This window comes from Paraburkholderia dipogonis (assembly GCF_046027395.1).
In the GTDB taxonomy this organism is placed as follows: Bacteria; Pseudomonadota; Gammaproteobacteria; order Burkholderiales; family Burkholderiaceae; genus Paraburkholderia; species Paraburkholderia dipogonis_A.
Map to the genome: position 1 here is coordinate 1 of NZ_JAQQEG010000053.1, position 52,767 is coordinate 52,767.

The following is a 52,767-nucleotide window of genomic DNA, read 5'->3' on the forward strand; positions in this document are numbered from 1 at the left end:
GGGTTCCCCCGGGGGGGGGGCCGGGCAAATGGGGGGGCGGCCCCCTTCGTTTTTTCAGGACCGGTATCATGGGAGGGTATTTACCCTGAGAAAACGCCGGGCCGCCCCAAGTTTTCTCACCCCTTGGGGGGCTTGGCGCGAAGCGGCGGGTTTGGGGGCGCTTATGAAACTGGGCAGGAGATAACAATCGTGCATGTCGGGGAGCGTTTCAACAGCATTACCCACCTCGTCGGCGCCGTGCTGTCGGTGGCGGGTCTTGCAACGCTCGTGACGATGGGCGCGCTCGACGGCGACGCGTACAAAGTGGTCAGCTTCAGCGTGTACGGTGCGATGCTGTTCGTGCTGTATGCTATCTCGACGCTTTACCACAGCGTGCGCAATCCGCGCGTGAAAGCGGTTCTGCAGAAATGCGACCATTCGGCGATCTACCTGCTGATCGCCGGCAGCTACACCCCGTTCACGCTCGTCACATTGCGTGGACCGTGGGGCTGGTCGCTATTCGGCGTAAGCTGGGGGCTTGCCGCTCTCGGCATCGTGCAGGAATTGACGCTGGGGCGACGCACCCGCAGCGTTTCGATGGTGCTGTATGTCCTGATGGGATGGCTCGCGCTCGTTGCCGTCCGCCCGCTGGTTGAAGCCTTACCGGCAGCGGGTACCGCCTGGCTCGTGGCCGGCGGAGTCATCTACAGCGTCGGCATCTACTTCTTCATCAACGACGAGCGCATCCGGCATGGACATGGTATCTGGCACCTGTTCGTACTGGCGGGCAGTCTGTGTCAATTCGTCAGTGTCGCGCGCTACGTCGCGTGACACCCCACGGCGGCGAAATGCAACTTAAGGCCAGTCAACGTGTCTGCATAGCGCGTTGAAGCATTCGGCACGCGTTTCCCGCGTGCCGCCGATTTCTCTGCGAACGGGACTGGGCTTCGGCCTCGAACACGCCAAGCGGGTGTGTTCATGCGGCATTTATGCCTGCCGAGCCCATGTGTGCCGTTCGCGAAACTGCATTGCAAAGATCTTTTATGTCTTTTGATTCCCTCGGCTTGTCCGAACCGTTGGTCCGCGCTGTACACGAACTCGGCTACACCACTCCGACTCCGATCCAGACGCAAGCGATTCCCGCCGTGCTCAATGGCGGCGACCTGCTGGCCGGCGCGCAAACCGGCACCGGCAAGACCGCCGGCTTCACGTTGCCGATCCTGCAACGTCTGAACTCCATGCCCGCTGTTGCGACCGGCTCGGGCAAGCGCGCGGTGCGCGCGCTGATCCTCACGCCCACGCGTGAACTGGCTGCGCAGGTCGAAGAAAGCGTGCGCGCGTACGGCAAGTATCTGAAGCTGAAGTCGACCGTGATGTTCGGCGGTGTCGGCATCAATCCGCAGATCGGCGCGTTGCGTAGCGGCGTGGACATCGTCGTCGCGACGCCGGGCCGTTTGCTCGACCACATGCAGCAGAAGACCATCGACCTGTCGCATCTCGAGATTCTCGTGCTCGACGAAGCCGATCGCATGCTCGACATGGGCTTCATCCACGATATCAAGCGCGTGCTGGCGAAGCTGCCGCCGAAGCGGCAAAACCTCCTGTTCTCGGCCACCTTCTCCGACGAGATCAAGACGCTCGCCGACAATTTGCTCGACTCGCCGGCGCTGATCGAAGTCGCGCGCCGCAATACGACGGCGGAAACGGTCGCACAGAAGATTCACCCCGTGGATCGCGACAAGAAGCGCGAACTGCTCACGCATCTGATCAAACAGCACAACTGGTTCCAGGTGCTGGTGTTCACGCGCACCAAGCACGGCGCCAACCGGCTTGCCGAGCAGTTGACCAAGGACGGCATCAGCTCCCTGGCGATTCACGGCAACAAGAGCCAGTCGGCCCGTACGCGCGCACTCGCCGAGTTCAAGGACGGCACGCTGCAGGTGCTGGTCGCGACCGACATCGCCGCGCGCGGCATCGATATCGATCAACTGCCGCACGTGGTCAACTACGATCTGCCGAACGTGCCGGAAGACTACGTGCACCGCATCGGCCGCACGGGCCGCGCGGGCGCGACGGGCGAAGCAATCTCGCTGGTGTGCGTCGACGAGCTGCAATTGCTGAAGGACATCGAGAAGCTGATCAAGCGTCCGGTGCCGCAGGAAGTAATCGCTGGTTTCGAACCGGACCCGACCGCGAAGCCGGAACCGATTCTGCGTCGCGGCCAAGGTGGTGGCGGCGGTGGTGGTGGTCGTTCGCCGCGTCAGGGTCAAGGCGCACCGAAGCGTGACGACGCCCGGCGTGACGGTGCGGGTTCCGCGAAGCCGGCGCAGCGCTCGGGTCAACGCCCGGCCAACGGTCAACAGCAGCCGAAGCCGCACGGTGCGAAGCCGGCCGGCAACGGCGGCCAGCCGCGTCGCGACGGTCAGCGTCACGACGACCGGCCGCGCGCCGCCGCGCATGAAGGCAGCGCCGCGCAGCATGCGCCGCGCAAGCCGCAGGGCGCGAAACCGCAAGGCGGTAATCCGGGTGCGTTGCTGGGTGGCACGAAGCCGCGCAACGACGCGCCGCGCGGTGGTCAACCCACTCGTAGCGGCCAGCGCGGCCGCTAAGCGTCGTAACCGCCCGCTTGCCGGTTGCTGTCCTTGCGCTAAGGGCTAGTGGCCGACAGCGGCGGTCAGCGTGGCCACTAAGCCTGAAAGCCGGCCGCTAGCTGGCCATTGTTTTGAGCCAGGTCACTACCGGCCGGCAGCAGCGGTCAACTCGACCTCTAAAGCCAAAAGCCGCTCGCTCGCCGTCCGCTGCCCTCGCATGAAGGCCTACCGGCCCGCCACAGCGGCAGCTTGCTTCAGGTGCTCGATCTGCCGTTCCCATCGGTCGAGCACCGCTTCTCCCTCCCCTTCCAGTTCAAATGTAATGCCGCTCGTCAGGCGCGCATAACGGACGCTTTGCGCCTCCGCCGTATCGATTGAACCGTGCAGATAGACAAGCCCACTGGTGTCGCCAGCAACGCTCGCTAGCGGCGTCATCAGCAACTGCACCTGATAAAACGCCTCGTCGCATACGAAGGTGAGCGCTGCGCGTCCGCTGTGCGCGATGGCGCGCGCCGCCCTGGCTTGCGGCCACAACGCGATGCACAGCGTGCGCGAATCAGGCGCATACAACTCGCCGACGCCGAGCAGCGAGGTACGCACATGGCCATTCGTATCGACGCTCAACAGCGACGCGGTGAAACCCATCTTGCTCGCGAGCGACGAACCGTCGAACAACGCGCGTACGGTGTCGGGCCATTCATCGAACACGTTCTGTCCGAGCGGACGTTCGGGTGCGGAGGAGTCGCTCATGATGTCGATCCGGTGAGAGTTGGACAAGTGCGGTGAGCCAGCCTGCATCATGCCTTGAAAAGCAAATGGCCCGCATGAGCGGGCCATTTGCAACGCCACGAATCTACGCGCGGTAGTCAGCGAAAAAACACATGCTGTGTGATTTTGGCGAGCGGGTAATGCACGCCCGGCTGAATCCGCGCCGGCAGATCAAGCGGCTTGAGCAGCATCTTCACGCACATGTCGGCCGACAGATTGCGCCGCACCAGCGCGTTGATCCGCGCCGCGCGCTCGCGGTTATAGGTGGAGTCGTGCACACGCTCCGGATAACGAGTCGCGAAGACGTGCCGCAAGGCGATCTCCGAGTCCTCGTTCTTGATCTCCATCACGCGGCGCATGAGCGCGCCGAGCACAGCAAGCCGGCCATTGCCTTCGATCTTGTTGTACTTCTTGAAGTACTTGAAAAAGTGCTTGTAGTGACGGACTTCGTCGGTGCGGATGTTGTCGGTGATCTGCTTGAGCACCGGCTCGTCCGAGCATTCGCCGATCGCGCGATACAAGGTCGCCGTGCCGGTTTCCACCACGCAGCGCGCGACCATCTCGAGTGCGCGGGTCTTTTCGAAGTCCTCCACTGAACAGGTCAGCGAATACTCTTCCATGAAATTACGAAAGGCCGTGTCCCAGTCGAATTCGGGCCACACGTAAGCGATATACGTCTTGAGCGCGCGGCCATGCTGCAATTCTTCCGGCTCCCACTCCTGGTTGAGCCAGGCCGAGACTTCAGGATCGCCGTTGAAAAAAGTGCTCAGGTTGCTGGTGTACAGATCGGAGCCGCTTTCGATAAACGAAGACGCGCACAGCAGTAGCAGCAAATCTTCGTTAGCGACGGCCTTTTGCCGATCAATGCGGGTGAGGTCGATATCCTCGATCCGCCAGGGCATGACATGGTTCAGCTCTGTGTGCATCGTGTCTTGCTCCGAAAGCTGTATCGACTCGCGGAGCATGCTCGAAACCGCCCGCTCTCGGCCGGGCCGGTCCGCCGTGTCTGATACAGCGCCTTGAATTAGAGTTAACCCCGTGTATCTTGCATCTTAGTCGGTGTTTCGCAACTCTGCAGGTAACCCAGCACAGACCATGCCGAGCCGTCGCAGTTCCAATTGCGAGATAGTCCAAACATTCGGTCGGACAAAAGCGCGGTGCGAGGCACAAAAAAAGCCAGCTCAAAGAGCTGGCTTGAGTCTGCGACGATGCCTCGTCATGCAGGTTTGGCGGGCACGGCGCCGCTTGGATTCAGCGGCGCGAGGCGTGCGATCAGGCGATCTGAACGCTTTGCATCAGACGCACGCGGCGCATGCGCCACGCAACGACCACGAGCGAAAGACCCGACAGCACCGCGGCAATCAGCACGTAGTAACTTGGCGCAAGTTTGTCGCCGGTCAAGTGAATGAAGGTCTCGACGATCGTGGGCGCGAAGCCGCCGAAGATCGTCACGCCGATGCTGTAACCGATTGAAAGACCCGTCGAGCGCACTTGGGTCGGAAAGATCTCGGACATCAATGCGGGCATCGGCCCGGAATAAGCCGCCTTGAAAATGCCCGCCGTGCCCTGCAACAACAGCAACCAGCCGATGGTCGGATGAGACTGCAGCAGCGCGAACATCGGATAGATCAGCGTACCCATCAGAATCGACGTGGTTAGCATGATGCGAATTCGGCCGATGCGATCGGACAACGCGCCCATCACCGGCGAGAGCAGGAATTGCAGGCCGCCGTTGAGCACCACCACGCCGAACGACGCCGCTGCCGGCATGTGCAACTGCTTGACGGCGTACATCGGCATGTAGAGCTGCAGGACGTAGACGCCCACCGTGGATTGCGCGACGATGCCGACCGCGAGCAGGAGGTTGACCCACTGGCTGGCGAACGACGCGTCGTTCTTTTCACTCACTGTCGTGCGAGCGCCGGCGGCTTCGCGCGCCTCGCGCAGCGCGAGGAACTCCGGCGTTTCGTCGAGATGCGAGCGGATGTAATAGCCCACCGGACCGACCAGCAAACCGAACACGAACGGAATGCGCCAACCCCAGTCATTCAGTTGTGCGGGCGGCATCCATGCGGTCAGCAGCGAACCGAAGGCTGCGGCGGTGATCGCGGCGAGCCCCTGGCTCGCGAACTGCCAACTGGCGTAGTAGCCACGGCGCGACGCGCTATGTTCGACCATGAAGGCCGTCGCGCTGCCGAACTCGCCGCCCACCGCGAAGCCTTGCACGAGCCGCGCGAGCAGAATCAGGACGGGCGCCGCGAGGCCGATCGATGCATACGGCGGCATCACCGCCATCGTGAAGGTGCCGACCATCATCAGCGCGATGGCGAACGTCAGCGCCGCCTTGCGGCCCTTGCGGTCGCCGTAGATGCCGAGCACGACCGCACCCAGCGGCCGCATCAGGAACGAAATGCCGAAAGTCGCGATGGCGAGCAGCGTGGAGAGCCACTCGTCCTGCATCGGAAAAAACTGTTTGGCGATGATGGTCGCGAAGTAGCCGTAGACCAGAAAATCGAACCACTCGAGCGCATTGCCGACCGACGACGAAAAGACGATCCGGCGCACCATCGCTTTGGAAAGCGGCGCGGGCGCGGAATGAGGGGAAGCTGTCGCCGAGGGCGAAGCGTGGGTCTGCATGATGTCTCCTGCTCTATCTGATGCTCGATGCCTGGTGCCTGGCGTGCGGGAAGCGCCGCCGGCAACCGGTGTATTTGATCTGTGCGATGCCTTTAGCGTGCCGCAGGCAATGTCCGCGGCATCGCCTGCGCACGCAGCGAAGCGGCGCTTCGAGCGGCGCCGCGCCTAGCGCATGGGTGTTGCCTAGAACCCCGCAGCCAACCCGTCACGGCGGCTGTCGCTGGCCGCCACATAGCCGCGCTCCGGATCGTTGCGATCGAGCTTCCAGATGTACTGGCCGGAGCCGAAGTCCATGTACGGATCATCGACCGACTTGATCGTGTGGCCGAGCTTCTGCAAGGCCTCGGCGGTCTTCGGATCGAGCGTCGATTCGATGTCGATCGTGAAGTCGCGATTGACCTTCCAGCGCGGCGCGTCGCACGCGGCCTGCGGCTGCTGACCGTAGTCGAGCATTCGCACAATGGATTGCAGATGACCTTGCGGCTGCATGTCGCCGCCCATCACGCCGAAGCTCATCACCGCTTCCTGCTGGCCGTCCACCTGCTGCGTGAGAAACGACGGGATGATCGTGTGGAACGGCCGCTTACCGCCTTCCACCACGTTCGGCGACTTCGGGTCCATCGAGAAACCGCAGCCACGGTTCTGCATGGCGATGCCGCTATCCGGCACCACGATGCCCGAGCCGAAGCCCATGTAGTTCGACTGGATGAAGCTGACCATCATGCCGCGCTCGTCCGCCACCGACATGTAGATGGTGCCGCCGGCCTTCGGCATGCCGAAGTCGAACTGCGTGGCGCGCTTGTGATCGATCAGTTTGGCGCGCGAGGTGAGGTACGCGTCGTCGAGCATCTGCTCGGGCGTGACTTCCATGGAGCGCGGATCGGCGACGTAACGGTAGACGTCGGCGAAGGCCAGCTTCATGGCTTCGATCTGCAAGTGCTGCGATTCGACGTTATCGACGGCCAGTTCCTTCACATCGAATTTTTCGAGGATGCCCAGCGCGATCAGCGCCGCGATGCCCTGCCCGTTCGGCGGAATCTCGTGCACCGTGTAGCCGCGATAATCCTTGCCGATCGGCTCGACCCAATCGGCGCGGTAGTTGCGCAGATCGTCGACGGTCAGCGCGCCGCCGCCTTCACGGGCGAACGCGGCGATCTGCTCGGCGATCTCGCCTTCGTAATACGCGCGCGGGCCTTGCTCGGCGAGCTTGCGCAGCGTCTTCGCGTGGCCGGGGAAGCGCACCAGTTCGCTCACTTCCGGCGCGCGGCCGCGCGGCATGAAGGTTTGCGCGAAGCCCGGCAGGTCCTTCAGTTCCGGCACGGCGGCCGCCCACTTATAGGCGACGATGCTCGCCACCGCGTGGCCGCGCTCGGCGATTTCGATGGCCGGCTCCATCAGGTCGGCGAACGGCAACGTGCCGAATTTCTGATGCAGCGCTTCCCAGCCGGCGATCACGCCGGGCACCGTCACCGCGTCCCAGCCGCGTTTCGGTTGCTTCGCAAGACCGTTTTCCTCGCCGTACTTGCGCTTGAAGTAGTCGACGTTCCACGCCGCTGGCGACACGCCCGAGGCGTTCAGGCCATGCAGCTTCTTGCCGTCCCACACCAGCGCGAACGCGTCGCCGCCCAGTCCGCACGAGACCGGCTCGACCACCGTGATGGCGGCGGCTGCCGCGATCGCCGCATCGACGGCATTGCCGCCTTTCCACAGCATGCGCAACCCGGCTTGCGCGGCGAGCGGATGCGAAGTCGAAACGATGTTGCGCGCGAATACAGGCAGACGCGGCGTCGGATAAGGGTTTTGCCAGTTGAAGCCAGTCATGTCGAACACTCTCGAAAGCGTGGCCCGGCTTGCGGAAAATGCCGGAAACCATTGGAAACGGGTAGAACGCGGATAAGACGTGGGGGAAACACCAGTTAACGCAGAACCAAGGATTGCATCGTGATCCGGCCCAAAAAACAAATTCATTTATCAAATGAATAAATGCGTAATTGGCCTGAATGGATCGCCACGCCATCGGCTCGTGTCCGATGGATGTCGCACGAGTTGGCAGACAAGGCGCGCGATGGTCTTACAATACGCTCACCCCGTTCAGGCCATCACCCGTTTGCTGGCAGCAGTTTTGGCGCCCCGGCAGCGGGCAACGCAGACAAAAACCCACGAACCGAGACACATGACCCGAGACCCCCGCCTGACTCTCAATGCCCGGCAACAGGAACTGCTGGAGTGGGTGCAACGCGACGGCTTCGTGACCGTGGACGACCTCGCGGCCCACTTCGACGTGACGCCGCAAACGATCCGCCGCGACGTCAACTGGCTCGCCGACATGAACCTGCTGCGCCGCTACCACGGCGGCGCCAGTCTGCCGACCAGCTCCGAAAACGTCTCCTATACGGCGCGTCAGCGCATGTTCCATGACGAGAAGCGGCGTATCGCGGCGCTAGTGGCCACTCACATTCCCGATCAGGCCTCGCTCTTCATCAACCTCGGCACCACCACCGAAGAAGTGGCTCGCGCGCTCAATCGGCACCGCGGCCTGCGCGTGATCACCAACAACCTGAACGTCGCCAGCATGATGAGCGGCTATCCGGATTGCGAGGTGCTGGTGACGGGCGGCATCGTGCGGCCGTGGGACAAAGGAATCGTCGGCGAACTGGCGATCGATTTCATCCGGCAGTTCAAGGTGGACTTCGCGATCATCGGCACGTCGAGCATCGAAACGGACGGCACGCTGCGCGATTTCGACACGCGCGAAGTGCGCGTGGCCGAGGCGATCATCCAGCATGCGCGCACCGTTTTCCTCGCCGCCGACAACTCGAAATTTGGCCGTCCGGCACTGGTTCGCCAAGGCCATCTCGATCAGATCGACGCCTTGTTCACCGACGTCGCGCCGCCCGCCGAGATGATCGAGACGCTCACAGCCGCCAACTGCCAGGTGTATATCGCCGAGTGACGCCAGGCGCTCTCCGCCATGTTGCAGCGCACGCAAAACTTCGAGTGAAATCAAGGATCTGGCCGCGACTCCCAACCGCCTCTGAGGCGCTTGATTGTCAAAGGGAGAATTTACTGGGGCCGATTTGGTGTTTAACGTGCGGTTGACTACACTCCAGTTCCCCGGCGTCCGTTGCGCACTCTGCGTAGCGCCGGTAGTGAAACTGTCGTGTGAAGCCGTACCTCCCGCCTGATCCTTTGCGGACCTCACTGGCATGAGCCAGTCGCCGGCAAGGCCGTCCGCGTTTGCTTGACATGGAGAGAAACGATGCTGAGTCCGCATGAATTCGCCACGTTGTTACTCGTCAAGGACGCTCCCAATCAAGTCGACATGGAGCGAGAAGAACTCGACGCCCTTCTGGAACGCCAGTTGGTGCAACTCGAACGGCTCGCGTCGGGCAACGAAGAATGGCGCGTGACTGAAAGCGGCGATAACGCATTGCGGGCCATCAAGCGTCTTTCCTAGTTTTGGTGTTTCACCGCGTCTTGCGGCCGGACGGCGCAGTTGACGTCCGGCGCTGAAGACGGGTGTGCCGCGCTTTCATCGCGCGTGCGCTTGCTGCTTTGAAATCTTTCTCTTTCTGTGACAAGCAGGACGCCGCCCGGCGTCCGCTTTATTGTGCGCAAATCATTTACACAGTAAATTGACGCGACGGACCTTCTGCCCTCGCGCATGCCCAAAACCCTCTCCGCCGACGACATCCAGCAGTTCCGCGAGGCCATGCGGCGCGTGGCCGAGAACGCATTCGCGACACGTGGCGCCGAAGGCGTGACGATGCGTGAACTGGCCAAGGAACTGGGTTGCAGCGCCATGACGCCTTATCGCTACTTCCGCGACAAGGACGAAATTCTCGCGATGGTGCGCGCCGCGGCGTTCAATCGCTTCGCGGCGCGCCTCGAAGCGGCCGCGAAGACCGCCACCGAAACGGATCACTCCGTGGTGAGCGAAGCCTACGTAGCGTTCGCACTCGACGAACCGCACGCCTATCGGTTGATGTTCGATCTTGCTCAGCAGGCAAGCGTCTATCCGGAACTCGCCACCGCCTCGCAGCGCGCGTGGCGCATGCTCGGCACGCACTTCGAGCGGCTGGTCGCTGCGGGCATTCTGGAAGGCGATCCGCAACTCATCGGCTACGCGTACTGGGCGAGTCTGCATGGTTTCACCATGCTGGCGCTGGCCAATCAGTTGCCGTTGCCACAGGCACAGCAATCTGCCGACGCCGGCAATGCGCCGACGCGCGAAGCCGTGTTCGCGCAGATTCGCCGCATGCTGTGGCGCGGTGCGCAGCCGCAGCGCGGCTAGCACTTACTGCGCGCGAAGCGGACCGGCTCAACGAATAGCGACAAGCGAACTGAAAGACGCCGCTCGCGCTTAGGCCTCAACCGTTGCGCAACGTCGGATCGACGGCCGCGCGCCAGCTCAACGCCTTGGCCCGCTGGTCGGTGAAGAACGTCACCCACTGGTTACGCACTTGCGGATCGGTGCTCGCGCCCTGGCTCGCGTAACGCTGCGCGATCGACGTCTGGAACCCGCAGAAATCGTCCTTCGACAGCTTGCCGCCCCGGTTCGCGACGTACGCGTCGAACATCGCCGCGTAGACGCCTTGCGCGTCGTTGCCATAGTCGACCGGCTGGGCACTGCACATCTGCTGCAACGACACGAACGACGGCGCGCCCCTCGTTCCGCTCAGGCTCGGCGAGCTGACACACCCCGCGAGAAGCGTAGCGGCGCCGATCATCAAAAGTCCACGCATGAATTCACCTCGAAATGGCTGTTGCCGAGAGTATCGTCCGTGGCCGCGCGTTGCGCCACTACCCGGACAGCCGTTAGAGAACCGCCTAAACAAACCGAACTTTACTTTTTCGAATATGTTCATTAAAGTTCGAAAACGAACACTAACAGTTCGATAGATTTTCCAAACGATTTTCCGGATACGACGCAGGGGACACAGCAGGTGACGCAAGGCTCGAGATACGATTTGCTCGTCGTGGGCGGCGGGATCAACGGCGCAGGCATCGCTCGCGATGCGGCGGGCCGCGGCCTGTCGGTGCTGCTCTGCGAACAGGACGATCTGGCGGCGCACACGTCGTCGGCCAGCACGAAGCTGATTCACGGCGGCCTGCGCTACCTCGAATACCGCGAGTTCGGGCTGGTGCGCAAAGCGCTGCAGGAGCGCGAAACGCTGCTGCGCGCCGCGCCGCACATCATGTGGCCACTGCGCTTCGTGATGCCGCACATGCCGGATCTGCGCCCGGCCTGGCTGATCCGCGCCGGTCTCTTCCTGTATGACCATCTCGCCAAACGCGAACTGCTGCCCGGTTCGCGCGGCATCGTGATGCGCAATCATCCGGCGGGCGCGCCGCTCGTCGATTCGATCAAGCGCGGTTTCGTGTATTCGGACGGCTGGGTCAACGACGCGCGCCTCGTCGTGCTGAATGCATTGGACGCCCAGGAGCACGGCGCGAAAATTCTCACTCGCACGAAACTGCTGAGCGCCGTGCGCGCCGGCGGCGAATGGCGCGCGCAGCTCAAGCGCCCGGACGGCACGATCCTGGACGTGCGCGCCGCTTCGATTGCGAACGCCGCGGGCCCGTGGGTCGGCGAACTGCTGCAAGGCGCGCTCGGCCGCGCCGCGACGCACAGCGTGCGGCTCGTGAAAGGCAGCCATATCGTCACGCGGCGTCTGTTCGAACACGACCACGCGTACATCTTCCAGAATCCGGACAAGCGCATTATCTTCGCGATTCCGTACGAACACGACTACACGCTGATCGGCACGACGGATATCGAATATCGCGGCGACCCATCGCAAGTGGCGATCAACGCCGAAGAAACGCAGTACCTGTGCGACTCGATCAACCGCTACTTCAAGCAGAAGATCTCGCCGGCCGACGTGCGCTGGACCTATTCGGGCGTGCGTCCGCTGCTCGAGGAAGAAGGCGCGGACAACCCGTCGGCGGTCACGCGCGACTACTCGCTCGAACTCGACGCGCCCGCCGGCGAAGCGCCGCTGCTGTCGGTGTTCGGCGGCAAGATCACCACCTTCCGCAAACTGGCGGAAGAAGCCGTCGACAAACTCGCGGACGCGCTGCACCACGGTGCGTCTTCGTGGACGGCCGGCGCGCCGTTGCCCGGCGGCGACATTCCGAACGCCAACTTCGAGCGCTTTCTCAGCGAATTCAAGCAGCAGCATGCATGGCTGCCGGCCGATCTGGCGCATCGCCTCGCCCGCGCCTACGGCACGCGCGTCAAGCAGGTGGTCGGCAAGGCGCGTTCCGTGGCCGATCTCGGCCGCGCCTTCGCACCCGGCCTCTACGAAGCTGAACTGACTTACCTGCGCGACACCGAATGGGCGCGTAGCGCGCAGGATGTGCTGTGGCGCCGTTCGAAACTCGGCTTGCACGTCGAACCCGGCACGCTCGATTCGATCACACGCGATATCGACGCGTGGTTCGCTCGCGAACCCGAGCGACAGAGCGCATAGTCAGACATCGCCACGCGGCGCGCTCACTGCATCCAAACAGACCGGATCGATTCACCCCTCGGCTGGACCAGGCGGCGCCGCACCATCGCACGTGTTGCAGCCCGCTTAAAACTACAAGCCGTTCCCGTCGCCGGCTACCCGCCCGGCGATTCATAAAACGCATGGAGAAGAGACAATGCAGGACCAGTACATCCTCGCGCTTGACCAAGGCACCACCAGCTCGCGCGCGATGCTGTTCGACCGGCTCGGCAATATCGTGTCGACCGCTCAGAAGGAATTCCAGCAAATCTATCCGCGTCCGGGCTGGGTCGAACACGATCCGCAGGAAATCTGGTCGACCCAAGCCGGCGTCGCCGCCGAAGCCGTAACGCGCGCCGGTATGAACGGCACCTCGATCGCTGCAATCGGCATCACCAATCAGCGCGAAACCACCATCGTGTGGGATCGCGAAACCGGCCATCCGATTTATAACGCCATCGTCTGGCAAGACCGCCGCACCGCCGATTTTTGCGACCAACTCAAAGAGCAAGGACTCGAGGAAAAAGTCCGCGCCAAAACCGGCCTGCCGATCGACTCGTACTTCTCGGCGACCAAGATCCGCTGGATTCTCGACAACGTCGAAGGCGCGCGCGAAAAAGCCACGCAAGGCCGTCTTGCCTTCGGCACCGTCGATAGCTGGCTGGTGTGGAATTTCACCAAAGGCGGCCTGCACGTCACCGACGTCACCAACGCGTCGCGTACGATGCTCTTCAACATCCACTCGCTGAAGTGGGACGACGAACTGCTCGAAGCGCTCGATATTCCGCGCAGCATGCTGCCGGAAGTGCGGGCTTCGTCGGAAGTGTACGGGCCGACCAAGACCACCGTGTTCGCTTCGAAGATTCCGCTCGCGGGCATCGCTGGCGATCAGCACGCCGCCCTCTTCGGTCAGATGTGCACGGAGTCGGGCATGGTGAAGAACACCTACGGCACGGGCTGCTTCCTCGTGATGAACACCGGCGACAAGCCGATCGAGTCGAAGAACAATCTCGTCACCACGATTGCGTGGCAGATCGGCGATCAGATCAATTACGCGCTCGAAGGCAGCATCTTCATCGGTGGCGCCGTGGTGCAATGGTTGCGCGACGGCCTCGGCATCATCAAGAACGCGGCTGAAATCGAAACGCTGGCGCGCAGCGTGCCGCATTGCGACGGCGTGTATCTGGTGCCCGCCTTCGCCGGTCTCGGCGCGCCGCATTGGAATGCGCGTGCTCGCGGCACGCTGTTCGGCGTGACGCGCGGCACGTCCTCGGCGCATATCGCGCGCGCCGCGCTCGACTCGATCGCCTATCAATCGCTCGATGTGTTGAAGGCGATGGAAGCCGACTCCGGGATTCGTATCGGCGAATTGCGCGTGGACGGCGGCGCCTGCGCGAACAATCTGCTGATGCAGTTCCAGGCGGACATTCTCGGCGTCGACGCGGTGCGTCCCAAGGTGGCGGAAACGACCGCATTGGGCGCGGCCTATCTGGCCGGTCTCGCGGTCGGTTACTGGAAAGATGTTGACGAACTGCAAAGCCAGTGGAAGCTCGACCGCCGCTTCACGCCCGCCCTGCCGCACGCCGATGTCAAGGAATGCCTCGACGGCTGGAAGCGCGCGATCCGCGCCGCGAAAGCCTGGGCCGATACGCCCTGAGCGCGTCTTTCACCCCTTCTCTTTCGACATAGAGAAGCCGCTTATCCGGCGGCTTCCCTAACCACTATATTTCGGATAACCAACGATGTCTCCTTACATTGCTGAATTCATCGGCACAGCGCTCGTGGTGCTGCTCGGCGCCGGCGCCGTCGCCAACGTGCTGCTCGCGCGGACCAAGGGCAAAGGCGCGGACCTGATCGTGATCGTGATGGGCTGGGCGATGGCGGTGTTCATCGCCGTCTATGTCACTGCGTCCTTCAGCGGCGCTCACCTGAATCCCGTCGTGACCATCAGCCTCGCGCTGGCCGGCAAGTTTGCGTGGGCCAAAGTGCCGGGTTATATCGCAGCGCAGATGCTCGGGGGTATGGCCGGCGCGCTGCTGGTGTGGATGGCGTATCGCCAGCACTTCGCGAAGGAAGGCGACGCCGACGTGAAGCTCGGCGTGTTCTGCACCTCGCCCGCGATACGCAGCGTACCGCACAACCTGCTCACCGAAATGATCGCCACGTTCGTGCTAATTCTGGGCGTGCTGTATCTCGCTTCGCCGCAAGTCGGTCTCGGCGCGCTCGACGCGCTGCCGGTCGGACTGCTGGTTCTCGGCATCGGCATCTCGCTCGGCGGCCCGACCGGTTACGCGATGAGTCCCGCTCGCGACCTGTCGCCGCGTTTGATGCACGCGCTGCTGCCGATTCCGGGCAAGCGCGACAGCGACTGGCACTATGCGTGGATTCCGGTTTGCGGTCCGTTGTTGGGCGGCGCGGCGGCAGCGTGTTTGTATCTGTATCTGCACGTGCATTGATCTGGCCGCGCCGATAATATGCAACTCAGGTGCACATCAAAGAAGCGCCTGAGCCATGACGGAAAGCGGCGGCGCCGCGCAGGCGGCGCCAAAGCACGTATCATGACGCTTTCACTTCCCGCGCATGAGCTTGCAATTGCATTGCCCATGCGCTTCGCTTTCCGTTTCCAGGCATGATCGACCACCTCATCTGTGACTGCGACGGCGTGCTCGTCGACAGCGAAATCATCGCTGACCGCGTGATGCTCGAAACGCTGACCGCCACCTTCCCCGGCCTCGACTTCGAACCCATCGTCAAAACGGCCTTCGGTCAACAAACGTCGCGCTTTCTCGAAAGCATCGAGAAGTCGTTCGATATCACGCTGCCCGCGAATTTTTTCGACACCATCGAACACAACGTCGAGCTCGAACTCGCGGCTTCGCTCAGTCCGATCAACGGCGTGCGCGATGCATTGCAACGTGTCGCCTTGCCGGCCGCCGTCGTATCGAACAGCCGCATGGCGCGCGTGAATGCGTCGGTGCGGCGCGCGGGTTTGCAGCAGATTTTCGGCGAGCGCATTTTCAGCGCGGAACAGGTGGCGCGGCCAAAGCCTTATCCCGACGTGTATCTGTTCGCCGCGAAGACGCTGGGCGTGGAGCCCTCACGATGCGTAGTGGTGGAAGACAGCGTCGCCGGTTTGAATGCCGCGCGCGCGGCGGGGATGAAGACGATCGCTTTCGTCGGCGCGAGCCATATTCCCGATGGCTACGCGGACGCGCTGCGCAAGATGGGCATGACGCGGATCATGCAGCATATGGATGAATTGCCCGCGCTGGTCGAAGCGGGCGTGCGTGGCGAATTCGGCGACGTGCAGTCGTAGCCGATCGAGGAAATTGGATAAAGCGGCTGCCATGCAGGCGGAGGCGGCGAACTCGGCGACGTACAGACGCAAGCGTTCGTGGTAACTGGAAAGCCGGCTGCAATGCCGGCTTTTTTGCGTCCGAACTGGAGCGAGTGCGCGCCTCACCTCACGCTCGCACGCTCCTCGCGCATCACGCCTCGTCAGCCACGCATTCGCGCACCTGCGCCAGCGCCTGACGAAACTCCACCAGCTCGGCGATCGTCAGCATCGGCAGATTGTGTTGCGCGGCGAAGCGCTCCACATCGGCGCCACGCGTCATCGTGCCGTCCGGGTTCATCAGTTCGCACAGCACGCCAGCGGGCTTCAGACCCGCGAGAATCGCGAGGTCGACCGTGCCTTCGGTGTGGCCGCGACGCGCCAGCACGCCGCCGGACTGCGCACGCAACGGGAACACGTGGCCCGGGCGCACGATATCGGCGGGCTTCGCCGTATCGGCGATCGCGGCGCGAATCGTCGTCACGCGATCGAGCGCGGACACGCCGGTGGTCACGCCATCGCGTGCTTCGATCGAAACCGTGAACGCGGTGCCGTGACGGCTTTCGTTGTTGACGGCCATCGGCGGCAGTTCGAGCGCGCGGATTTTCTCATCGGGTAGGCATAGGCACACGATACCGCTGCATTCGCGGATCAGCAGCGCCATGGTTTCGACGGACAGACGCTCGGCGGAAACGATCAGATCAGCTTCGTTTTCGCGGTCGTGGTCGTCTTGCAGAACGACAGCGCGGCCATCGCGCATGGCTTGCAAGGCGGCGGCAATACGCGGCGGAACGGCTTCGGTGTCGAGCAGCGGGAGATCGAGGAATGCGCTATCCGCAATCGTCGACGGAGCGGGAAAAGTAGCAAAGGTCATGAATGAAACGCTCATCGCAAAAGTTGGGCGAGAAACGTTTCAGGGCATTGCAAACAGACAAAGACGCGCCGTTGAACGCCGCGCAAAGCGACGCTCGCGCACCGCCTCAACCCGCAAGCGGCGCCACGGAAACGAACATGACTATCTGCACATCTTCTTCCATCCGGACTCTAACCGTCGGCTCTGGCTTCTCACCAGATCTGCTGACCCCACTTCAGTCTTTCCTGTTCCGAAGACCGTACAACGTGGGCGCTCGCGGGCTCACCGGCTCACGCTTTCGCGTTGCCGGCATACCGCCGGTGGGGAATTTCACCCCGCCCTGAAGACGCACTGATTGCCGGATCGACCGGCTGGCAAAGCATACAACAGTCGCGCCGCGCGTGCAGCGCAACCCTACTGATCAGACGGAGATCTCTACTGAGAGCGCTTCCGTCCGCGAATGTCGATCAAACCGGCGCGGCCTCGCGCACCGGCTCGTGGTGCGCGGGCACGTCCCAGCGCGGCGGCGTTTCCGCCTTCAGCGTCACGCGAAACGCGCGCGCTTCCGTGTCGCCGGGATTGCGCAGGCTATGCGGCTGATCGGCGTCGAACACGATCGCGTCGCCGGTGGCCAGCAACTGGCGCTGATCGTGGACACTCACTTCCAGCGTGCCTTCGCTCACCACCAGATTCACCGTCGTGCCCGGCGCGCGGCGCGTGCCGGCTTCGGTATGCAACGGTGCGATACGCAATTCGTGAAACTCGGCGGCGGTCGGCTCGGCGTCGGGATACAGCGGCCGGGCCGAATAGCGTCCATTCGAGCTGACGACGCGCGACGAGCGGTCCGCCGGCAAATGTTCGAAGCCGTTGGTCGCGTGACGCCGCAAGAAGGCCGCCACCGACACCTTCAACGCGGCGGCCACCTTGCACAGCACCTTGATGGACGGCACGCTGCGCGCTGATTCGATCTGCGCGAGCATGGCGCGGGAGACGCCGGACGCGCGGGCCAAAGCGTCGAGCGACAGTTGCCGTTCGGCGCGTAAACGGGCGAGATTCACGCCGACGAGATGTTCGAGTGCATCGAAGGGTTCAGCGGCACGCGGCGACGCATCGGTGTCAGCCGTGGGATCGCGAACCAGCGCAAGCGGGGAATGCATGATTGCCTCCAGGAGCGCCGCCGGACGGCGGGCAAGCGGTTAGTGGAAGCAAGATAGCATCGCGCCCCGCCGCGCCCAACGAAGTTATCTTCACACTGTTATCAGCATTGCGGAGGACGTTTTCCGCAATGCTTGTGCGAATTTTTCATAAGGGCGCAGGCGCGGCCGGTTCACGGCCTCCTGCGTCCCTACGCCCGCTGCGCCACCGTCGCTGCCGGCGCATCCATGCGCGCCGCGAACCACGTCAACAGCAACGCCGCCACGCTGACCGCGGCCGCCACCCACGGCAAGGTATCGAGCGAATGGCCGTGATTGATCACCAGACCGCCGAGCCACGCGCCGCCCGCATTGCCGACGTTGAACGCGCCGATGTTCAACGTCGAAGCCAGATTCGGCGCCGCAGCCGCCTTCTCGACCACACGCATCTGCAAAGGCGGCACGGTGGCAAACGCAGCAATGCCCCACGCGAAGATAGTGACCGCCGCAGCCACTTGCGAATGACTGGTGCGAGCGAAGATGGCCATCACCACGGCGAGCGCGACCAGAATGCCCATCAGCGAAGGCATCAGCGCGCGGTCCGCGAGTTTGCCGCCCACCGTGTTACCGATCGTCAGGCCCACGCCGAACAGCACCAGAATCAGCGTGACGCCGCGCGGCGAGAAGCCGCTGACCTGCTCCAGAATCGGCGCGATATAAGTGAACACGACGAACACGCCGCCAAAGCCGAGCACCGTCATCGCGAGCGCGGTCCAGACTTGCGGGTCCTTCAACACACGCACTTCGTGACCGAGGCCGACCGGACCCGCGTCATGACGATTCGGCACCAGCGCCGTGACGCCCGCGAGCGACAGCACGCCGAACGCGCTGACGATCCAGAACGCCGCGCGCCAGCCGAACTCCTGGCCGACGAACGTGCCGAACGGCACGCCGAGCACGTTCGCCAGCGTCAGGCCGGTGAACATGAGCGCGATCGCGCTGGCGCGCTTTTCGGCCGGCACGAGCGAAGCCGCCACCACCGCGCCGATGCCGAAGAACGAACCGTGCGCGAACGACGTCACCACGCGCGCGATCATCAGCACGGAATAGCTGGACGCGATCGCGCACAGTGTATTGCCGACGATGAACACGCCCATCAGCAACTGCAGCGCCAGTTTGCGCGGCATCTTGCTGGTCACCACCGCGAGCAGCGGCGCGCCGACCGCGACGCCGAGCGCGTAGCCGCTCACCAGCAAACCCGCCGACGGGATCGACACCGCCAGATCGTGCGCGACCTCGGGCAGCAGGCCCATGATGACGAATTCCGTCGTGCCGATCGCGAAGGCGCTGATCGCCAGCGCCAGTAATGGAATGGGCATTTCTCTTCTCCAGGTTCTAAATTTGAGCGTGATGCAGCGCCGTCACGAATTCGATGACGACGCCCGGCGCGAGCGCCACGAACAGTTGCGCCTGAGCCTCCTGCGGCCCCATCTGCGGCACATAGGCGGTTTGATAATCGACGCCGTGCGCATGCAGACGGCCGAGCAGCGCCTGCCATTCGGCGGCGCTCTCCAGCCGGAATGCGATGTGGTCGATACGCGGCGCCGTCCGACCCGTCACGGCGGGCACCGTCGCGTCGATCAGATGAATCAGCGGACGGCCGTTCGCGTACAGCCAGTAGCCGTCGATCGAAAACGGCGGACGCGCGCCTTGGGTCAGCCCGGCAACGTCGACGAAAAAGCGTCGGGCGGTGCCGAGGTCGGCGGTGACGATCGTCGCGTGATCGAGTTGCATGCCGTGGGCGGAATCAGGGTTTTCCATGGGCGCAATTGTCGAGGGTGGGCGTCGATTTGATAATTGGCGTAGCATTTGAAGCATTTTCAAATCTCTTTTGAAAGATCCGCCATGGACAACCTCGGTGACATCCGCCTGTTCGTTGAAGCGGCGCAGCAGGGCAGCCTGTCGGCGGCGGGCCGCAAGATGGGCCTGACGCCGGCCGCCGCCAGCGCACGCCTCGCCAAGCTCGAAGCCGGCCTGAAAGCGCGCCTGTTCGAGCGCACCACCCGTCAACTCAGGCTCACCGATGAAGGCCGCCTCTACCTGAATTGCTGCCGTCAGGCGCTGCAATCGCTCGACGACGCCGAAGCCGCCTTGCAAGCCGGCCAGGGCGTCGTGCGCGGCAAGGTGCGGGTTTCGGCGACCTCGGATTTCGGCCGCAATCTGCTGATGCACTGGCTCGACGAATTCAACGCGCTGTATCCCGAAGTCACCTTCGCGCTGACGCTCTCGGACTCGCTGTCGAATCTGGTGCAGGAGGACATCGATCTGGCGATCCGCTTCGGCGTGCCGCAGGACAGTTCGCTGGTCGCCCGCAAACTGGCGCCGAACCGGCGCGTGCTGTGCGCGTCGCCGGACTACATCGCGCGCAGGGGCGAACCGAAGGATCCGCACGATCTGGCGAATTTCGACTGCATCGTGCTGGCCACCGCCTCCGGGCTGGCGAACGAGTGGCGCTTCACGCGCGGCGACGAGGTGCAGCACTACACCGTGCCGTTCGAAGCCGCCCGCGAGACCAACGACGGCGCCGTCGCCCGCGAATGGGCGCTGCGCGGTTACGGCATCGTGATCAAATCGATGTGGGACGTGGAAGCGGACCTGCGCGCGGACGGCCTGAAGATCCTGCTGCCGGAGTGGCGTTATCCGGACGCGCCGCTGCACGCGCTCTACCATCGCAACCGCTTCATGGCGCCGCGTGTGCGCGTGCTGCTGGATTTCCTGAGCGAGCGTTTCGCGCGGGTGTCGGACGAACTGGAAGGTCTGCTGGGCTTGCCGCCGGAGCGGCCGCACGGCCAGGCAACCGGGGAAACCGCGTCGCGCGAAGGGCTATAATATCGAGCTACGCCGCAAACGTGCCCAGACAGGTGCCCACAGTGGCCTGAAGCGCCGCCCCACGGGCCGCTCGCACGTTTCGCCCTGTTCACCTTTTAAACGACGCCCCCAGGTTAACCACTGCGACCGGCGAAATTCGATGACCAAGAAAGTTTATGTAAAGACCTTTGGCTGCCAGATGAACGAGTACGACTCCGACAAGATGGTCGACGTACTCGGCGCGGCTGAAGGACTCGTCAAGACCGACACGCCGGAAGACGCAGACGTCATTCTGTTCAACACGTGCTCGGTGCGCGAAAAAGCGCAGGAAAAAGTGTTCTCCGACCTCGGCCGCGTGCGCGAGCTGAAGGAAGCGAATCCCAATCTGATCATCGGTGTGGGCGGCTGCGTGGCGAGCCAGGAAGGCGCGGCAATCGTGGCGCGCGCGCCGTACGTCGATCTGGTGTTCGGTCCGCAAACGCTGCACCGTCTGCCGCAAATGATCGACAAGCGCCGCGAAAGCGGCCGCGCGCAAGTGGACATCTCGTTCCCGGAAATCGAAAAGTTCGATCACCTGCCGCCGGCGCGCGTCGACGGCCCGAGCGCGTTCGTGTCGATCATGGAAGGCTGCAGCAAGTACTGCAGCTACTGCGTCGTGCCGTACACGCGCGGCGAAGAAGTGTCGCGTCCGCTTGACGACGTGCTGACCGAGATCGCCGGCCTCGCCGACCAGGGCGTGCGCGAAGTCACACTGCTCGGCCAGAACGTGAACGCCTACCGCGCCGGTCTCACGCTGGGTTCGACTGAAATCGCCGACTTCGCTCAGTTGATCGAATACGTCGCGGATATTCCGGGCATCGAACGGATTCGCTACACCACGTCGCATCCGAAGGAATTCACGCAGCGCCTGATCGACACCTACGCGAAGGTGCCGAAGCTCGTCAGCCACCTGCATCTGCCGGTGCAGCACGGCTCGGACCGCATCCTGATGGCCATGAAGCGCGGCTACACGGTGCTCGAATACAAGTCCGTGATCCGCAAGCTGCGCGCGATCCGCCCCGACCTGTCGCTCTCGACCGACATGATCGTCGGCTTCCCCGGCGAGACGGAAGAAGACTTCGACAAGATGATGGCGCTCGTGCACGAGATGAAGTACGACACCAGCTTCTCGTTCATCTACAGCCCGCGTCCCGGCACGCCGGCCGCGAATCTGCACGACGACACGCCGCGCGAAGTGAAGCTCAAGCGTCTGCAACATTTGCAGGCCACCATCGAGGAAAACGTGCAGCGCATCAGCGATTCGATGGTCGGCAAGATCGAGCGCATACTGGTCGAGCGCCCGGCCCGCAAGGATCCGAACGAACTCGCCGGTCGCACCGAGAACAACCGGGTGGTGAATTTCCCGGCGCCGGTCGCGTCGCACGCAAGGCTGATCGGCCAGATGGTCGACGTGAAAATCGTCAAAGCGTACCCACATTCGCTACGTGGCGAGCTCGTGCTGGTTCATGACGACGCCCCGGCCACGACCCACTAAGCGCATCGAAACCGACAGGATCGAACCACCGCCTTGAAGACCACTCAGCAGCATCTGGAATTCACCGCACCGCGCGAAGACAACGCGCGGCTCGCCAACCTCTGCGGCCCGCTCGACGAAAATCTGCGCCAGATCGAGCAGGCGCTCGACGTAACGCTGCAACGCCGTGGTCACCGCATCACGATTCGCGGGCGCGGCGCGAAACTCGCGCTCACCGCGCTCGAAAAGTTCTACGACAACTCACAGAAGCCATTGTCGGTCGACGACATCCAGCTCGCGCTCGTTGAAGTGCGTCAGCCGGCACGGCATCGCGCGAACGGCAACGGCCATGGCACGGAAGCGCTAGACGCGCGTTTCCCCGGCAATCCGGATCACCCGTTCGACCAGCCCGCCGACGCCGGCGACGACGACCTCGAAGAACTCGGCCCGAAGCTGTACACGCGGCGCGCGGACCTGCGCGGCCGCACCCCCGCGCAGCGTGAATATCTGAAGCAGATCATCTCTCACGACGTGACCTTCGGCATCGGCCCGGCCGGCACCGGCAAGACCTATCTCGCGGTGGCTTGCGCGGTGGATGCGCTCGAACGCGATCAGGTCAAGCGCATCGTGCTGACCCGCCCCGCGGTCGAAGCGGGCGAGCGTCTCGGCTTCCTGCCGGGCGATCTGGCGCAGAAGGTCGATCCGTATCTGCGTCCGCTGTACGACGCACTGTACGACCTGCTCGGTTTCGACAAAACCGCCAAGATGTTCGAGCGGCAGATGATCGAAATCGCGCCGCTCGCCTACATGCGCGGCCGCACGCTGAACCACGCGTTCATCATCCTCGACGAAGCGCAGAACACCACGCCCGAACAGATGAAGATGTTCCTCACGCGGATCGGCTTCGGCTCGAAGGCGGTGGTCACCGGCGACACGACTCAGGTTGACTTGCCGCGCGGCCACAAGAGCGGGCTGATCGAAGCGCAACAGGTACTGGCCGACGTGCGCGGCATCGCGCTCACACGCTTTACCAGCGCGGACGTGGTGCGGCATCCGCTGGTCGCGCGAATTGTGGAGGCGTACGATGCGCATTCGCAGAAAACCGCCAGTCCGGCGGATTCGCGCTAATCGCCCGCAGCCCCAACGCACGCAACGAAAGCATCACAACGAAACCGCATGAGCCGCGCCCCGAAACTGACGTTGAATCTGCAATTCCCCGCCGCCAGGACCTGGCCGGAACACAAGGCGCTTCTGCCGCGCGCCACGGTGGCCGGCTGGATCAAGGCGGCGCTCTTCGCGGACGGCGAGCTGACGGTGCGTTTCGTCGATGCCGAAGAAGGCCGTACGCTGAACCGCACCTATCGCGGCAAGGATTATTCGACCAACGTGCTGACCTTCGCGTACGCCGAATCGGAAGACGATCCGGTAACGGGCGACCTGATCCTGTGCTGCCCGGTGGTCGAGAAAGAAGCCGCGGAGCAGGGCAAGCCGCTGCTCGCGCACTACGCGCATCTGCTCGTGCACGGCACGCTCCACGCCCAAGGCTACGACCACGAAGTCGAGGAAGAAGCCGAGGAAATGGAAGCGATCGAAACGGAAATCCTCGGCAAGCTCGGCTTTCCCCATCCTTACCAGTAGGCGGCGATCACCGTCGCGTCGCCAACGTCCAACCGTTCAAACCTATCGTGAGCACCTCTTCCCCCGAAGCCGACACTCGAACGCCGTGCCCGGACTATCCGCCGGCGCTCGGCGAATCGCGGCTGCTCACGGACGAGGAACTGCGCGCGTCGCTCGAATGCACATTGCGTGACTGGGACCGCAAGAGCGACCTGTGGCTGTTCGGCTATGGTTCGCTGATCTGGAATCCCGGCCTGCCCACCGTCGAAGCCACCCGCTCGAAGGTCCACGGTTATCACCGCGGGCTCTACCTGTGGTCGCGCGTGAATCGAGGCACGCCCGAGCAGCCAGGTCTCGTGCTCGCGCTCGATCGCGGCGGCTCATGCACCGGCATCGCGTTCCGGCTCGCGGCCGAAGGCTCGATGCCGCATCTCGAAGCACTCTGGCGCCGCGAAATGGCGATGGGTTCATACCGCCCGGCGTGGCTGCCGTGCGTGCTCGCCGACGGCCGGCGCGTCGACGCGCTCGCCTTCGTGATGCGCCGCGACGTGCCGAGCTACACCGGCAAGTTGCGCGACGACATCGTCAAAACCGTATTCGGCTGTGCAAGCGGGCGCTACGGCACCACGCTTGATTACGTCAGCCGCACCGTGCATGCGCTGCGTGAAAGCGGCATGCCTGACCGCGCGCTCGAAGCGCTGCTCGAACGCTGCCGCGAGGAAAGCCGCGAAGCAGACTTAAAAGCAGCCCACAAAGCCAACCAGAAATAACCGTCGCGAACGGCGCTTTTTTTCCTGGAAACGCTTTTCCGCGCGTAATCAGTTAGGATTGACCCACGCCCGCCCTCACGGCGGAGCCGCTTTACCCCAGCTTCACTCTTCGCCCAGCCGGGCGGGACACGGTCCTGCCATGTGCCTGGTGTATCCTTAATGCTCTGCAACAGCGCGCCCAGTCTTGCCGGGCGCACTACCATGAACGACACGTATCCCAGTCGACGCCAAACCGACAAACCGCAGGAAAAACGCTCACTTCTGGAGCGTCTGACCGACTTCATCTCGCCTGAGCCCGACTCGCGCGCCGAACTTCTGGAAATACTGCAGGACGCGCACGAGCGCAACCTGATCGACGCCGACTCGCTGTCGATGATCGAAGGTGTGTTCCAGGTGTCCGAACTCAGCGCGCGCGACATCATGGTGCCGCGGGCGCAAATGGACGCGATCAACATCGCGGACAATCCCGCCGAATTCATCCCTTACGTGCTGGAAAAAGCGCACTCGCGCTATCCGGTGTTCGAGGGCAACCGCGACAACATCATCGGCGTGCTGCTGGCCAAAGACCTGCTGCGCTACTACGCCGAAGAAGAGTTCGATGTGCGTGGCATGCTGCGCCCCGCTGTGTTCATCCCCGAATCGAAGCGCCTGAATGTGCTGCTGCATGACTTCCGTGTGAATCGCAATCACCTCGCGGTGGTGGTCGACGAATACGGCGGCGTGGCCGGCCTGATCACGATCGAAGACGTGCTGGAACAGATTGTCGGTGATATTGAAGACGAATACGATTTCGACGAGGAAAGCGGCAATATCATCGCCTCGCCGGACGGCCGTTTCCGCGTGCGCGCGCTGACCGAAATCGAACAGTTCAACGAGGCCTTCGGCACGCATTACTCGGACGACGAAGTCGACACAATCGGCGGACTCGTCACGCATCACTTCGGACGGGTGCCGCATCGTGGCGAAAAAGTCCGCCTCGACGATCTGATCTTCGAGATTCTGCGCGGCGACGCCCGCCAGATTCACATGCTGCTGGTGCGCCGCGATCCGCTCGCCGGCCAGCGCGAGCGCGAAGCGCAGCACGTGCAGACCTGAGCCCGTTGCGGCCGGTTCTCGCTTCGCTTCTTCAACTCGCTTTTCGACCTGCTTTTCAACCTTTCAAGCCGACCGCGCAACGATGGCCGACCCGATGACTTCCCGTTCGCGCCGCGGCGTGAGCGCTTCTGATGCCCAGCAAACGCGCGGGCGCACGCTGCCGCGCTGGCACTACCTCGTCGCGCTGGCCGCGGGCGCGGCCAATACGCTCTCGTTCGCGCCGACGCCGCATGGTGGCTGGCTCGAACTCGCGATCTTCGCATTCTTCTTCGCCTGGCTCACACGCGCCACCGGCTGGAAAAGCGCGGCGCTGACGGGCGGCGCGTTCGGCTTCGGTAATTTCGTGACCGGCGTGTGGTGGCTCTACGTCAGCATGCATTTCTACGGCGGCATGGCGGCGCCGCTCGCCGGCGCGGCCGTCGTGCTGTTCTCGCTGTATCTGGCGGTTTATCCGGCGCTGGCAGCGGGCGTCTGGTCGTTCTGCGCCGGTCATGCGCGCAATGGCGCCGCCATCGACGACACACCGTTTTCGCCGACATGGCACGGCGCGCTGGCGTTCGCGAGCGCGTGGGCGATCGGCGAATGGTTGCGCGGCACGGTGTTCACGGGCTTTCCGTGGCTCGCGAGCGGTTATGCTCAAGTAGACGGCCCGTTCGCCGGCTTTGCGCCGGTGGCGGGCGTGTATGGCGTCGGCTGGATGCTGGCGCTGGTGGCCGCGCTGATCGTGCAGGCGCTGCTGCCGTTGCTGTCCTCACGCAAGCCGCGTCGCGAAGGCGAGGCCAGCAGCAATGGCACAAAGCCCAGCGTAGCGCGCGTCGCCGTGCCGGCCGCATTCGCACTGGCGTTGATCGCCGCCGGCCTGCTGCTGCCGCTCGTGCAATGGACCGTGCCGGCCAACGCGCCGCTGACCGTGCGCCTGCTGCAAGGCAACGTCAAACAGGAAATGAAGTTCGAGGAATCCGGTATGCGCGCCGCGATCGATCAGTATCAGCAGATGATCACCTCGAAGCCGGCCGATCTGATCGTCACGCCGGAAACTGCCATTCCGGTGCTCGCGCAGCAATTGCCGGCGCCGTTCGCCTCGGCGGTGCGCAACTTCTCGGACTCGACCGGCAGCGCGATTCTGTTCGGCGCGATCGGCGGCACCATCACGCCGGAAGGCCAGGTGATCGACTATACGAACAGCCTGTTCGGCGTCACGCCCGGCACGCGCGACGTGTATCGCTACGACAAGCACCATCTCGTGCCATTCGGCGAATTCGTGCCGTGGGGCTTCCGCTGGTTCGTCAACCTGATGAGCATTCCGCTCGGCGATTTCTTCCGTGGCGCGCCGGTGCAGAAGCCGTTCATCGTGCATAACCAGCCGGTCGCCGTGGACATCTGCTACGAGGACATTTTTGGCGAAGAGATTGCGCGGACCATCCGCGAAAGCGATACGCCCGCCGGCGTGCTGGTCAATTCGACCAATCTGGCCTGGTTCGGCGACACGATCGCGCTCGACCAGCACCTGCAGATCGCGCGCATGCGCTCGCTGGAAACCGGCCGCCCGATGCTGCGCGCGACCAACACCGGCATGACGGCCGCGATCGATGCGAACGGCAAGGTGCTCGGGCGCCTGACGCCGTACACGATCGGCTCGCTCGACGTCACCGTGCAAGGCACCGCAGGCAGCACGCCTTACATCACGAGCGGCAATAACACCGTGCTGGCGGTTTCGTTGCTGCTGCTGGCGTTCGGCTTTGCGTTCGGTCCCGGTATTACGCGGCGCCGTAATGGTCAGCAATAAGCGGAGATAAAGCGCGTTAATTCCATGTGCCGCTTTTCGATTAGCGGCGCACACCAATCAAGCCCCCAAAAACGCAGCAACAAAGACCGCGCGCAAACGTGAGCTTTAATTCACGCTTCTGGAAGCTTGAATGACATCGTTCTGCAAACAATCCGCCGTCTATTCAATCAGACGGCACCGTATCAATGAACGACTGACGCAGCGAGAGCTTCTGGAAATGCTTGTCCAGATTCGGATACGGTTCGCGCCAGTTCAATTCCGGCATGCGGAAATCCAGATAACCCAATGCGCAACCCATCGCGATATCGGCGAGCGTGTAGTGATTGCCCGCGCACCATGTCTTGCTGCCCAATCCCTGCGCCATTGCGATCAGGGCTTCGTCGATCTTGCGCTGCTGGCGCGCGACCCACGCGTCGACGCGCTGCTCCGGCGCGCGCTGCGTGCCTTCGAGGCGAATCAGCACCGCCGCGTCCAGCACGCCGTCGGCGAGCGCTTCCCAGCAGCGCACCTCGACGCGCTCGCGTCCTGACTGCGGAATCAGCTTGCCGACCGGCGAGAGCGTATCCACGTATTCACAGATCACCCGCGAGTCGAACACCGCTTCGCCATCTTCCATCACGAGGCACGGCACTTTGCCGAGCGGATTGAAGGTGTGAATGCGGGTGTCCGGCGCCCAGACATTCTCGGGCACCAGTTCGTAGTCGATCTTCTTGTCGGCCAGCACGATCCGCGCTTTACGCACGAAGGGACTAGCGAGCGAACCGATGAGTTTCATCATTACCATCTGCCTTTTTCTGAATCCGGCGAAAGTATAAGTGCTCTGCGCCGTTCACGAGCGTTCAGAAGCGTCACGCCGGCGCTTCGCGAGCCGCACGGGGACTCGCTGTGGACGGATTGCAACAGCGCCGCGGACGCGTTTGCCGCCACTTACGCCAGTATCCCGCGCAAAATAACTCCGCGCATGGGCGCTACAATCGCACGATGAACCAGCTGACCGAACCCACCATCGCCATCGACGTCTACCGCACGCGCCGTGAGCGCGTACTCGCCGCGCTGCGGGCAGCGGGTGGCGGCGTCGCCATCGTCCCCACCGCGCCGGAGGCGTTGCGCAACCGGGACGCGGATTATCCTTATCGGCATGACAGCTACTTCTACTACCTGACCGGTTTCACCGAACCCGAAGCGTTGCTGGTGCTCGACGCCAGCGCCGCGCCCGGCGAGCCGGCTTCGGTGCTGTTTTGCCGCGAGAAAAACCTCGAACGCGAAACGTGGGAAGGTTTCCGCTTCGGCCCGGACGGCGCGCGTGCGGCCTTCGGTTTCGACGCCGCATTCGCCATCGGCGAAATCGACACGCAATTGCCGCGTCTGCTCGCCGACAAGCCGTCGCTGCATTACGCGCTCGGCGCCTCGGCACAACTGGACGAACGGGTGCGCGGCTGGCTCGACGCGGTGCGGGCGCAAAGCCGTGGCGGTGTCGCCGCGCCCGCGACCGCGCGCGATCTCATCCCGTTGCTCGACGAGATGCGGCTCATTAAAGACGATCACGAACTCGCCATCATGCGCCGGGCCGGGCAGATTTCCGCCCAGGCGCATCGTCGCGCCATGGCCGCGTGCCATCCGGGCGTGCGCGAGTACGAACTCGAAGCCGAACTGCTCTACACGTTCCGCAAGTTCGGCGCGCAGGCGCCGGCTTACACGTCGATCGTCGCGGCGGGCGCGAACGCCTGCGTGCTGCACTACCCGGCCGGCAACGCGATTGCCGGGGACGGCGACCTGATCCTGATCGACGCAGCCTGCGAACTCGACGGCTACGCCTCCGACATCACCCGCACCTTTCCCGCGAGCGGCCGCTTCACGCCGGCGCAACGCGAGCTGTACGACATCGTGCTGGCCGCGCAGCAGGCCGCGATCGACGTGACCCGCGCCGGCGCCACCTTCGACGACCCGCACCAGGCCGCCGTGCGCGTGCTATCGCAGGGCTTGCTCGACACCGGCATCATCGAACGCGCGAAATTCGCCTCGGTCGAGGACGTGATCGCCGAGCGCGCCTACGCGCCTTTTTATATGCACCGCACCGGCCACTGGCTCGGCATGGACGTGCACGACGTCGGCGACTACCGCGAACGCGGCGCGCCGCGCGATGAAGCGGGCGCGCTGCCGTGGCGCACGTTGCAGCCGTCGATGACGCTAACCATCGAGCCCGGCCTGTATATCCGCCCGACCGAAGGCGTGCCCGAACGCTACTGGAACATCGGCATCCGCATCGAGGACGACGCGATTGTCACGCCGACCGGTTGCGAACTGATGACGCGCGACGTGCCGGTCGCCGCCGACGAGATCGAGTCACTGATGCAGGAAGCCCGGGCGGCCCACGAAACAAGGAAGTAACACGCAATGAACGACGTTTCCCCGTCGACGGTGATCCTGAAGCCCGCCAAGGCCGGCCATCCGTTCGATTTCGACGTGACGATCGTCGGCGCCGGTCCGGTCGGGCTGGCGCTGGCCGGCTGGCTGGCGCGCCGCAGCGCGACGCGGGCGCTGAAGATTGCGCTCGTCGACGCGCGCGAGCCGGAAGATTCGATCGCCGATCCGCGCGCCATCGCCGTGTCGCACGGCAGCCGGATGATCCTGGAACCGCTGCGCTGGCCCGCCGATGCCACCGCCATCCAGCGCATCCACGTGTCGCAGCGCGGCCACTTCGGCCGCACGCTGATCGATCACAGCGAGCATGGTTTGCCGGCGCTCGGCTATGTGCTGCGCTATGGCTCGATCGTGCACGGTCTCGCCGAGGCGGTGCACGCGACCTCGGTGCACTGGTTCCGCTCCACTTCGGCTGCGGCGCCGACACAGGAACTCGACGGCGTCACGCTGCCGATCGAAACCGCGGGCGTCACGCGTCAGTTGCGCACACGCATTCTGGTGAATGCCGAAGGCGGTCTGTTCGGTGATCAGAAGTCGTCAGGTCAAGTCGCGGGCAAACGCGCCGCCAAAGGCGCCAGCACGAGTGCGGACCGGCAAGTCGGCCACGGCGCCGACGACGGGAATGCCGACAGCCAAGCCGCCAACAGCGCGGCGAAAAGCGCTGATCAGCAAGCCGGCCGGGACGGCGACGCCGCACGGCGCGCTGGCAGAGGCCTCGCCGAAACCGGCACGCGCGACTATGGACAGACCGCACTCGTCGGCACCGTGACCGTGTCCGCACCGCAACCCCATGTGGCGTGGGAGCGCTTCACGTCGCAGGGCCCGATCGCGTTGCTGCCGATGGGCGGCGTACGCGGCGCCGACTACGCGCTCGTCTGGTGCTGCGCGCCCGAGGAGGCCGCACGCCGCGCACAACTCTCCGACGAAGCGTTCCTGCGCGAACTCGGCGCCGCATTCGGCGACCGCATGGGCCGCTTCACGCACATCAAGGGGCGCGCGTCGTTCCCGTTGGGACTGAACGCGGTGGAAACGCTGGTGAATGGCCACGTCGTCGCGATCGGCAACGCGGCGCAGACGCTGCATCCGGTGGCAGGTCAGGGACTGAACCTGGGTCTGCGCGACGCGCACGCGCTCGCCGACGCCTTGTCGGCGGAAGGTCCGACCCCGCTCGCACTGGCCACCTTCGCGCAACGCCGCGCGCTCGACCGGCGCATGACGATCGGCGCCACCGACACGCTCGCGCGCCTCTTCACCGTCGACTTCGCGCCGCTCGCGGTCATGCGCGGCCTGGCCCTCACCGCGCTCGAATTCCTGCCGCCGGTGAAGACCGCGCTGGCACGGCAAATGATGTTCGGACAGCGCCGCTAGGCGAGCCGCCCGCTCGCGCCGCACGGCCTTTTTGCTTCGCGCGGAAGGCGTCGTGCGGGCCGCGCCGGTTCTATGAATCGGCGCACTTTCATAGAAGATTTAATGGGTTACGACAGGCACATGTCGGGTGCCGGCTATCCGTTAACGCTAAAATAGCGGTTTTCTCTCGCATTTCGCGAACGCTCCGATTGACAGAAATTGAGCAATCGGCCGCGCGCGCGTCCACCGCGTCTCACGTTATGCCCACTCTCGGCTCCCACAATCTGCGTAATAACCTGTTCGTCGCGCCTATGGCCGGCGTGACCGACCGGCCGTTCCGGCAACTGTGCAAACGGCTGGGCGCGGGCTATGCGGTGTCGGAAATGGTCGCCTCGAACGCGCAGCTGTGGAAGAGCGAGAAGACCATGCGCCGCGCCAACCACGCGGGCGAGGTCGAGCCGATTGCCGTGCAGATCGCCGGCGCCGATCCGGCCATGATGGCCGAAGCGGCTCGCTACAACGTGGCGAACGGCGCGCAGATCATCGACATCAACATGGGCTGCCCGGCCAAGAAGGTGTGCAACGTGGCGGCGGGTTCGGCTTTGTTGCAGAACGAGCCGCTGGTGCAGCGCATCGTCGAGGCGGTGGTGGGCGCTGTTGGCGTCGGGCCCGACGCGGTGCCCGTCACGCTCAAGATCCGCACGGGCTGGGATCGCGAGAACAAGAATGCGCTGAACGTCGCGCGTCTGGCCGAATCGGCCGGCATTTCCATGCTGACCGTGCATGGCCGCACGCGCGCCGACCTGTATCACGGCGACGCTGAATACGAAACCATCGCCGCGGTGAAAGCGGCGGTGCGCATTCCGGTGGTCGCCAACGGCGACATTACCTCGCCGCACAAGGCACGCGAGGTGTTGGCCGCCACCGGCGCGGACGCCATCATGATCGGCCGCGCGGCGCAGGGGCGCCCGTGGCTGTTCCGCGAGATCGAGTATTTCCTGCAAACGGGCGAGTTGCTGCCGCCGCCGCGCATCGACGAAATCCAGCAGGTGATGAACGAGCATCTGGAAGACCACTACGCGTTCTACGGGGAATTTACCGGTGTCCGCACTGCGCGTAAGCACATCGGCTGGTACACTCGCGGCCTTTCTGGCGCCAACGTGTTCCGGCATCGCATGAATACGCTGGACACCACGCGCGAACAACTCCTCGCCGTCAACGAATTCTTCGACGCCCAAAAGGCGATCTCAGACCGTCTCGTCTACGTCGACGAGACGCTCAACGAAAACGGCGAGCCGGACCATACCGACCGACTAGCAGCATGAGCAAGAACAATATCGAACAATCTGTCCGCGACAGCCTGGGGATGTATTTCCAGGATCTCGACGGCTCCAATCCGCACGACGTCTACGACATGGTGATTTCCTGCGTAGAAAAACCTCTGCTCGAAGTGGTGCTCGAGCAGGCCGGCGGCAACCAGTCGCTGGCCGCCGAGTATCTCGGCATCAACCGCAATACGCTGCGCAAGAAGCTGCAACAGCACGGTTTGTTGTAGTTTTTCGGCGCCCTGCCACGTTTCCCTTCGGCTTTTCGTCTTCATCATGATCAAGCAAGCGCTCATCTCCGTTTCCGACAAGTCCGGCATCGTCGACTTCGCCAAGTCGCTGTCGGACCTCGGCGTCAAGATCCTGTCGACCGGCGGCACCGCGAAACTGCTCGCGGACGCGGGCCTCTCCGTCACCGAAGTCGCCGATTACACGGGCTTCCCGGAAATGCTGGACGGGCGCGTGAAAACGCTGCATCCGAAGGTGCACGGCGGCATTCTTGCGCGCCGCGACCTGCCGGAACACATGGCAGCGCTTGAAAAGCACGACATTCCGACTATCGACCTGCTGGTCGTGAATCTGTACCCGTTCGTGCAGACCGTGTCGAAAGAAGAATGCTCGCTGGAAGACGCGATCGAGAACATCGACATCGGCGGCCCGACCATGCTGCGTTCGGCCGCGAAGAACCATCGCGACGTGACGGTGGTGGTCGATCCGGCCGACTACGCGGTCGTGCTCGACGAGATGCGCGCGAACAGCAATGCCGTGTCGTACAAGACGAACTTCCGCCTCGCCACCAAGGTGTTCGCGCACACCGCGCAGTACGACGGCGCGATCACGAACTACCTGACGAGCCTGACCGACGAGTTGCAACACGCGTCGCGCAACGCTTATCCGGCGACGTTCAACCTGGCGTTCGACAAGGTGCAGGACCTGCGCTACGGCGAAAACCCGCATCAGAGCGCGGCGTTCTACCGCGACCTGTCGGTACCGGCCGGCGCACTGGCGAACTACAATCAGTTGCAAGGCAAGGAACTGTCGTACAACAACATCGCGGATTCCGACGCAGCGTGGGAATGCGTGAAGACCTTTGACGTGCCGGCCTGCGTGATCGTCAAGCACGCGAACCCGTGCGGCGTGGCAGTTGGCGCGGATGCCAACGAAGCGTACGCGAAGGCGTTCCAGACCGACCCGACCTCCGCGTTCGGCGGCATCATCGCGTTCAACCGCGAAGTGGACGAAGCGGCGGCGCAAGCCGTGGCGAAGCAGTTCGTCGAAGTGCTGATCGCGCCGTCGTTCAGCGCCGAAGCGCGCCAGGTGTTCGCGGCCAAGCAGAATGTGCGTCTGCTGGAAATCGCGCTGGGCGAAGGCCATAACGCATTCGATCTGAAGCGCGTGGGCGGCGGCCTGCTGGTGCAGTCGCTGGACTCGAAGAACGTGCAGCCGCGTGAATTGCGCGTAGTCACGAAGCGTCATCCCACGCCGAAGGAAATGAACGATCTGCTGTTCGCATGGCGCGTGGCGAAGTACGTGAAGTCGAACGCCATCGTGTTCTGCGGCAATGGCATGACGCTCGGCGTCGGCGCGGGCCAGATGAGCCGCGTGGACTCGGCGCGCATCGCCAGCATCAAGGCGCAGAACGCCGGTTTGACGCTGGCCGGTTCGGCGGTGGCGTCGGACGCGTTCTTCCCGTTCCGCGACGGCCTCGACGTGGTGGTGGCGGCAGGCGCGACCTGCGTGATCCAGCCGGGCGGCTCGATGCGCGATGATGAAGTCGTCAGCGCGGCGGATGAGCACAATATCGCGATGGTGCTGACTGGGGTGCGGCACTTCCGGCATTGATTTGGGTTTTGGCAGCGGCGCGTGTTTCCTGGTGAAACCGGGTTGCTGGTGAGGTTTGAGATTTAGAGAAACGGCCGGGCGGAATTTTCCGCCAGGCCGTTTTCATTGGTGCGGCGCGTGTTCCGCGTGTTCCGCGTGTTCCGCGTGTTCCGCGTGTTCCGCGTGTTCCGCGTGTTCCGCGTGTTCCGCGTGTTCCGCGTGTTCCGCTTGTGCCGCTTGTGCCGCTTGTGCCGCTTGTGCCGCTTGTGCCGGCTGTGCTGCGCTTCACGCGTCGCTCAGTTGTCCGGTTCCTTTCTCGCGTAGCCTCCGCTCACGTCCGGGTGCTGGCTGATATAAGTGCTGAGCCCCTGCCCACTCCGCGCGAGACGCTTGAGCGCGGCGACGTGCCGTGCGCCGACGCTCGCCTTGGTGTACCAATACACCACGCCGGTCCTGAAGCGGACTGCGACGAAGTCGTCGCCGATTTCATAAGCCTCGACGCCCGAGTCGCCGCTGAGATTCCGATAGCGCTCCATGTGCGAATGCCTCCTTGCAGCGCACCCAGCAGTTTTTATTCCGCCGAGAGCGCCGCGCGCCGACCGCCACGCGGCGCGCGTGTTGTAGTATCGCTAGCACCTGGTTTTTACCGCATTTGCGGCACCTCATGAGAATTCTCGGCATCGACCCCGGCCTGCGCGTGACCGGCTTCGGCGTGATCGACCAAAGCGGCCACACGCTCAGCTATGTCGCGAGCGGCGTCATCAAAACCGCCGACGCCGATCTGCCGTCGCGCCTCGGCACCATCTTCGAAGGCATCTCCACATTGATCCGTCAGCATTCGCCGGATCAGTCGGCGATTGAAAAAGTGTTCGTCAACGTGAACCCGCAATCTACCTTGCTGCTCGGCCAGGCACGCGGCGCGGCAATCTGCGGACTGGTCGCGGGTGGCGTGCCGGTCGCCGAGTATACGGCCCTGCAATTGAAGCAGGCCGTGGTGGGTTACGGCCGCGCAACCAAGGAGCAGATGCAACAGATGGTGGTGCGCCTGCTCAATCTATCCGGCGTACCCGGCACCGACGCCGCCGACGCGCTCGGCATGGCGATCTGCCACGCGCACGGCGGCACGACGCTGAGCACGTTGGGTGGCATCGCGCCTTCGCTGGCGAAGAAGGGGCTGCGCGTGAGGCGTGGACGTCTGGTCGGATAGTGCGGTAAACGCGGCGCGTTGGCCGACTTCGCGCCGCGCACACGTGGCTCACGGCTCACGGCTCACGGCTCACGGCTCACGGCTCACGGCTCACGGCTCACGGCTCACGGCTCACGGCTCACGCAAGATGGTACGCAACGGCATAGCGCCGCGCAGCCGCCAGGTTCAATTCCGATTAGCCAGCGCAAGACGGCAGGCCAATCCCGCGAACACCGTCCCCAACAAATACTGCGGCACCCGCGACGGCCGCCGCCCCGCCGACAGCTTGCGGCTCAGCTTGCTCGCCATCAGGATCACCGCGCCATTCACGCAGAAGCCGATCAGGTTCAGCACGGTGGCCAGCATCATGATCTGCAACGCGACCGACCCCGCTTCGGGCCGCACGAATTGCGGGAACAGCGCGAGCACGAACAGCGCGACTTTCGGATTCAGCAAATTGGTGAAGAGGCCCTGGCGGAAAATGCGGCCAACTGGATAACGGCTCATCGACGCATTCGGCGCGAGCACCGTGCCCTGCGCACGGAACGTTTTCCAGGCGAGATAGAGCAGATACGCGGCACCGGCAAACCGAACGACGTCGTATGCCATAGGGACCGCCAGAAAGAGTTGCGACAAGCCGAACGCCGCTGCCAACGCATGACAATACGTGCCGACCAGAATACCCGCCAGCGACGCAAAGCCCGCGGAACGCCCCTGGCTCACACTGCGCGAGGCAATCAGCAACATGTCGGGGCCGGGGGTGGCGGTCAACGCGAGACACGCGCCGGCAAACAGCGCGAGAGTGGTGAGGGTCAGCATGAAAGCTCCTTCTGGGTGAGTGGAATGAGAACCCGCCAAAAGGGATCTCAGTCTATGGGGCGTCCTCGCGCGGGTCAACCGCGATTGCGCGTAACTCGCGGACCACTCGACGCTCACTCGCTGCGCTACACTCGCCCTTTCTCTCGAGATTGAATTCGCCATGATCGGTCGCATTGCCGGCGTTCTGCTGGAAAAAAACCCGCCGCATCTGCTCGTCGACTGCAACGGCGTCGGTTACGAAGTCGATGTGCCGATGAGCACGTTCTACAACCTGCCCTCCACCGGCGAACGCGTCGTATTGCTCACGCAGATGATCGTGCGCGAAGACGCGCATCTGCTGTACGGCTTCGGCACCGCCGAGGAACGCTCGACCTTCCGCGAACTGCTGAAAATTTCCGGCATCGGCGCCCGCATGGCGTTGGCGGTGCTGTCGGGCATGAGCGTGCATGAGCTCGCGCAGACCGTCACGATGCAGGACGCGGCGCGGCTGACGCGCGTGCCGGGCATCGGCAAGAAGACGGCGGAGCGCTTGCTCCTCGAACTGAAGGGCAAGATCGGCGCCGACCTGGGCGCGATGGCGGGCGCGGCGTCGGCATCCGACCACGCCTCCGATATTCTGAACGCACTGCTCGCATTGGGTTACTCCGAAAAAGAAGCGCTGGCGGCCGTCAAAAACGTGCCGGCCGGAACCGGTGTTTCCGAGGGCATCAAGCTCGCGTTGAAGGCGCTGTCCAAGGGCTGACTCGCGGCCCTCGGGTTCGACATGCATGCGATAGTTAAAGCTTCGCACACGCCTGCGCGCCGCGCACCCTGGCCATTCGGCCGAGTTTCGCGGCGGGCGGCTCGCGGTACAATGAACGCATGATCGAAACCGACAAACTCGCCGCCGAGCGCATCATCGCGGCCACGCCCGTCTCGCCGAACGAAGAAGCGTTCGAGCGCGCGTTGCGCCCGCGCCAGCTCGAAGAATATGTCGGGCAGGAAAAAGTACGCGGCCAGCTGGAAATCTTTATCGAGGCCGCCAAGCGCCGTTCCGAATCGCTCGACCACGTCTTGCTGTTCGGGCCGCCGGGTCTCGGCAAAACCACGCTCGCGCACATCATCGCGCGGGAAATGGGTGTCAATCTGCGGCAAACGTCCGGACCGGTGCTGGAACGCGCCGGCGACCTCGCCGCGCTGCTCACCAATCTCGAAGCCAACGACGTGCTGTTCATCGACGAAATCCACCGGCTCTCGCCGGTCGTCGAAGAAATTCTGTACCCGGCGTTGGAGGATTATCAGATCGACATCATGATCGGCGAAGGGCCGGCCGCGCGCAGCGTGAAGCTGGACCTGCAACCGTTCACGCTGGTCGGCGCGACCACGCGCGCGGGCATGCTGACCAACCCGCTGCGCGACCGCTTCGGCATCGTGGCGCGGCTCGAGTTTTATAACGCCGAGGAACTGGCGCGCATCGTCACGCGTTCGGCGGCGCTGCTCCATGCGCAGATCCATCCAGACGGCGCGTTCGAGATCGCCAAGCGCGCGCGCGGCACGCCGCGGATCGCGAACCGCTTGCTGCGGCGCGTGCGCGACTTCGCCGAAGTGAAGGCCGACGGCAATATCACCGCGCAAGTGGCCGATGCCGCGCTCAAGATGCTCGACGTCGATGCAGTCGGCTTCGACCTGATGGACCGCAAGCTGCTCGAAGCGATCCTGCACAAGTTCGACGGCGGCCCGGTCGGCGTCGACAATCTGGCCGCGGCGATCGGCGAAGAGCGCGACACGATTGAAGACGTGCTCGAGCCGTATCTGATCCAGCAAGGCTTCCTGCAACGCACGCCGCGCGGCCGCGTCGCCACGTTGCTCACGTACCGGCATTTTGGCCTTGCCGCGCCCGACTCGTCGAGCGGCCTGCCCGGTCTGTGGGATTCGGCCGCGACCTGAGCCGATACACGTCACGTCGCGCGAGACCGAACCAGGATGTCCGACCAAACCAGCCAGCCCAACTCCTCCAGCGGTCTCTCGCAATTTCTCACCGGCAGGCTCCGCTCGAAACTGGCCGCCGGCGTCACGCATCTGACAAGCGGCAGCGGTCCCACGCTCGACTACTTGTCGCCTCCGGGCGACCCCGGCCTGTTCGGGCCGGACTCCGTTTGCTGGAAAGTCCACGCCGATTTCACATCGATGATGACGGGCGGTATCAGCGCGCTATTGCTGCAGGCGTTGCACCCGCTGGCGCTCGCCGGCGTGTGGGACCATTCGACGTTTCGCGTCGACATTCTTGGCCGCCTGCGCCGCACCGCGACTTTTATCGCGGGCACGACCTACGGAAGCCGGCACGACGCGCTGGCGCTGGTCGAACGTGTGAAGCGCATTCATCTCGGCGTCAGCGGCGTCGCGCCTGACGGCCGGCCGTATCGCGCGAGCGAACCCGCGCTGTTGACGTGGGTGCATGTCGCCGAAGTGTCGAGCTTTATGATCGCGCACTTGCGCTATGTGAATCCGTCGCTGCCGGTTGCCGCACAGGATCAATACTTCGCGGAAACCGCGCGCATTGCCGAGATGCTCGGCGCATCGGACATTCCGCGCTCGCGAGCTGAGATCGACGCTTACCTGCTCGCGATGCAGCCCGGGCTTGTGGCCAGCGAGCGCACGCGCGAAGTCGTGAGGGTTCTGATGAGCGCGCCCGCCCCGAGCCTATCGATGCGGCCTGCCGGCGTGTTGATGTTCAACGCAGGCGTCGATCTGCTGCCCGATTGGGCACAGGCGATGTTGGGATTTCAGCGCTACGCGGCCCTTCGCCGTGCGGTGGCGAGGCCTGGTGTGCGTCTGGTCGCGCCGGTCATTCGCTGGGCGCTGGTGAACGGCGTGTCAAAAAGGGCGCGCCGTCGCGTGGCTGCGGGCGTACGCGAGCCGGAGTAATGCGGCGGCGCTCGCGCGAACGGTCCGAGTCAGACGCGCAAACCCGTGCCGCACTATCGGCCCGCGCCAATCAACGCCCCGCCTCCGGCACCTTCTTGAAACTGTCGTCGGCACTCGGCGCATCGAGGTGCGAGACGTCCGCCCACGACACGATCGTTGCCTTGCCATTGTCGAAATCCACCGTGTTCACGCTCGAGTTCAGGAGCGGATAGTCACGCGGCGCATCGAGCGGCAGACCACAGGCAAAACGTCGCACGCAATCAAGCACGCCGCCATGCGCGACGCAGGCAATCCGCCCACCAGGATGCGCGGCGACCAGCGGTTCGATCGCGTGCAGCACGCGATGGTAGAGCGTGCGTTGCGACTCGCCCTCCGGCGGCGCGAAGCCCGCGTCGCGCGTTTGCCAGTGTGCATATTCATCGGGGAACCGCAGGGCGATCTCGTCGCTATCGTGGCCCTGGAACGCTCCGTATGAACGCTCGCGCAGACCTTCGCGCAACTGCAGCGGCAAGCCGAGCGCGTCGGCGATCGGCTGCGCGGTTTGCTGCGCGCGTTGCAGATCGCTCGAATAGATCGCGTCGAGCCGCGCGCCCTGCTTCGCCTCGTCGGCCATGCGGCGTGCAAGGCGCTGCGCTTGTGCCAACCCCGTCGTAGCAAGCGGAATGTCGATGTGACCTTGAATGCGCTTGATGCGATTCCAGTCGGTCTCGCCGTGCCGGATGAACAGAATCTGCGTGGTCATGGAATGAAAGTGGGCGCCATTAGCCGGTTATGCCGAACCGCTATTGTCGCAAAAGCGGCTGGAGATGGAGGCGCGCGCCATGGCGCGCATTTAAGGACAAGGTTCAGGCGTTCGTTTGCAGCCAGAACGTAACCGGCCCGTCGTTGACGAGCGACACCTGCATGTCCGCGCCGAATTCTCCGGTCTCGACGATCGGATGCCTGGCCCGCGCTTCCATCACGAAGTAATCGAAGAGGCGCTTGCCTTCATCGGGCGGCGCGGCCGGCGTAAAGCTCGGACGCAGGCCGCTGTTGGTGTCCGCGGCCAGCGTGAATTGCGACACGAGCAGCAAGCCGCCTGCGCGCCCGGTGCCGTCGAGATTTTGCACGGAGAGATTCATCTTGCCGGCGGCATCGCTGAAGACGCGATAGCCGAGCACTTTGGCCAGCAGCCGGTCGGCGGCCGCCGCTGTGTCGCCGCGTTCGGCGCAGACGAGCGCGAGCAGGCCCGCTTCGATCGAGCCGGTCACGCGGTCCGCCACGCGCACTTCCGCGCGCCGCACGCGTTGGATCAGCGCGATCATCCGCGCGACTCCGGATGCGCCGTTCGGCTCATCAGCATCAGGCCGTCAGCGTCACGCGTGCAAAACGGCGCTTGCCGACCTGCACGACGTACTCGCCGGCTTCGACTTTCAGACCCTTGTCGGACACGGTCGCGCCGTCGATCTTCACGCCGCCCTGCTCGATGTTGCGCAGCGCTTCGCTCGTCGACGGCACGAGATTGGCCTGTTTGAGCAACTGCCCGATTGCGAGTGGTGCGCCCGCGAGCGTCACAGTCGGAATATCGTCCGGCACGCCGCCCTTCGCGCGATGGTTGAAGTCATCCAGCGCGCGCTCCGCATCAGCTTGCGAATGAAAGCGCGCGACGATTTCCTGGCCGAGCATCACCTTGAAATCGCGCGGATTGCGGCCCGCTTCGATTTCCTTTTTGAAGCCGGCGATTTCGTCCATGGGACGGAACGACAGCAGTTCGAAGTAACGCCACATCAGCACGTCGGAAATGCTCATCAGCTTGCCGAACATGTCGGTCGGCTTTTCGCTGATGCCGATGTAGTTGTTCTTCGACTTCGACATCTTCTCGACGCCGTCCAGCCCTTCGAGCAGCGGCATCGTCAAAATGCACTGCTGTTCCTGGCCGTATTGCTTCTGCAACTCGCGGCCCACCAGCAGGTTGAACTTCTGGTCCGTGCCGCCGAGTTCGAGGTCCGCGTTCAGCGCGACCGAGTCGTAGCCTTGCATCAGCGGGTACAGGAGCTCGTGGATCGAGATCGGCACGCCACCCTGAAAACGCTTGGTGAAATCTTCGCGCTCGAGAATCCGCGCCACCGTGTAGCGCGACGCGAGCTTGATCATGCCGTCGGCGCCGAGCGGCATCGACCATTCGCTGTTGTAGCGGATCTCGGTCTTGTCGCGATCGAGCACCAGCGCGGCCTGTTCGAAATACGTCTTCGCGTTCGATTCGATCTGCTCGCGCGTCAGCGGCGGCCGCGTGGCGTTACGGCCCGACGGATCGCCGATCAGCGACGTGAAATCGCCGATCAGGAAAATCACGGTGTGACCGAGATCCTGCAACTGGCGCATCTTGTTCAACACGACCGTGTGGCCGATGTGAATGTCCGGCGCGGTCGGATCGAGCCCGAGTTTGATACGCAGCGGCTTGCCGGTCGCCGCGCTCTTTGCGAGTTTTTGCGCGAATTCGTCTTCGATCAGCAGTTCGTCGACACCGCGCTTGGTGACCGCGAGCGCGTGACGGACTTCGTCGGTGATCGGAAAGGCAGGGCTGGGCTTGGTGGACTCGGTGCTCATGCTGGAAACGTGAAGTCGCGAAAAAAGGAGATTGTCCCATAGATGCGCGCCGCCGCGCCCACTGACGCAGCCACACGCGCCCTGCCGACGCACGATTTCCGCGTTCGGCGGCCTGCTGCAGGTATCGCGACGCTTATATTCGGCCGCGCTTCGCCCGATAATCTGCTACAACGGTTCGCAACGAACCATCGAGAGGAGCAGCAACGTGGCGCAAGACCCCGCAGACGGCGTCTACTTTGGATTGATGTCCGGCACCAGCATGGATGGCGTGGACGGCGTGGCCGTCAGGTTTGCGCAAGGGAAGCCGCCGGTGGTGCTGGCCGAGGCGTTTGTCGGCTTTGCCGCGGGCCTGCGCGACGCATTGTTCGCGCTCCAGCAACCCGGTGACAACGAGATCGAGCGCGAGGCGCTGGCCGCCAATGCGCTCGCCACGCGTTACGCGGTGTGCTGCCACGAACTGCTGCACGGCAGCCGCATACCGGCTGCGGAGGTGCGCGCGATCGGCGTGCATGGGCAGACGGTGCGGCATCGGCCGGAAAAAGGTTATACGCGGCAGATCAACAACCCCGCGCTGCTCGCGGAAATGATGCATATCGACGTGATCGCCGATTTTCGCAGCCGCGATGTCGCGGCTGGCGGCCAAGGCGCACCGCTCGTGCCGGCTTTTCATGCCACCGTGTTCGGCGCGAAAAACGAAACGCGCGTGGTCTGCAACCTTGGCGGGATCAGCAATATCACGATCCTGAACGCGACCGGCAGCGTGCGTGGCTTCGACTGCGGGCCGGCCAACGCGCTCCTCGACGAGTGGGCGCAGCGCCATCTCGGCAAACCTTTCGACGAGAACGGCCATTTCGCGGCGGGCGGCCAGGTGGATCGCACGCTGCTCAACGCCTTGCTCGATGAGCCCTTTTTCGCCCAGCAGCCGCCGAAGAGCACCGGCCGCGATCTGTTCAATGCGGAATGGCTCGACGCGAAGCTTCAGCCGTTCGCCGGGCTCGCCCCAGCCGACGTGCAAGCGACGCTGGTTGCGCTCACCGCGGTGACAGTCGCGCGCGAAATCGAACGGCACGCGTCGGACGCGAGAGCGGTCTATGTCTGCGGCGGCGGCGCGCGCAACCCGGAGATCCTCAAAGCGTTGCAGCAGGCGCTGGAAGACAGCGGCGTCAGCGGCGTACCCGTGATGACGACTGATGCGCTCGGCGTGCCGCCGAGCCAGGTCGAGCCGCTGGCGTTCGCCTGGCTCGCGATGCGCTGCGTGGCGCGTCTGGCGGGCAATCTGCCGGCGGTGACGGGCGCGTCGGCCGAGCGCGTGCTAGGGGCGATCTATCCGCGCTGATTACGGCGCGGGATTCCGCCGATCGCAATAAAAAACGGCGCCGAAGCGCCGTTTTTTACATGCTTCCGTTCAACCGGCCATCACACCGAGAACGACGAACCGCAACCACAAGTGGTCGTAGCGTTCGGGTTCTTGATGACGAACTGCGCGCCGTTGATGTCGTCCTTGTAGTCGATCTCAGCGCCCACCAGATACTGGTAGCTCATCGAATCGATCAGCAGCTGGACGCCGCTCTTGTTCATGACGGTGTCGTCTTCGTTGACCGCCTCGTCGAAGGTAAAACCGTACTGAAAGCCCGAGCAGCCGCCGCCCTGCACGAAAACGCGCAGTTTGAGGTCCGCATTGCCTTCTTCTTCGATCAGTTGCTTGACCTTGTCAGCCGCTGCGTCGGTAAAAACGAAGGGGGCGGGCATCTCGGTCACGGGTGTATCGGTGACTGCGTTCATTCGAACTCTCCAAAAAGCTTCTAACCGCTATTGTAGGGCTGATCTCGATATCGTGCTGAAGCCCACAAAATCAATGGGTTCTTCCTGGAAATCAATGGACGGTGCGTTCTGCCGCCACCAGCCCGGCTAAGCGGGATATCTCACCGCTTTGACGACGAGTTCGTTGCCGCAATACTGAACCGCACCGAGCCGCGAATCCATGAAAAAAGCCGCCTTCGCGAAAGCGTTGGCGGCTTTTGCAGCGCTCCGGCCCGAAAGCCGGCTCGCACCCGAAGCGATTAACGCTTCGAGAATTGCTTCCTGCGACGTGCCTTGTGGAAGCCGACCTTCTTACGTTCGACTTCACGAGCATCACGCGTGACGAAGCCAGCTTTCGACAGTTCCGGCTTCAGCGTTGCGTCGTAGTCCATCAGCGCGCGGGTGATGCCGTGGCGAACCGCACCGGCTTGACCCGTTTCACCGCCCCCCGTCACGTTGACCTTGATGTCGAACGTAACGCCGTGGTTCGTGAGTTCCAGCGGCTGACGCACGATCATCAGCGACGTTTCACGCGAGAAGTAATCGGCGATAGGCTTGCCGTTCACAACGATATCGCCCTTGCCTGCCTTGATGAAGACGCGTGCGACGGCGCTCTTGCGGCGGCCCGTGCCGTAATTCCAGTTACCGATCATGTGGGCTCCCCTTAGATCTCGAGCGCTTTCGGCTGTTGTGCCGAATGCGGATGCGTTGCTTCAGCGTAGACCTTCAGCTTCTTGATCATCGCGTAGCCGAGCGGGCCCTTCGGCAGCATGCCCTTGACCGCTTTCTCGAGCGCACGGCCCGGGAAGCGTTCTTGCATCTTGCCGAACGTCGTTTCATAGATACCGCCCGGGTAGCCCGAGTGACGGTAGTACTTCTTGTCAGTAGCCTTGTTGCCCGTGACGCGCAACTTGCCGGCGTTGATAACGATGATGAAATCACCGGTGTCGACGTGCGGAGTGAATTCAGGCTTGTGCTTGCCGCGAAGACGGTGTGCCACTTCGCTGGCGACACGCCCGAGAACCTTATCCGTCGCGTCAATCACGTACCATTCACGCGTAACCTCATGGGCTTTTGCGGAAAACGTCTTCATGATCGATCCAAAAAAATTGCTGCGCCCAATGTGTTTTTTCCTGCTTGTAGTGTGCGCATCGAGGCGCGTGCAGGCTCTCCCTGGTTCTTCCTCCGCGGGCGCGGATGCGGAAAAGCCCTGAATTATAAAGGAATTTGCTACGGCAAGTCAAAACGTACGGGAATGTGCGCGAGATTCCGCGGCAATCCGGCAGTTGGAAGCGTGATTTAGCGCCCTATCGCGCTTAAACCGGCTGGGTGCCGGCAGGACGCGGGCGAAAAAAAACCCGAACGAGCGGTTCGGGTTTAATCCACCAAAGGAGGAGGTGGAGGAGACAGAAACGATTATATGAGCCGACCTTGTGCGACGCAAGAACATTTGCAATGCGAAATGCGATTTCATAATGTGGCAACTTGGTTTTCCGGCTCAAATTCGCAAAATTTCCTTTTAAATCAAACACTAAATGACGACCGCATGATCACGCCGACAGACATCCCCTAGAGTAAAACCCCTAAATCTGTCAGGGCATTCCCGAATCGGCTGAACATGCCGCAGCGCAACACGCAAGCCGTCATCGGGCATAACTTGAGGCAAAAGTCGCCTCGGGCAGACACTCAAACACCGGGCTACAATGCCCTCTCGATAAGGCAAAAGCGCGGTGGAGCACAGCATGGAATGCAAAGTGAGCTGGATGGGGCAAGACGGGATGGCGTTTGCAGCCGAGACGGGCAGCGGCCATCTGGTGGCAATGGACGGCGCGCCTGAAGGCGGCGGCCGCAACCTCGCGCCGCGTCCGATGGAAATGGTTTTGCTCGGCACGGGCGGCTGCACCGCCTACGACGTCGTGATGATTCTGAAGAAAAGCCGTCAGGAAATCGCCGGCTGCTCGGTGACGCTGAAGGCCGAACGCGCCAGCGAAGATCCGAAGGTGTTCACCAAGATCCACTTCCACTTCACCGTGACGGGCAAGAATCTGAACCCGGCCACCGTGGAACGCGCGATCAACCTGTCACACGACAAATACTGCTCGGCGTCGATCATGATCGCCAAGACTGCTGAACTGACGCACTCGTTCGACATCGTCGCTGGCTGAATGCTGATCTGCGGCTGCGGGCTGCGGCGCGGGCCGAAAACCCGCCGCCGAACGCACGCACCAAAAGAAAATGCCGGCGTCCATCTGGACGCCGGCATTTTTTGTCAGGTGGCAAAGCAAGCCGATAAGCCGGATTCTGTGCACGCGCAACGTCCGAAGACACGACGCGCGTGGCAGCCATTCCTCTAGGCGCGCCATTGCTGACGCGCTCAAGCTTCCTACCCGCAGACGTGACAGGGGCCCCGTCCTGCATCTCGAAGATGCTAGCCTGCCTACTTGGAATTGCTCCGGGTGGAGGTTACCGTGCCGGTCTGCCTTGCAGCAGCCGCGGTGCGCTCTTACCGCACCGTTTCACCCTTACCTGATCCCGGCTTGCGCCGGGCCATCGGCGGTTTGCTTTCTGTTGCCCTGTTCCGCGTGTTGCCACGGATGGCCGTTAGCCATCACCCTGCCCTGTGGAGTCCGGACTTTCCTCGCCCTCTTTGGCCGAAACCGCGGAGGCCGCGACTGCCTGGCCTGCTTTGCTGGGGCGGATTTTAACACCTGCGGGAGCGGCAAGCCGGGGCAACGGCTGAAATAGCCGAATGGCCAAGGGATCTTGCGGCGCACTTCAGCGCGTTCAACGCGCGCGACGCCCCGCGCGAAACACAGAAGTATCGTCGTAGAACGCGGGCGATTCGTTCTCCGGCCACCAGCCCGGAATGCCCAGCACGGGCAACGGCGCAAACATGCGGCTCGTCAGCGCATCGGTGTCGAGCAGCGCAGCGGCGACGGACTCATCCAGCCAAGCGTCTCGCTTCACCGCGTCCCACTCGAAATACGCCGCCGGCACATCGATGATCCATGCATGCCCCGTGCAGGCCTTAAATGGCGCAATCAGCTTTTCCAGCAACGCATGACCGAAGCAGCGGACCTCGCAACGTGTCCCCCATGCATCTCGTCGAGCCACCAGCAGCGTGTGCCAGTCGAAGCCACGCAATGCCGCGCTCAGAGCGGGATCCGCGCAAGCGAACAGCAGTGCGTTCTCGTCGAACAAGGTCAGCGTGTCGCGCACGCCGCCGCGGGTCGGACCGACGCCCAACACGTCGATGGCCGCCGACTGCCGCGCGTTCAGCGCCGCCTTGATGCGCGGAAATGCAAACCAGATCGATGCATTGAAGAGGTCGTGCAGATTGTGGCGCGTCGGCACGCAGCCGGTCGACGCAATATGTGCCTCGTACGCCGCGCCGGGCGGCAGTTCGTCCTGCGCGATGAACGCGAGACGCTGGCCGCCGCCTGTGCTTTGCCGCATCTCGGCGGCATCGGCGTTCATTTCGGCGAGCAACGCCTCGTAGCTCGTCAGCGCGGCTTGCTGCCAGCGCTTGCCGCGTTCGGCGAATGGTGCGAACCACGGCTTGGCCCAGTCGATTGCAGCGAAGCCCGGCGGCTCCGCTTCATACGCCTGCATCTACCGCAACCTTAAACCAGCCGCCAGCCGATCGACTCGCCGCCGCGCAGCGGCACGACCGGCGTATCGCCGACCGGCAGTTCGGCCGGCAGCGTCCATTCTTCACGACGCAGCGTGACCTTCTCCGCGCTACGCGGCAGGCCATAAAAATCAGCGCCGAAAAAGCTCGCGAAACCTTCGAGCTTGTCGAGCGCGTTGGCCTTATCGAAAGCTTCCGTGTAAAGCTCCAAAGCATGCAGCGCCGTATAGCAACCCGCACAGCCGCACGCGTGCTCTTTCAGCCCCTTCGGATGCGGCGCGCTGTCCGTGCCGAGGAAGAAGCGCGGATTACCGGACGTCGCGGCCTCAACCAGCGCCACACGATGCGTCTCCCGCTTCAACACCGGCAAGCAGTAGTAATGCGGCCGAATGCCGCCCTGGAAGATCGCGTTGCGGTTGTACAGCAGGTGATGCGCCGTGATCGTCGCGCCCAGCAGTTCCGGCGCCACGCCGGCTTCGCGGATATAGTCGACCGCGTCTTTCGTTGTGATGTGCTCGAACACCACCTTCAGCGCCGGAAACGCGCGGCGCAGCGGCGTCATGACCCGGTCGATGAACACCTTCTCGCGGTCGAACAGATCGATCGACGAATCCGTCACCTCGCCGTGCACGAGCAGCGGCATGCCCACTTCCTGCATCACCTCGAGCGTCTTGGCGCACTTCATGATGTCGGTGACGCCGGCGTCCGAATTGGTCGTCGCGCCCGCCGGATAAAGCTTCACACCATGCACGAAGCCGCTTTCGCGCGCGCGGCGGATTTCGTCGGGCGGCGTGTTGTCGGTCAGGTAGAGCGTCATCAGCGGTTCGAACTTCGCGCCTTCGGGGATCGCGGCGACGATCCGCTCGCGATACGCCTGCGCCATCGCGGTGGTCGTGACTGGCGGCTTCAGGTTCGGCATGATGATCGCGCGGCCGAACTGGCGCGCGGTGTCCGGCAACACGGCGGCCAGCATCGCGCCGTCGCGGACGTGTAAGTGCCAGTCGTCCGGACGGGCGAGCGTGATGGAGTCGAGAGTAGCGTTGGAAGCGGTCATGGCGGCGGGGGACGAGATTCGACGACAAAAGCCAATCTATGCGGTCAAACCGCAAGGTTGCGGCATAAACACACGTCAATTTGCTATTTGGCGTTTCTGGCTCGGTGATATGCTTGGAAAATCATCATTGTAACGGCTCGCCCCGTTCACAGGCTTACCCGCAACATGTGCCAACTTCTCGGAATGAACTGCGCCGCGCCAACGGACGTCACGTTCTCGTTCACCGGCTTTGCGGCGCGCGGCGGCGTCACCGATCACCACGCCGACGGCTGGGGCATCGCCTTCTTTGAAGACAAAGCCTGCCGCCTGTTCATCGACCATCAATCATCGGCCACCTCGCCGATCGCCGAAATGGTCAAGCGCTACCCGATCAAATCGAAGAACACGATCGCGCATATCCGCAAGGCGACGCAAGGGCACATCCTGCTGGAAAACTGCCACCCGTTCATGCGCGAACTGTGGGGACGCCACTGGATCTTCGCGCACAACGGCGACCTCAAAGATTATTCGCCGGTACTGACAGGCGTGTATCAGCCGGTCGGAACGACCGACAGCGAGCTCGCGTTCTGCGCGTTGCTCGAAGGCTTGCGCAAGGCGTTTCCCGGCGCGCAGCAGCCGCCGCTCAACGAACTCTTTGCAGCGCTCGAAACCCTCACACGCGAAATCACGCAGTTCGGTGTGTTCAATTTCCTGATGTCGAATGGCCAGGCGCTGTTCGCGCATTGCTCCACGCATCTGCACTACATCGTGCGGCGCTGGCCGTTTTCCACCGCGCATCTGGTCGACGCGGACGTATCGATCGACTTCGCCAAATACACGACGCCCGAAGACCGCGTCGCGGTGATCGCCACCAAGCCGCTAACCGACAACGAAGTCTGGACCGCCTTCGAACCCGGCGATCTGATGATGTTCCAGCACGGCGACGTGATCGGGCGCGTCAATGTGCCGGTGCCGGCTTCGGTGCTGGAAAAGCTGCGCAATCCTGCTCTGGATGCGTCGGCTTCGGCAAGCACGATCGCGGCTTCGACTAGCGTGTTGCCCGATGCAGAAGCCGAAGTCGACCTCGAAGCCGCAGATGACGCCGCCGCATTCGAGTCCTGAGCGCGCGGGCATTCGCTAAAAAACGAATCGCCAGAAACAACAAAGCCGCTTCTTCCGAAGCGGCTTTTTTTCTGCCCGCGCCACGCCGTCTAAACGGCGTGACGCCACGACAAACTCAGTGCAGGATCTTCGCCAGAAAATCCTTCGCGCGATCCGACTTCGGATTGGCGAAGAAGTCTTCCTTGCGGTCGTCTTCCACGATCAAGCCCTTGTCCATGAAGATCACGCGGTGCGCGACCTTCTTCGCAAAGCCCATTTCGTGCGTCACGCACATCATGGTCATGCCTTCCTGCGCGAGTTCGACCATCACGTCGAGCACTTCGTTGATCATTTCTGGATCGAGCGCCGAGGTCGGCTCGTCGAACAGCATGGCGATCGGGTCCATCGACAACGCGCGCGCAATCGCCACGCGCTGTTGCTGACCACCCGACAACTGGCCCGGAAACTTGTCCGCGTGCGCACGCAGACCGACACGATCTAGCAGCTTCAAACCCTTCGCGGTGGCTTCGTCGTTCGAGCGGCCGAGCACCTTCACCTGCGCGAGCGTGAGGTTCTGCACGATCGACAGATGCGGAAACAGCTCGAAGTGCTGGAACACCATGCCGACCTTCGCACGCAGCTTCGACAGATTGGTTTTCTTGTCGGTGAGCGACTGCCCGTTGATGACGATCTCGCCCTTCTGGAACGGCTCGAGGCCGTTGACGGTTTTGATCAGCGTGGACTTGCCCGAGCCGGACGGCCCGCACACCACCACCACTTCACCCTTTTTGACTTCCGTCGTGCAGTCGGTCAGCACTTGAAACTGGCCGTACCACTTCGAAACATTCTTGATAGAGATCATCTTGCGACCTTTTTCTGAAGACCTTTGACGAGGCTCGACGCGACCACACAGATCACGAAATAACACGCGCCCGCGAACAGTACCATCTCGACATTCGTACCGTCACGGTCGCCAATATTCGTGGCGGTGCGGAAGAAGTCGGCGAGGCTGATCACGTAGACGAGCGACGTATCCTGAAACAGCACGATACCTTGCGTGAGCAGCAGCGGCACCATCGCGCGGAACGCCTGCGGCAGCACGATCAGACGCATGGCCTGCGAGTAGCTCATGCCGAGCGCGAACGCCGCATTGACCTGCCCGCGTGGCACCGACTGAATGCCGGCACGGATGATCTCCGAATAGTACGCCGCCTCGAACAGCGAGAAAGCGACCATGGCCGACGCGAGGCGAATGTCGATATCCGGCGACAAACCGAGCACGTTTTGCAGCACTTGCGGCACGATCAGGAAGAACCACAGCAGCACCATCACCAGTGGGATCGAACGGAAGATCGTCACGTAGCCCTTCGCGAACCACTCGAAGGGTTTGAACGACGACAGCCGCAACATCGCGAGAATGGTGCCCCAAACGATGCCGAACACGATCGCGATCAGCGTGATCTTGAGCGTGACGATGGCGCCGGTCCATAGCGTAGGCAATGCGCCCGGAATACCGCTCCAGTCGAAATGGTGCATTACTTGCCTCCGATATAGCCGGGCAACCGGGTCTTGGCTTCGACCCAGCGCATGAGTTGCATCACGACCAGATTGATCAGCATGTAGGCTATCGTGACCGCGATGAACGACTCATATGTCTGCGACGTGTAGTCGACCAGTTGGCGCGCCTGAGCGGACAGATCGAGCAGACCGATGGTCGACGCCACTGCCGAGTTCTTGAAGATATTCAGAAACTCGGAAGTCAGCGGCGGCACGATGATCCGGTACGCGACCGGCAGCAGCACATAGCGATACGTCTGCCATTGCGTGAAGCCCATGGCGAGACCCGCGGCGCGCTGGCCCTTCGGCAACGCATTGATACCCGAGCGCACCTGCTCGCATACGCGCGCGGCGGTAAAAAGCCCGAGACAGATAATCGACGAAGAGAAAAACTGCGCGCTTGGCGGCAGTTGCTTGAACCAGTTGCCGATCGAAACAGGCAGCAACTCCGGTATCACGAGATACCAGATGAAGAACTGCACGATCAGCGGGATGTTACGGAAAATCGCGACATAGAGCGTACCGATGCCCGACGCCCATTTATTCGGCACCGTGCGCAGCACGCCGAACAACGAACCGACGATCAGCGCGATCACCCACGCCGACAGCGACACGGTAATCGTCACCCAGAAGCCCGACAGCAGCCAGCCCAGATACGTGGTCGGCTCGCCGGTGGAGACGGGACTCAGCAGAATGCCCCAGTTCCAGTGATATGACATGACCAAGACTCCAGCAAAAAGAAACGGAAGAAGCGCGTGGCCCCTTCCGTTTCGTTCAGCGTTTCAAAAAAACAGCTAAGGTTTAATCGATTGCCTTGTCATTCGGGCTCTTGTAGAGCGCCTTGATATCGTCGCTTTCCGGGAAGTTCAGGTTCAGGCCCTTCGGCGGGATCGGCGATTCGAACCACTTCTTGTAGATCGCGTCGGCTTCGCCCGAGGTTTCGACCTTGGCGATCGCGTCGTCGACGACCTTCTTGAATTCCGGATCGTTCTTGCGAATCATGCAGCCGTACGCTTCATGCGATTGCGGCGTGCCGACGATCACGAAATCGGCCGGATTGTTCGACTTTGCGCGTTCGCCCGCGAGCAGTGCGTCGTCCATCATGAAGGCAGCGGCGCGGCCCGTGGAGAGCGTCAGGAACGACTCGCCGTGGTCCTTCGCGCTGATGATGTTCATGCCCATGCTCTTGTCCTGGTTCATCTTGCGAAGCAGGCGCTCGGACGTGGTGCCGGCGGTCGTGACGACCGTCTTGCCCTTCAGGTCGGCCCAGTCCTTGATGCCGGAGTCTTTCTTGGTCATCAGGCGCGTGCCGATCACGAAGATCGTGTTCGAGAAGGCAGCCTGTTGCTGGCGTTCAGCATTGTTCGTGGTCGAGCCGCATTCCATGTCGACGGTGCCGTTCTGCACCAGCGGAATACGGTTTTGCGACGTGACTGGCGTGAGCTTCACCTTCAGGTTCGGCATGTTCAGCTTCTGCTTCACCGCCTCCACCACTTTCAGGGCGAATTCCTGCGAGTAACCGATGACGTTCTGCTTGTCGTCGTAATACGAAAACGGGATCGACGATTCGCGATGACCCAGCGAAATGACACCCGTGTCCTTGATCTTTTTCAGCGTACCAGCGTCTTGCGCATGCGCGCCAACCGTAAACAGTCCGAGAGTCGCGAGCAGCAGCGCAGCTTTTTTAATCTTCATGTGTGATCTCCTTGGCAAGAACCGGCGCCAGTTTAGCAAAGTAATTATTCTGAAAGTATCGCTATAAACCATGTTGTTGCGTGTGCGCCGCTACAGGTTTGCG

The 52,767-nt window shown here is 63.2% G+C and carries 52 protein-coding genes, 1 other RNA gene and 1 riboswitch; of the genes, 28 read left to right on the forward strand and 25 right to left on the reverse strand.

What is annotated here, in order from left to right:
* Positions 1-189 precede the first annotated feature (189 nt).
* Both trhA and PQR32_RS36765 read left to right on the forward strand, forming a co-directional pair.
* Positions 190-810, forward strand: coding sequence for a PAQR family membrane homeostasis protein TrhA (gene trhA, locus PQR32_RS36760; RefSeq protein WP_408239222.1), 621 nt, complete (start codon positions 190-192; stop codon positions 808-810).
* 212 nt (positions 811-1,022) lie between these two features.
* The gene (locus tag PQR32_RS36765) at positions 1,023-2,588 is read left to right on the forward strand and encodes a DEAD/DEAH box helicase (RefSeq protein ID WP_408239224.1); all 1,566 of its coding nucleotides are present in this window, start codon (positions 1,023-1,025) and stop codon (positions 2,586-2,588) included.
* Positions 2,589-2,795: 207 nt separating this feature from the next.
* On the opposite strand, the gene PQR32_RS36770 is transcribed toward PQR32_RS36765, so the two are convergent.
* The 4 genes from PQR32_RS36770 to ggt all read right to left on the reverse strand — a co-directional run bounded on the left by PQR32_RS36770 (position 2,796) and on the right by ggt (position 7,796).
* Positions 2,796-3,320, reverse strand: a complete 525-nt coding sequence (locus PQR32_RS36770; protein ID WP_408239227.1) for a hypothetical protein — start codon at positions 3,318-3,320, stop codon at positions 2,796-2,798.
* Positions 3,321-3,436: 116 nt separating this feature from the next.
* Complete coding sequence (locus PQR32_RS36775; RefSeq protein ID WP_012434272.1) at positions 3,437-4,264, reverse strand: ferritin-like domain-containing protein; 828 nt, start codon at positions 4,262-4,264, stop codon at positions 3,437-3,439.
* Between the two features lie 346 nt (positions 4,265-4,610).
* The gene (locus PQR32_RS36780) at positions 4,611-5,975 is read right to left on the reverse strand and encodes an MFS transporter (protein WP_408239230.1); all 1,365 of its coding nucleotides are present in this window, start codon (positions 5,973-5,975) and stop codon (positions 4,611-4,613) included.
* Between the two features lie 183 nt (positions 5,976-6,158).
* Entirely contained in the window at positions 6,159-7,796 is a 1,638-nt protein-coding gene (ggt, locus tag PQR32_RS36785; protein ID WP_408239233.1) for a gamma-glutamyltransferase, read from the reverse strand.
* 352 nt (positions 7,797-8,148) lie between these two features.
* Between ggt and PQR32_RS36790 the strand changes: the two genes are divergently transcribed.
* The 3 genes from PQR32_RS36790 to PQR32_RS36800 all read left to right on the forward strand — a co-directional run bounded on the left by PQR32_RS36790 (position 8,149) and on the right by PQR32_RS36800 (position 10,269).
* A complete protein-coding gene (locus PQR32_RS36790; protein ID WP_408239236.1) occupies positions 8,149-8,928 on the forward strand; it encodes a DeoR/GlpR family DNA-binding transcription regulator in 780 nt (259 codons plus the stop codon).
* Positions 8,929-9,234: 306 nt separating this feature from the next.
* Positions 9,235-9,432, forward strand: coding sequence for a hypothetical protein (locus tag PQR32_RS36795; protein WP_408239239.1), 198 nt, complete (start codon positions 9,235-9,237; stop codon positions 9,430-9,432).
* Positions 9,433-9,639: 207 nt separating this feature from the next.
* The gene (locus tag PQR32_RS36800) at positions 9,640-10,269 is read left to right on the forward strand and encodes a TetR/AcrR family transcriptional regulator (RefSeq protein WP_408239242.1); all 630 of its coding nucleotides are present in this window, start codon (positions 9,640-9,642) and stop codon (positions 10,267-10,269) included.
* A gap of 76 nt (positions 10,270-10,345) precedes the next feature.
* Here PQR32_RS36800 and PQR32_RS36805 read toward each other — a convergent pair whose 3' ends face one another.
* The gene (locus tag PQR32_RS36805) at positions 10,346-10,720 is read right to left on the reverse strand and encodes a hypothetical protein (protein WP_408239245.1); all 375 of its coding nucleotides are present in this window, start codon (positions 10,718-10,720) and stop codon (positions 10,346-10,348) included.
* A 201-nt stretch (positions 10,721-10,921) separates the two neighbouring features.
* Between PQR32_RS36805 and glpD the strand changes: the two genes are divergently transcribed.
* The 4 genes from glpD (at position 10,922) to PQR32_RS36825 (ending at position 15,785) form a co-directional block, all read left to right on the forward strand.
* Positions 10,922-12,451 carry a glycerol-3-phosphate dehydrogenase gene (glpD, locus tag PQR32_RS36810; RefSeq protein ID WP_408239248.1) on the forward strand — a complete coding sequence of 510 codons (1,530 nt, stop codon included), beginning with the start codon at positions 10,922-10,924 and terminating at the stop codon, positions 12,449-12,451.
* A gap of 175 nt (positions 12,452-12,626) precedes the next feature.
* Positions 12,627-14,126 (forward strand): glycerol kinase GlpK, encoded by a 1,500-nt coding sequence (gene glpK / locus PQR32_RS36815; protein WP_408239251.1) that lies wholly within the window; start codon positions 12,627-12,629, stop codon positions 14,124-14,126.
* Positions 14,127-14,211: 85 nt separating this feature from the next.
* Positions 14,212-14,925 carry an MIP/aquaporin family protein gene (locus PQR32_RS36820; protein ID WP_408239254.1) on the forward strand — a complete coding sequence of 238 codons (714 nt, stop codon included), beginning with the start codon at positions 14,212-14,214 and terminating at the stop codon, positions 14,923-14,925.
* 173 nt (positions 14,926-15,098) lie between these two features.
* Positions 15,099-15,785 (forward strand): HAD family hydrolase, encoded by a 687-nt coding sequence (locus PQR32_RS36825; RefSeq protein WP_408239257.1) that lies wholly within the window; start codon positions 15,099-15,101, stop codon positions 15,783-15,785.
* 172 nt (positions 15,786-15,957) lie between these two features.
* Here PQR32_RS36825 and ribB read toward each other — a convergent pair whose 3' ends face one another.
* The 4 genes from ribB to PQR32_RS36845 form a co-directional block, all read right to left on the reverse strand.
* Positions 15,958-16,677, reverse strand: a complete 720-nt coding sequence (ribB, locus tag PQR32_RS36830; RefSeq protein ID WP_408239260.1) for a 3,4-dihydroxy-2-butanone-4-phosphate synthase — start codon at positions 16,675-16,677, stop codon at positions 15,958-15,960.
* A gap of 147 nt (positions 16,678-16,824) precedes the next feature.
* A riboswitch (FMN riboswitch) is annotated at positions 16,825-17,008 on the reverse strand.
* A 115-nt stretch (positions 17,009-17,123) separates the two neighbouring features.
* Positions 17,124-17,813: a helix-turn-helix domain-containing protein gene (locus PQR32_RS36835; RefSeq protein WP_408239263.1), complete on the reverse strand. Its 690-nt coding sequence runs from the start codon at positions 17,811-17,813 to the stop codon at positions 17,124-17,126.
* A gap of 188 nt (positions 17,814-18,001) precedes the next feature.
* The gene (locus PQR32_RS36840; RefSeq protein ID WP_408239266.1) at positions 18,002-19,168 is read right to left on the reverse strand and encodes an MFS transporter; all 1,167 of its coding nucleotides are present in this window, start codon (positions 19,166-19,168) and stop codon (positions 18,002-18,004) included.
* A 16-nt stretch (positions 19,169-19,184) separates the two neighbouring features.
* On the reverse strand, positions 19,185-19,583 hold the full coding sequence (locus tag PQR32_RS36845) for a VOC family protein (protein ID WP_408239342.1): 399 nt from the start codon (positions 19,581-19,583) through the stop codon (positions 19,185-19,187).
* Positions 19,584-19,694: 111 nt separating this feature from the next.
* Between PQR32_RS36845 and PQR32_RS36850 the strand changes: the two genes are divergently transcribed.
* The 7 genes from PQR32_RS36850 (at position 19,695) to lnt (ending at position 27,438) form a co-directional block, all read left to right on the forward strand.
* Positions 19,695-20,678, forward strand: coding sequence for a LysR family transcriptional regulator (locus PQR32_RS36850; protein ID WP_408239269.1), 984 nt, complete (start codon positions 19,695-19,697; stop codon positions 20,676-20,678).
* Positions 20,679-20,817: 139 nt separating this feature from the next.
* Entirely contained in the window at positions 20,818-22,191 is a 1,374-nt protein-coding gene (gene miaB / locus PQR32_RS36855) for a tRNA (N6-isopentenyl adenosine(37)-C2)-methylthiotransferase MiaB (protein ID WP_408239272.1), read from the forward strand.
* 33 nt (positions 22,192-22,224) lie between these two features.
* Positions 22,225-23,298: a PhoH family protein gene (locus tag PQR32_RS36860; RefSeq protein WP_408239275.1), complete on the forward strand. Its 1,074-nt coding sequence runs from the start codon at positions 22,225-22,227 to the stop codon at positions 23,296-23,298.
* Between the two features lie 48 nt (positions 23,299-23,346).
* Positions 23,347-23,808 (forward strand): rRNA maturation RNase YbeY, encoded by a 462-nt coding sequence (gene ybeY, locus PQR32_RS36865; RefSeq protein WP_408239278.1) that lies wholly within the window; start codon positions 23,347-23,349, stop codon positions 23,806-23,808.
* Positions 23,809-23,855: 47 nt separating this feature from the next.
* Entirely contained in the window at positions 23,856-24,557 is a 702-nt protein-coding gene (locus tag PQR32_RS36870) for a gamma-glutamylcyclotransferase (protein ID WP_408239281.1), read from the forward strand.
* Positions 24,558-24,758: 201 nt separating this feature from the next.
* Positions 24,759-25,652 (forward strand): CorC family transporter, encoded by an 894-nt coding sequence (locus PQR32_RS36875; protein WP_201644024.1) that lies wholly within the window; start codon positions 24,759-24,761, stop codon positions 25,650-25,652.
* A gap of 82 nt (positions 25,653-25,734) precedes the next feature.
* On the forward strand, positions 25,735-27,438 hold the full coding sequence (gene lnt / locus PQR32_RS36880) for an apolipoprotein N-acyltransferase (protein ID WP_408239285.1): 1,704 nt from the start codon (positions 25,735-25,737) through the stop codon (positions 27,436-27,438).
* 163 nt (positions 27,439-27,601) lie between these two features.
* Here lnt and PQR32_RS36885 read toward each other — a convergent pair whose 3' ends face one another.
* The gene (locus PQR32_RS36885; protein ID WP_408239288.1) at positions 27,602-28,216 is read right to left on the reverse strand and encodes a glutathione S-transferase C-terminal domain-containing protein; all 615 of its coding nucleotides are present in this window, start codon (positions 28,214-28,216) and stop codon (positions 27,602-27,604) included.
* Between the two features lie 203 nt (positions 28,217-28,419).
* Between PQR32_RS36885 and PQR32_RS36890 the strand changes: the two genes are divergently transcribed.
* From PQR32_RS36890 to purH, 5 genes are all read left to right on the forward strand, one after another.
* Entirely contained in the window at positions 28,420-29,826 is a 1,407-nt protein-coding gene (locus tag PQR32_RS36890) for an aminopeptidase P N-terminal domain-containing protein (RefSeq protein WP_408239291.1), read from the forward strand.
* Positions 29,827-29,832: 6 nt separating this feature from the next.
* Complete coding sequence (locus PQR32_RS36895; RefSeq protein WP_408239293.1) at positions 29,833-31,227, forward strand: UbiH/UbiF/VisC/COQ6 family ubiquinone biosynthesis hydroxylase; 1,395 nt, start codon at positions 29,833-29,835, stop codon at positions 31,225-31,227.
* A 239-nt stretch (positions 31,228-31,466) separates the two neighbouring features.
* The gene (gene dusB / locus PQR32_RS36900; RefSeq protein ID WP_408239296.1) at positions 31,467-32,531 is read left to right on the forward strand and encodes a tRNA dihydrouridine synthase DusB; all 1,065 of its coding nucleotides are present in this window, start codon (positions 31,467-31,469) and stop codon (positions 32,529-32,531) included.
* Positions 32,528-32,761, forward strand: coding sequence for a Fis family transcriptional regulator (locus tag PQR32_RS36905; protein ID WP_007180440.1), 234 nt, complete (start codon positions 32,528-32,530; stop codon positions 32,759-32,761). Before dusB ends, PQR32_RS36905 begins: the two co-directional genes overlap by 4 nt.
* A gap of 46 nt (positions 32,762-32,807) precedes the next feature.
* Positions 32,808-34,373, forward strand: coding sequence for a bifunctional phosphoribosylaminoimidazolecarboxamide formyltransferase/IMP cyclohydrolase (gene purH, locus PQR32_RS36910; RefSeq protein ID WP_408239299.1), 1,566 nt, complete (start codon positions 32,808-32,810; stop codon positions 34,371-34,373).
* Between the two features lie 275 nt (positions 34,374-34,648).
* On the opposite strand, the gene PQR32_RS36915 is transcribed toward purH, so the two are convergent.
* The gene (locus PQR32_RS36915; RefSeq protein WP_408239302.1) at positions 34,649-34,888 is read right to left on the reverse strand and encodes a hypothetical protein; all 240 of its coding nucleotides are present in this window, start codon (positions 34,886-34,888) and stop codon (positions 34,649-34,651) included.
* A gap of 128 nt (positions 34,889-35,016) precedes the next feature.
* Here PQR32_RS36915 and ruvC point away from each other — a divergent pair, with 128 nt between their 5' ends.
* Positions 35,017-35,559, forward strand: coding sequence for a crossover junction endodeoxyribonuclease RuvC (ruvC, locus tag PQR32_RS36920; protein ID WP_007180437.1), 543 nt, complete (start codon positions 35,017-35,019; stop codon positions 35,557-35,559).
* A gap of 165 nt (positions 35,560-35,724) precedes the next feature.
* Here the strand turns inward: ruvC and PQR32_RS36925 are convergent, their stop codons facing one another.
* Positions 35,725-36,357, reverse strand: a complete 633-nt coding sequence (locus PQR32_RS36925) for a LysE family translocator (RefSeq protein ID WP_408239305.1) — start codon at positions 36,355-36,357, stop codon at positions 35,725-35,727.
* Positions 36,358-36,517: 160 nt separating this feature from the next.
* Between PQR32_RS36925 and ruvA the strand changes: the two genes are divergently transcribed.
* From ruvA to PQR32_RS36940, 3 genes are all read left to right on the forward strand, one after another.
* The gene (gene ruvA, locus PQR32_RS36930; protein ID WP_007180436.1) at positions 36,518-37,099 is read left to right on the forward strand and encodes a Holliday junction branch migration protein RuvA; all 582 of its coding nucleotides are present in this window, start codon (positions 36,518-36,520) and stop codon (positions 37,097-37,099) included.
* 119 nt (positions 37,100-37,218) lie between these two features.
* Positions 37,219-38,283, forward strand: coding sequence for a Holliday junction branch migration DNA helicase RuvB (ruvB, locus tag PQR32_RS36935; RefSeq protein WP_408239308.1), 1,065 nt, complete (start codon positions 37,219-37,221; stop codon positions 38,281-38,283).
* Between the two features lie 36 nt (positions 38,284-38,319).
* Positions 38,320-39,261, forward strand: coding sequence for an oxygenase MpaB family protein (locus tag PQR32_RS36940; RefSeq protein ID WP_408239311.1), 942 nt, complete (start codon positions 38,320-38,322; stop codon positions 39,259-39,261).
* A gap of 70 nt (positions 39,262-39,331) precedes the next feature.
* On the opposite strand, the gene PQR32_RS36945 is transcribed toward PQR32_RS36940, so the two are convergent.
* The 3 genes from PQR32_RS36945 to tyrS all read right to left on the reverse strand — a co-directional run bounded on the left by PQR32_RS36945 (position 39,332) and on the right by tyrS (position 41,847).
* Positions 39,332-40,003: a histidine phosphatase family protein gene (locus tag PQR32_RS36945; RefSeq protein WP_408239314.1), complete on the reverse strand. Its 672-nt coding sequence runs from the start codon at positions 40,001-40,003 to the stop codon at positions 39,332-39,334.
* A 103-nt stretch (positions 40,004-40,106) separates the two neighbouring features.
* Positions 40,107-40,565 (reverse strand): D-aminoacyl-tRNA deacylase, encoded by a 459-nt coding sequence (dtd, locus tag PQR32_RS36950; RefSeq protein WP_408239317.1) that lies wholly within the window; start codon positions 40,563-40,565, stop codon positions 40,107-40,109.
* A 37-nt stretch (positions 40,566-40,602) separates the two neighbouring features.
* Positions 40,603-41,847, reverse strand: coding sequence for a tyrosine--tRNA ligase (gene tyrS / locus PQR32_RS36955; protein WP_408239320.1), 1,245 nt, complete (start codon positions 41,845-41,847; stop codon positions 40,603-40,605).
* Positions 41,848-42,052: 205 nt separating this feature from the next.
* On the opposite strand from tyrS, the gene PQR32_RS36960 reads away from it, so the two are divergent.
* The gene (locus tag PQR32_RS36960) at positions 42,053-43,183 is read left to right on the forward strand and encodes an anhydro-N-acetylmuramic acid kinase (protein WP_408239323.1); all 1,131 of its coding nucleotides are present in this window, start codon (positions 42,053-42,055) and stop codon (positions 43,181-43,183) included.
* An 80-nt stretch (positions 43,184-43,263) separates the two neighbouring features.
* On the opposite strand, the gene erpA is transcribed toward PQR32_RS36960, so the two are convergent.
* The 3 genes from erpA to rplM all read right to left on the reverse strand — a co-directional run bounded on the left by erpA (position 43,264) and on the right by rplM (position 44,740).
* Positions 43,264-43,629: an iron-sulfur cluster insertion protein ErpA gene (erpA, locus tag PQR32_RS36965; protein ID WP_007180424.1), complete on the reverse strand. Its 366-nt coding sequence runs from the start codon at positions 43,627-43,629 to the stop codon at positions 43,264-43,266.
* A gap of 278 nt (positions 43,630-43,907) precedes the next feature.
* On the reverse strand, positions 43,908-44,300 hold the full coding sequence (rpsI, locus tag PQR32_RS36970) for a 30S ribosomal protein S9 (protein ID WP_011489810.1): 393 nt from the start codon (positions 44,298-44,300) through the stop codon (positions 43,908-43,910).
* An 11-nt stretch (positions 44,301-44,311) separates the two neighbouring features.
* Positions 44,312-44,740 (reverse strand): 50S ribosomal protein L13, encoded by a 429-nt coding sequence (rplM, locus tag PQR32_RS36975; RefSeq protein ID WP_007180422.1) that lies wholly within the window; start codon positions 44,738-44,740, stop codon positions 44,312-44,314.
* A gap of 649 nt (positions 44,741-45,389) precedes the next feature.
* On the opposite strand from rplM, the gene PQR32_RS36980 reads away from it, so the two are divergent.
* On the forward strand, positions 45,390-45,812 hold the full coding sequence (locus PQR32_RS36980) for an OsmC family protein (RefSeq protein WP_105509556.1): 423 nt from the start codon (positions 45,390-45,392) through the stop codon (positions 45,810-45,812).
* Positions 45,813-45,921: 109 nt separating this feature from the next.
* Here PQR32_RS36980 and rnpB read toward each other — a convergent pair.
* The 3 genes from rnpB to pyrC all read right to left on the reverse strand — a co-directional run bounded on the left by rnpB (position 45,922) and on the right by pyrC (position 48,332).
* Positions 45,922-46,335: RNase P RNA component class A (gene rnpB / locus PQR32_RS36985), an RNA gene on the reverse strand.
* Positions 46,336-46,431: 96 nt separating this feature from the next.
* The gene (locus PQR32_RS36990; RefSeq protein WP_408239326.1) at positions 46,432-47,259 is read right to left on the reverse strand and encodes a DUF3025 domain-containing protein; all 828 of its coding nucleotides are present in this window, start codon (positions 47,257-47,259) and stop codon (positions 46,432-46,434) included.
* Between the two features lie 11 nt (positions 47,260-47,270).
* Positions 47,271-48,332 carry a dihydroorotase gene (gene pyrC, locus PQR32_RS36995; protein ID WP_408239329.1) on the reverse strand — a complete coding sequence of 354 codons (1,062 nt, stop codon included), beginning with the start codon at positions 48,330-48,332 and terminating at the stop codon, positions 47,271-47,273.
* Between the two features lie 165 nt (positions 48,333-48,497).
* Here pyrC and PQR32_RS37000 point away from each other — a divergent pair, with 165 nt between their 5' ends.
* Positions 48,498-49,433 carry a class II glutamine amidotransferase gene (locus tag PQR32_RS37000; RefSeq protein ID WP_408239332.1) on the forward strand — a complete coding sequence of 312 codons (936 nt, stop codon included), beginning with the start codon at positions 48,498-48,500 and terminating at the stop codon, positions 49,431-49,433.
* A 115-nt stretch (positions 49,434-49,548) separates the two neighbouring features.
* Here PQR32_RS37000 and PQR32_RS37005 read toward each other — a convergent pair whose 3' ends face one another.
* From PQR32_RS37005 to PQR32_RS37020, 4 genes are all read right to left on the reverse strand, one after another.
* Positions 49,549-50,274 (reverse strand): amino acid ABC transporter ATP-binding protein, encoded by a 726-nt coding sequence (locus PQR32_RS37005; RefSeq protein ID WP_012434314.1) that lies wholly within the window; start codon positions 50,272-50,274, stop codon positions 49,549-49,551.
* Positions 50,271-50,948 (reverse strand): glutamate/aspartate ABC transporter permease GltK, encoded by a 678-nt coding sequence (gene gltK / locus PQR32_RS37010; RefSeq protein WP_408219013.1) that lies wholly within the window; start codon positions 50,946-50,948, stop codon positions 50,271-50,273. The genes PQR32_RS37005 and gltK overlap by 4 nt, the downstream gene beginning before the upstream one ends.
* Positions 50,948-51,688: an amino acid ABC transporter permease gene (locus PQR32_RS37015; protein ID WP_408239336.1), complete on the reverse strand. Its 741-nt coding sequence runs from the start codon at positions 51,686-51,688 to the stop codon at positions 50,948-50,950. Before PQR32_RS37015 ends, gltK begins: the two co-directional genes overlap by 1 nt.
* Positions 51,689-51,770: 82 nt before the next feature.
* Positions 51,771-52,664 (reverse strand): glutamate/aspartate ABC transporter substrate-binding protein, encoded by an 894-nt coding sequence (locus PQR32_RS37020; protein ID WP_408239339.1) that lies wholly within the window; start codon positions 52,662-52,664, stop codon positions 51,771-51,773.
* Positions 52,665-52,767: the final 103 nt, after the last annotated feature.

Excerpts from the sequence above, each read along its gene's own strand:
- PQR32_RS36765 (WP_408239224.1), top strand. The coding sequence starts at position 1,023 with ATGTCTTTTGATTCCCTCGGCTTGTCCGAACCGTTGGTCCGCGCTGTA.
- PQR32_RS36770 (WP_408239227.1), bottom strand. The coding sequence starts at position 3,320 with ATGAGCGACTCCTCCGCACCCGAACGTCCGCTCGGACAGAACGTGTTC.
- PQR32_RS36775 (WP_012434272.1), bottom strand. The coding sequence starts at position 4,264 with ATGCACACAGAGCTGAACCATGTCATGCCCTGGCGGATCGAGGATATC.
- PQR32_RS36780 (WP_408239230.1), bottom strand. The coding sequence starts at position 5,975 with ATGCAGACCCACGCTTCGCCCTCGGCGACAGCTTCCCCTCATTCCGCG.
- ggt (WP_408239233.1), bottom strand. The coding sequence starts at position 7,796 with ATGACTGGCTTCAACTGGCAAAACCCTTATCCGACGCCGCGTCTGCCT.
- PQR32_RS36790 (WP_408239236.1), top strand. The coding sequence starts at position 8,149 with ATGACCCGAGACCCCCGCCTGACTCTCAATGCCCGGCAACAGGAACTG.
- PQR32_RS36795 (WP_408239239.1), top strand. The coding sequence starts at position 9,235 with ATGCTGAGTCCGCATGAATTCGCCACGTTGTTACTCGTCAAGGACGCT.
- PQR32_RS36800 (WP_408239242.1), top strand. The coding sequence starts at position 9,640 with ATGCCCAAAACCCTCTCCGCCGACGACATCCAGCAGTTCCGCGAGGCC.
- PQR32_RS36805 (WP_408239245.1), bottom strand. The coding sequence starts at position 10,720 with ATGCGTGGACTTTTGATGATCGGCGCCGCTACGCTTCTCGCGGGGTGT.
- glpK (WP_408239251.1), top strand. The coding sequence starts at position 12,627 with ATGCAGGACCAGTACATCCTCGCGCTTGACCAAGGCACCACCAGCTCG.
- PQR32_RS36820 (WP_408239254.1), top strand. The coding sequence starts at position 14,212 with ATGTCTCCTTACATTGCTGAATTCATCGGCACAGCGCTCGTGGTGCTG.
- PQR32_RS36825 (WP_408239257.1), top strand. The coding sequence starts at position 15,099 with ATGATCGACCACCTCATCTGTGACTGCGACGGCGTGCTCGTCGACAGC.
- ribB (WP_408239260.1), bottom strand. The coding sequence starts at position 16,677 with ATGACCTTTGCTACTTTTCCCGCTCCGTCGACGATTGCGGATAGCGCA.
- PQR32_RS36835 (WP_408239263.1), bottom strand. The coding sequence starts at position 17,813 with ATGCATTCCCCGCTTGCGCTGGTTCGCGATCCCACGGCTGACACCGAT.
- PQR32_RS36840 (WP_408239266.1), bottom strand. The coding sequence starts at position 19,168 with ATGCCCATTCCATTACTGGCGCTGGCGATCAGCGCCTTCGCGATCGGC.
- PQR32_RS36845 (WP_408239342.1), bottom strand. The coding sequence starts at position 19,583 with ATGCAACTCGATCACGCGACGATCGTCACCGCCGACCTCGGCACCGCC.
- PQR32_RS36850 (WP_408239269.1), top strand. The coding sequence starts at position 19,695 with ATGGACAACCTCGGTGACATCCGCCTGTTCGTTGAAGCGGCGCAGCAG.
- miaB (WP_408239272.1), top strand. The coding sequence starts at position 20,818 with ATGACCAAGAAAGTTTATGTAAAGACCTTTGGCTGCCAGATGAACGAG.
- ybeY (WP_408239278.1), top strand. The coding sequence starts at position 23,347 with ATGAGCCGCGCCCCGAAACTGACGTTGAATCTGCAATTCCCCGCCGCC.
- PQR32_RS36875 (WP_201644024.1), top strand. The coding sequence starts at position 24,759 with ATGAACGACACGTATCCCAGTCGACGCCAAACCGACAAACCGCAGGAA.
- lnt (WP_408239285.1), top strand. The coding sequence starts at position 25,735 with ATGGCCGACCCGATGACTTCCCGTTCGCGCCGCGGCGTGAGCGCTTCT.
- PQR32_RS36885 (WP_408239288.1), bottom strand. The coding sequence starts at position 28,216 with ATGATGAAACTCATCGGTTCGCTCGCTAGTCCCTTCGTGCGTAAAGCG.
- PQR32_RS36890 (WP_408239291.1), top strand. The coding sequence starts at position 28,420 with ATGAACCAGCTGACCGAACCCACCATCGCCATCGACGTCTACCGCACG.
- PQR32_RS36895 (WP_408239293.1), top strand. The coding sequence starts at position 29,833 with ATGAACGACGTTTCCCCGTCGACGGTGATCCTGAAGCCCGCCAAGGCC.
- dusB (WP_408239296.1), top strand. The coding sequence starts at position 31,467 with ATGCCCACTCTCGGCTCCCACAATCTGCGTAATAACCTGTTCGTCGCG.
- PQR32_RS36905 (WP_007180440.1), top strand. The coding sequence starts at position 32,528 with ATGAGCAAGAACAATATCGAACAATCTGTCCGCGACAGCCTGGGGATG.
- purH (WP_408239299.1), top strand. The coding sequence starts at position 32,808 with ATGATCAAGCAAGCGCTCATCTCCGTTTCCGACAAGTCCGGCATCGTC.
- PQR32_RS36915 (WP_408239302.1), bottom strand. The coding sequence starts at position 34,888 with ATGGAGCGCTATCGGAATCTCAGCGGCGACTCGGGCGTCGAGGCTTAT.
- ruvC (WP_007180437.1), top strand. The coding sequence starts at position 35,017 with ATGAGAATTCTCGGCATCGACCCCGGCCTGCGCGTGACCGGCTTCGGC.
- PQR32_RS36925 (WP_408239305.1), bottom strand. The coding sequence starts at position 36,357 with ATGCTGACCCTCACCACTCTCGCGCTGTTTGCCGGCGCGTGTCTCGCG.
- ruvA (WP_007180436.1), top strand. The coding sequence starts at position 36,518 with ATGATCGGTCGCATTGCCGGCGTTCTGCTGGAAAAAAACCCGCCGCAT.
- ruvB (WP_408239308.1), top strand. The coding sequence starts at position 37,219 with ATGATCGAAACCGACAAACTCGCCGCCGAGCGCATCATCGCGGCCACG.
- PQR32_RS36940 (WP_408239311.1), top strand. The coding sequence starts at position 38,320 with ATGTCCGACCAAACCAGCCAGCCCAACTCCTCCAGCGGTCTCTCGCAA.
- PQR32_RS36945 (WP_408239314.1), bottom strand. The coding sequence starts at position 40,003 with ATGACCACGCAGATTCTGTTCATCCGGCACGGCGAGACCGACTGGAAT.
- dtd (WP_408239317.1), bottom strand. The coding sequence starts at position 40,565 with ATGATCGCGCTGATCCAACGCGTGCGGCGCGCGGAAGTGCGCGTGGCG.
- tyrS (WP_408239320.1), bottom strand. The coding sequence starts at position 41,847 with ATGAGCACCGAGTCCACCAAGCCCAGCCCTGCCTTTCCGATCACCGAC.
- erpA (WP_007180424.1), bottom strand. The coding sequence starts at position 43,629 with ATGAACGCAGTCACCGATACACCCGTGACCGAGATGCCCGCCCCCTTC.
- rpsI (WP_011489810.1), bottom strand. The coding sequence starts at position 44,300 with ATGATCGGTAACTGGAATTACGGCACGGGCCGCCGCAAGAGCGCCGTC.
- rplM (WP_007180422.1), bottom strand. The coding sequence starts at position 44,740 with ATGAAGACGTTTTCCGCAAAAGCCCATGAGGTTACGCGTGAATGGTAC.
- PQR32_RS36980 (WP_105509556.1), top strand. The coding sequence starts at position 45,390 with ATGGAATGCAAAGTGAGCTGGATGGGGCAAGACGGGATGGCGTTTGCA.
- PQR32_RS36990 (WP_408239326.1), bottom strand. The coding sequence starts at position 47,259 with ATGCAGGCGTATGAAGCGGAGCCGCCGGGCTTCGCTGCAATCGACTGG.
- pyrC (WP_408239329.1), bottom strand. The coding sequence starts at position 48,332 with ATGACCGCTTCCAACGCTACTCTCGACTCCATCACGCTCGCCCGTCCG.
- PQR32_RS37000 (WP_408239332.1), top strand. The coding sequence starts at position 48,498 with ATGTGCCAACTTCTCGGAATGAACTGCGCCGCGCCAACGGACGTCACG.
- PQR32_RS37005 (WP_012434314.1), bottom strand. The coding sequence starts at position 50,274 with ATGATCTCTATCAAGAATGTTTCGAAGTGGTACGGCCAGTTTCAAGTG.
- gltK (WP_408219013.1), bottom strand. The coding sequence starts at position 50,948 with ATGCACCATTTCGACTGGAGCGGTATTCCGGGCGCATTGCCTACGCTA.
- PQR32_RS37015 (WP_408239336.1), bottom strand. The coding sequence starts at position 51,688 with ATGTCATATCACTGGAACTGGGGCATTCTGCTGAGTCCCGTCTCCACC.
- PQR32_RS37020 (WP_408239339.1), bottom strand. The coding sequence starts at position 52,664 with ATGAAGATTAAAAAAGCTGCGCTGCTGCTCGCGACTCTCGGACTGTTT.